The 55787-nt window shown below is 71.9% G+C and carries 57 protein-coding genes, 1 pseudogene and 1 riboswitch (1 of these 59 running past the window's edge); of the genes and pseudogenes, 20 read left to right on the forward strand and 38 right to left on the reverse strand.

Annotated features, from left to right (window positions below; genetic code table 11):
* Nucleotides 1-169 precede the first annotated feature (169 nt).
* Nucleotides 170-1339 (reverse strand): tRNA dihydrouridine synthase DusB, encoded by a 1170-nt coding sequence (gene dusB / locus ACZ31C_RS31055; RefSeq protein ID WP_465798320.1) that lies wholly within the window; start codon nt 1337-1339, stop codon nt 170-172.
* Nucleotides 1340-1518: 179 nt separating this feature from the next.
* Here dusB and ACZ31C_RS31060 point away from each other — a divergent pair, with 179 nt between their 5' ends.
* Nucleotides 1519-2508, forward strand: a complete 990-nt coding sequence (locus ACZ31C_RS31060; protein ID WP_465798321.1) for a type IV toxin-antitoxin system AbiEi family antitoxin domain-containing protein — start codon at nt 1519-1521, stop codon at nt 2506-2508.
* Between the two features lie 85 nt (nt 2509-2593).
* On the opposite strand, the gene ACZ31C_RS31065 is transcribed toward ACZ31C_RS31060, so the two are convergent.
* The 3 genes from ACZ31C_RS31065 to ACZ31C_RS31075 form a co-directional block, all read right to left on the reverse strand.
* Nucleotides 2594-3973 carry a glycine--tRNA ligase gene (locus ACZ31C_RS31065; protein WP_396752901.1) on the reverse strand — a complete coding sequence of 460 codons (1380 nt, stop codon included), beginning with the start codon at nt 3971-3973 and terminating at the stop codon, nt 2594-2596.
* Between the two features lie 114 nt (nt 3974-4087).
* Nucleotides 4088-4534, reverse strand: a complete 447-nt coding sequence (locus ACZ31C_RS31070; protein ID WP_465798371.1) for an Rv0361 family membrane protein — start codon at nt 4532-4534, stop codon at nt 4088-4090.
* A 244-nt stretch (nt 4535-4778) separates the two neighbouring features.
* Nucleotides 4779-5120, reverse strand: a complete 342-nt coding sequence (locus tag ACZ31C_RS31075) for an antibiotic biosynthesis monooxygenase family protein (RefSeq protein WP_396698710.1) — start codon at nt 5118-5120, stop codon at nt 4779-4781.
* A gap of 29 nt (nt 5121-5149) precedes the next feature.
* Between ACZ31C_RS31075 and ACZ31C_RS31080 the strand changes: the two genes are divergently transcribed.
* From ACZ31C_RS31080 to ACZ31C_RS31110, 7 genes are all read left to right on the forward strand, one after another.
* Complete coding sequence (locus ACZ31C_RS31080) at nt 5150-5407, forward strand: hypothetical protein (RefSeq protein ID WP_396752903.1); 258 nt, start codon at nt 5150-5152, stop codon at nt 5405-5407.
* 54 nt (nt 5408-5461) lie between these two features.
* Nucleotides 5462-6487, forward strand: a complete 1026-nt coding sequence (locus ACZ31C_RS31085) for a metal ABC transporter substrate-binding protein (protein WP_465798322.1) — start codon at nt 5462-5464, stop codon at nt 6485-6487.
* Nucleotides 6484-7248, forward strand: coding sequence for a metal ABC transporter ATP-binding protein (locus tag ACZ31C_RS31090; RefSeq protein WP_396752907.1), 765 nt, complete (start codon nt 6484-6486; stop codon nt 7246-7248). The genes ACZ31C_RS31085 and ACZ31C_RS31090 overlap by 4 nt, the downstream gene beginning before the upstream one ends.
* On the forward strand, nt 7245-8114 hold the full coding sequence (locus ACZ31C_RS31095; RefSeq protein ID WP_465798323.1) for a metal ABC transporter permease: 870 nt from the start codon (nt 7245-7247) through the stop codon (nt 8112-8114). Before ACZ31C_RS31090 ends, ACZ31C_RS31095 begins: the two co-directional genes overlap by 4 nt.
* Nucleotides 8115-8151: 37 nt before the next feature.
* Nucleotides 8152-8451 (forward strand): ArsR/SmtB family transcription factor, encoded by a 300-nt coding sequence (locus tag ACZ31C_RS31100; RefSeq protein ID WP_350699805.1) that lies wholly within the window; start codon nt 8152-8154, stop codon nt 8449-8451.
* 138 nt (nt 8452-8589) lie between these two features.
* Nucleotides 8590-8985: a Fur family transcriptional regulator gene (locus ACZ31C_RS31105; RefSeq protein ID WP_396698721.1), complete on the forward strand. Its 396-nt coding sequence runs from the start codon at nt 8590-8592 to the stop codon at nt 8983-8985.
* Nucleotides 8986-9055: 70 nt separating this feature from the next.
* Nucleotides 9056-9664 (forward strand): hypothetical protein, encoded by a 609-nt coding sequence (locus ACZ31C_RS31110; protein WP_465798324.1) that lies wholly within the window; start codon nt 9056-9058, stop codon nt 9662-9664.
* Between the two features lie 140 nt (nt 9665-9804).
* On the opposite strand, the gene ACZ31C_RS31115 is transcribed toward ACZ31C_RS31110, so the two are convergent.
* The 6 genes from ACZ31C_RS31115 to ACZ31C_RS31140 all read right to left on the reverse strand — a co-directional run bounded on the left by ACZ31C_RS31115 (nt 9805) and on the right by ACZ31C_RS31140 (nt 16126).
* Nucleotides 9805-11727, reverse strand: coding sequence for an acyl-CoA dehydrogenase family protein (locus tag ACZ31C_RS31115; RefSeq protein WP_465798372.1), 1923 nt, complete (start codon nt 11725-11727; stop codon nt 9805-9807).
* Nucleotides 11728-11949: 222 nt separating this feature from the next.
* Nucleotides 11950-12450: a DUF6328 family protein gene (locus tag ACZ31C_RS31120; RefSeq protein WP_396751146.1), complete on the reverse strand. Its 501-nt coding sequence runs from the start codon at nt 12448-12450 to the stop codon at nt 11950-11952.
* A gap of 89 nt (nt 12451-12539) precedes the next feature.
* Nucleotides 12540-13289 carry a sugar isomerase domain-containing protein gene (locus tag ACZ31C_RS31125; protein WP_465798325.1) on the reverse strand — a complete coding sequence of 250 codons (750 nt, stop codon included), beginning with the start codon at nt 13287-13289 and terminating at the stop codon, nt 12540-12542.
* A 143-nt stretch (nt 13290-13432) separates the two neighbouring features.
* Complete coding sequence (locus ACZ31C_RS31130) at nt 13433-14263, reverse strand: alpha/beta fold hydrolase (RefSeq protein WP_465798326.1); 831 nt, start codon at nt 14261-14263, stop codon at nt 13433-13435.
* A gap of 10 nt (nt 14264-14273) precedes the next feature.
* Nucleotides 14274-15059 (reverse strand): TIGR03943 family putative permease subunit, encoded by a 786-nt coding sequence (locus tag ACZ31C_RS31135; RefSeq protein ID WP_465798327.1) that lies wholly within the window; start codon nt 15057-15059, stop codon nt 14274-14276.
* Nucleotides 15056-16126: a permease gene (locus ACZ31C_RS31140; protein WP_396751139.1), complete on the reverse strand. Its 1071-nt coding sequence runs from the start codon at nt 16124-16126 to the stop codon at nt 15056-15058. Before ACZ31C_RS31140 ends, ACZ31C_RS31135 begins: the two co-directional genes overlap by 4 nt.
* 199 nt (nt 16127-16325) lie before the next feature.
* Nucleotides 16326-16431, forward strand: a riboswitch (TPP riboswitch).
* Nucleotides 16432-16501: 70 nt separating this feature from the next.
* On the opposite strand from ACZ31C_RS31140, the gene ACZ31C_RS31145 reads away from it, so the two are divergent.
* The 3 genes from ACZ31C_RS31145 (at nt 16502) to ACZ31C_RS31155 (ending at nt 19422) form a co-directional block, all read left to right on the forward strand.
* Nucleotides 16502-17092 carry an ECF transporter S component gene (locus ACZ31C_RS31145; protein WP_350699793.1) on the forward strand — a complete coding sequence of 197 codons (591 nt, stop codon included), beginning with the start codon at nt 16502-16504 and terminating at the stop codon, nt 17090-17092.
* Nucleotides 17093-17167: 75 nt separating this feature from the next.
* Nucleotides 17168-18625 carry an ABC transporter ATP-binding protein gene (locus ACZ31C_RS31150; protein WP_465798328.1) on the forward strand — a complete coding sequence of 486 codons (1458 nt, stop codon included), beginning with the start codon at nt 17168-17170 and terminating at the stop codon, nt 18623-18625.
* Nucleotides 18622-19422, forward strand: a complete 801-nt coding sequence (locus tag ACZ31C_RS31155) for an energy-coupling factor transporter transmembrane component T family protein (protein WP_465798329.1) — start codon at nt 18622-18624, stop codon at nt 19420-19422. The genes ACZ31C_RS31150 and ACZ31C_RS31155 overlap by 4 nt, the downstream gene beginning before the upstream one ends.
* Nucleotides 19423-19542: 120 nt before the next feature.
* Here ACZ31C_RS31155 and ACZ31C_RS31160 read toward each other — a convergent pair whose 3' ends face one another.
* Nucleotides 19543-19977, reverse strand: coding sequence for a hypothetical protein (locus ACZ31C_RS31160; protein ID WP_465798330.1), 435 nt, complete (start codon nt 19975-19977; stop codon nt 19543-19545).
* Between the two features lie 394 nt (nt 19978-20371).
* Between ACZ31C_RS31160 and gndA the strand changes: the two genes are divergently transcribed.
* Nucleotides 20372-21817, forward strand: a complete 1446-nt coding sequence (gndA, locus tag ACZ31C_RS31165) for an NADP-dependent phosphogluconate dehydrogenase (protein ID WP_396751129.1) — start codon at nt 20372-20374, stop codon at nt 21815-21817.
* Nucleotides 21818-21958: 141 nt separating this feature from the next.
* Here the strand turns inward: gndA and ACZ31C_RS31170 are convergent, their stop codons facing one another.
* The 3 genes from ACZ31C_RS31170 to recO form a co-directional block, all read right to left on the reverse strand.
* Nucleotides 21959-22141 (reverse strand): hypothetical protein, encoded by a 183-nt coding sequence (locus ACZ31C_RS31170; RefSeq protein ID WP_396698742.1) that lies wholly within the window; start codon nt 22139-22141, stop codon nt 21959-21961.
* A 67-nt stretch (nt 22142-22208) separates the two neighbouring features.
* Complete coding sequence (locus ACZ31C_RS31175) at nt 22209-22985, reverse strand: isoprenyl transferase (protein ID WP_465798373.1); 777 nt, start codon at nt 22983-22985, stop codon at nt 22209-22211.
* 77 nt (nt 22986-23062) lie between these two features.
* The gene (recO, locus tag ACZ31C_RS31180; protein WP_465798331.1) at nt 23063-23905 is read right to left on the reverse strand and encodes a DNA repair protein RecO; all 843 of its coding nucleotides are present in this window, start codon (nt 23903-23905) and stop codon (nt 23063-23065) included.
* Nucleotides 23906-24041: 136 nt separating this feature from the next.
* On the opposite strand from recO, the gene ACZ31C_RS31185 reads away from it, so the two are divergent.
* Nucleotides 24042-24926: a DUF4097 family beta strand repeat-containing protein gene (locus ACZ31C_RS31185; protein ID WP_465798332.1), complete on the forward strand. Its 885-nt coding sequence runs from the start codon at nt 24042-24044 to the stop codon at nt 24924-24926.
* Here the strand turns inward: ACZ31C_RS31185 and ACZ31C_RS31190 are convergent.
* The 8 genes from ACZ31C_RS31190 to ACZ31C_RS31225 all read right to left on the reverse strand — a co-directional run bounded on the left by ACZ31C_RS31190 (nt 24913) and on the right by ACZ31C_RS31225 (nt 32630).
* Nucleotides 24913-26211 (reverse strand): acyltransferase family protein, encoded by a 1299-nt coding sequence (locus ACZ31C_RS31190; protein ID WP_465798333.1) that lies wholly within the window; start codon nt 26209-26211, stop codon nt 24913-24915. The two genes, ACZ31C_RS31185 and ACZ31C_RS31190, sit on opposite strands and share 14 nt — an antisense overlap.
* A gap of 170 nt (nt 26212-26381) precedes the next feature.
* Nucleotides 26382-27269, reverse strand: a complete 888-nt coding sequence (gene era, locus ACZ31C_RS31195) for a GTPase Era (protein WP_350699776.1) — start codon at nt 27267-27269, stop codon at nt 26382-26384.
* Between the two features lie 97 nt (nt 27270-27366).
* Nucleotides 27367-27744 carry a cytidine deaminase gene (locus tag ACZ31C_RS31200; RefSeq protein ID WP_465798334.1) on the reverse strand — a complete coding sequence of 126 codons (378 nt, stop codon included), beginning with the start codon at nt 27742-27744 and terminating at the stop codon, nt 27367-27369.
* A complete protein-coding gene (locus tag ACZ31C_RS31205; protein ID WP_396751118.1) occupies nt 27737-29143 on the reverse strand; it encodes a hemolysin family protein in 1407 nt (468 codons plus the stop codon). Before ACZ31C_RS31205 ends, ACZ31C_RS31200 begins: the two co-directional genes overlap by 8 nt.
* A complete protein-coding gene (gene ybeY / locus ACZ31C_RS31210) occupies nt 29119-29592 on the reverse strand; it encodes an rRNA maturation RNase YbeY (protein WP_131053820.1) in 474 nt (157 codons plus the stop codon). Before ybeY ends, ACZ31C_RS31205 begins: the two co-directional genes overlap by 25 nt.
* Nucleotides 29593-29607: 15 nt before the next feature.
* Entirely contained in the window at nt 29608-30666 is a 1059-nt protein-coding gene (locus ACZ31C_RS31215) for a PhoH family protein (protein WP_465798335.1), read from the reverse strand.
* A gap of 225 nt (nt 30667-30891) precedes the next feature.
* A complete protein-coding gene (locus tag ACZ31C_RS31220) occupies nt 30892-32238 on the reverse strand; it encodes a serine hydrolase domain-containing protein (RefSeq protein ID WP_465798374.1) in 1347 nt (448 codons plus the stop codon).
* Nucleotides 32239-32267: 29 nt separating this feature from the next.
* A complete protein-coding gene (locus ACZ31C_RS31225; RefSeq protein ID WP_465798336.1) occupies nt 32268-32630 on the reverse strand; it encodes a histidine triad nucleotide-binding protein in 363 nt (120 codons plus the stop codon).
* Between the two features lie 92 nt (nt 32631-32722).
* On the opposite strand from ACZ31C_RS31225, the gene ACZ31C_RS31230 reads away from it, so the two are divergent.
* On the forward strand, nt 32723-33484 hold the full coding sequence (locus ACZ31C_RS31230; protein WP_465798337.1) for an SDR family NAD(P)-dependent oxidoreductase: 762 nt from the start codon (nt 32723-32725) through the stop codon (nt 33482-33484).
* A gap of 99 nt (nt 33485-33583) precedes the next feature.
* Here the strand turns inward: ACZ31C_RS31230 and ACZ31C_RS31235 are convergent, their stop codons facing one another.
* The 3 genes from ACZ31C_RS31235 to hrcA form a co-directional block, all read right to left on the reverse strand.
* Nucleotides 33584-34318 carry a 16S rRNA (uracil(1498)-N(3))-methyltransferase gene (locus ACZ31C_RS31235; protein ID WP_396751111.1) on the reverse strand — a complete coding sequence of 245 codons (735 nt, stop codon included), beginning with the start codon at nt 34316-34318 and terminating at the stop codon, nt 33584-33586.
* A gap of 1 nt (nt 34319) precedes the next feature.
* Entirely contained in the window at nt 34320-35465 is a 1146-nt protein-coding gene (dnaJ, locus tag ACZ31C_RS31240) for a molecular chaperone DnaJ (RefSeq protein ID WP_131053814.1), read from the reverse strand.
* A 73-nt stretch (nt 35466-35538) separates the two neighbouring features.
* Nucleotides 35539-36561, reverse strand: a complete 1023-nt coding sequence (gene hrcA, locus ACZ31C_RS31245) for a heat-inducible transcriptional repressor HrcA (protein ID WP_131053813.1) — start codon at nt 36559-36561, stop codon at nt 35539-35541.
* Between the two features lie 210 nt (nt 36562-36771).
* Between hrcA and ACZ31C_RS31250 the strand changes: the two genes are divergently transcribed.
* Nucleotides 36772-37404 (forward strand): DUF4870 domain-containing protein, encoded by a 633-nt coding sequence (locus ACZ31C_RS31250; protein WP_465798338.1) that lies wholly within the window; start codon nt 36772-36774, stop codon nt 37402-37404.
* 15 nt (nt 37405-37419) lie between these two features.
* Here ACZ31C_RS31250 and hemW read toward each other — a convergent pair whose 3' ends face one another.
* Entirely contained in the window at nt 37420-38643 is a 1224-nt protein-coding gene (gene hemW, locus ACZ31C_RS31255; RefSeq protein ID WP_465798339.1) for a radical SAM family heme chaperone HemW, read from the reverse strand.
* A gap of 20 nt (nt 38644-38663) precedes the next feature.
* On the opposite strand from hemW, the gene ACZ31C_RS31260 reads away from it, so the two are divergent.
* The 3 genes from ACZ31C_RS31260 to ACZ31C_RS31270 all read left to right on the forward strand — a co-directional run bounded on the left by ACZ31C_RS31260 (nt 38664) and on the right by ACZ31C_RS31270 (nt 41546).
* On the forward strand, nt 38664-39452 hold the full coding sequence (locus ACZ31C_RS31260) for an enoyl-CoA hydratase-related protein (protein ID WP_465798340.1): 789 nt from the start codon (nt 38664-38666) through the stop codon (nt 39450-39452).
* A gap of 111 nt (nt 39453-39563) precedes the next feature.
* Nucleotides 39564-40421: a hypothetical protein gene (locus tag ACZ31C_RS31265; protein WP_465798341.1), complete on the forward strand. Its 858-nt coding sequence runs from the start codon at nt 39564-39566 to the stop codon at nt 40419-40421.
* Nucleotides 40422-40640: 219 nt separating this feature from the next.
* Nucleotides 40641-41546 (forward strand): phytanoyl-CoA dioxygenase family protein, encoded by a 906-nt coding sequence (locus ACZ31C_RS31270; protein ID WP_350699757.1) that lies wholly within the window; start codon nt 40641-40643, stop codon nt 41544-41546.
* 151 nt (nt 41547-41697) lie between these two features.
* Here the strand turns inward: ACZ31C_RS31270 and ACZ31C_RS31275 are convergent, their stop codons facing one another.
* The 8 genes from ACZ31C_RS31275 to ACZ31C_RS31310 all read right to left on the reverse strand — a co-directional run bounded on the left by ACZ31C_RS31275 (nt 41698) and on the right by ACZ31C_RS31310 (nt 49399).
* Nucleotides 41698-42342 (reverse strand): MOSC domain-containing protein, encoded by a 645-nt coding sequence (locus ACZ31C_RS31275; RefSeq protein WP_465798342.1) that lies wholly within the window; start codon nt 42340-42342, stop codon nt 41698-41700.
* 21 nt (nt 42343-42363) lie between these two features.
* A complete protein-coding gene (locus tag ACZ31C_RS31280; RefSeq protein ID WP_465798375.1) occupies nt 42364-43245 on the reverse strand; it encodes a carbohydrate ABC transporter permease in 882 nt (293 codons plus the stop codon).
* Nucleotides 43246-43298: 53 nt separating this feature from the next.
* Entirely contained in the window at nt 43299-44285 is a 987-nt protein-coding gene (locus ACZ31C_RS31285; RefSeq protein ID WP_465798343.1) for a carbohydrate ABC transporter permease, read from the reverse strand.
* A complete protein-coding gene (locus tag ACZ31C_RS31290) occupies nt 44282-45568 on the reverse strand; it encodes a sugar ABC transporter substrate-binding protein (protein WP_465798344.1) in 1287 nt (428 codons plus the stop codon). Before ACZ31C_RS31290 ends, ACZ31C_RS31285 begins: the two co-directional genes overlap by 4 nt.
* Before the next feature lie 193 nt (nt 45569-45761).
* Nucleotides 45762-46046 (reverse strand): GlsB/YeaQ/YmgE family stress response membrane protein, encoded by a 285-nt coding sequence (locus ACZ31C_RS31295; protein WP_396698784.1) that lies wholly within the window; start codon nt 46044-46046, stop codon nt 45762-45764.
* 354 nt (nt 46047-46400) lie between these two features.
* Nucleotides 46401-46691: a GlsB/YeaQ/YmgE family stress response membrane protein gene (locus ACZ31C_RS31300; RefSeq protein ID WP_396751098.1), complete on the reverse strand. Its 291-nt coding sequence runs from the start codon at nt 46689-46691 to the stop codon at nt 46401-46403.
* 194 nt (nt 46692-46885) lie between these two features.
* The gene (gene lepA, locus ACZ31C_RS31305; RefSeq protein WP_465798345.1) at nt 46886-48763 is read right to left on the reverse strand and encodes a translation elongation factor 4; all 1878 of its coding nucleotides are present in this window, start codon (nt 48761-48763) and stop codon (nt 46886-46888) included.
* A gap of 102 nt (nt 48764-48865) precedes the next feature.
* Complete coding sequence (locus ACZ31C_RS31310) at nt 48866-49399, reverse strand: DUF4240 domain-containing protein (RefSeq protein ID WP_465798346.1); 534 nt, start codon at nt 49397-49399, stop codon at nt 48866-48868.
* Here ACZ31C_RS31310 and ACZ31C_RS31315 point away from each other — a divergent pair.
* Together ACZ31C_RS31315 and rpsT are read left to right on the forward strand one after the other, a co-directional pair.
* Nucleotides 49332-50483, forward strand: a complete 1152-nt coding sequence (locus ACZ31C_RS31315) for a phosphotransferase family protein (protein WP_465798347.1) — start codon at nt 49332-49334, stop codon at nt 50481-50483. The genes ACZ31C_RS31310 and ACZ31C_RS31315 overlap by 68 nt on opposite strands.
* Nucleotides 50484-50632: 149 nt before the next feature.
* Nucleotides 50633-50899 carry a 30S ribosomal protein S20 gene (gene rpsT / locus ACZ31C_RS31320; protein ID WP_117229515.1) on the forward strand — a complete coding sequence of 89 codons (267 nt, stop codon included), beginning with the start codon at nt 50633-50635 and terminating at the stop codon, nt 50897-50899.
* 360 nt (nt 50900-51259) lie between these two features.
* Here rpsT and ACZ31C_RS31325 read toward each other — a convergent pair.
* The 4 genes and pseudogenes from ACZ31C_RS31325 to ACZ31C_RS31340 form a co-directional block, all read right to left on the reverse strand.
* A pseudogene (locus ACZ31C_RS31325) lies at nt 51260-51694 on the reverse strand (hypothetical protein); the annotation flags it as partial.
* A complete protein-coding gene (holA, locus tag ACZ31C_RS31330) occupies nt 51691-52674 on the reverse strand; it encodes a DNA polymerase III subunit delta (protein ID WP_465798348.1) in 984 nt (327 codons plus the stop codon). The gene holA and the pseudogene ACZ31C_RS31325, both read right to left, overlap by 4 nt.
* Nucleotides 52675-52794: 120 nt before the next feature.
* Nucleotides 52795-55170, reverse strand: coding sequence for a ComEC/Rec2 family competence protein (locus tag ACZ31C_RS31335; protein ID WP_465798349.1), 2376 nt, complete (start codon nt 55168-55170; stop codon nt 52795-52797).
* A protein-coding gene (locus tag ACZ31C_RS31340) for a ComEA family DNA-binding protein (protein WP_465798376.1) crosses the window boundary here: on the reverse strand, nt 55167-55787 show its 3' portion. Its footprint extends 384 nt past the window's final position; only the last 621 of its 1005 coding nucleotides appear in the window; its start codon lies off the right edge, out of view — the gene reads right to left on this strand; its stop codon occupies nt 55167-55169. Before ACZ31C_RS31340 ends, ACZ31C_RS31335 begins: the two co-directional genes overlap by 4 nt.

A 55787-nucleotide genomic window follows, 5' to 3' on the forward strand; every position in this document is an offset into this window, starting at 1 on the left:
CCCCACACCGGGGGCCGGCCGTCGTGGCATGCAAGGAAGGGACCCCTACCAACGCCCCGTGCATAGCAAGGGACCCCTCCTAACACCCAGCGCACACCGTCGGAGGACCGGCACGGGCATGCACCGCCGGCCGGGGCGGCCGCGCGCACGGTGGTGAACGGCGGCGGGCTCAGCCGCCGGAGTCGTCCAGCTCGGCGCCCACCGGCACGGTGTCGTCGTCGCGGCTTGCCAGCCAGCCGTCGGGCAGGAACACCTTGCCCGGGGAGTTGGTCCGGCCCCGGGGCTGACCGAGCGTCTCCACCGGAAACGGCACCGTGGGGTCGAGCTTGCCGAGCAGGTCGTCGAGCTGGGCCAGGGTGTCGATCATCGCCAGCGCACGGCGCAGCTCACCGCCGATCGGGAAACCCTTCAGGTACCACGCGACGTGCTTACGGAAGTCGGTACAGCCGTCCCGCTCACCCCGGGCCGGGTTGCGGGCCCCGGCGGTGAACTGCGCGACCAACAGCTCGGCATGGCGGCGCATCGTCGTCGCCACCTCGCCGAGGTTCGGCAGTCGCCGCTCGGCACGACCGTCGAACGCGACCTCCAGGTCGGCGAAGAGCCACGGCCGACCGAGGCAGCCGCGCCCGATCACCACCCCGTCCACGCCGGTGTGCGCGACCATCCGCAGCGCGTCGTCGGCCTCCCAGATGTCGCCGTTGCCGAGCACCGGTACGTCCAGCGCCTGCTTCAGGGTGGCGATGGCGTCCCAGTCCGCGGTGCCCGAGTACCGCTGCGCGGCCGTACGCCCGTGTAGGGCGACCGCGGCTACTCCGGCGTCCTGCGCGGCGAGGCCCGCCTCGACGTACGTCAGGTGTGTGTCGTCGATGCCCTTGCGCATCTTGACCGTAACCGGCACCCCGGCGGGTGACGCGGCGTCCACCGCGGCCCGCACCAGGCGGGCGAAAAGCCGGCGTCGCCACGGCAGCGCCGCGCCACCACCCCGGCGGGTGACCTTCGGGACCGGGCAGCCGAAGTTGAGGTCGATGTGGTCGGCGAGGTTGTTCTCGACCACGATCCGCACGGCGGCGGCGGTGGTCCCCGGGTCGGTGCCATAGAGCTGGAGGCTGCGTGGGTTCTCGTCCGCACCGAAGGCGATCATGCGCAGCGTCTTCGGGTTCCGCTCGACCACCGCGACGGTGGTGATCATCTCGCAGACGTAGATGCCGCCGCCCTGCTCGCGGCAGAGCTGGCGGAAGCCGACGTTGGTGATGCCGGCCATCGGCGCCAGCACGACCGGCGGCCACACCTGATGCGGCCCGATGGTCAACGGGCGCAGGACGGGAGCGGTAGTCGGCACGCGCCCAAGTGTAAGGAAGGGTCCCTTCCTAACGCCTCGTGCATAGCAGGGGACCCCTGCTAACGCGACGCATACCACATCGCCAGCGACCCGGCGGGCTTGTCCACAGGCCCGGCGGCTGTCCACAGGCCCGGCCGGGGGCCACCCACGGGACGAGATCACGATCGATGCTGTCCGGCATGCGCAGCCTTCCTCCCCACTTCGCCGACCTGGCCGAACACCAGCAGCAGATCGCCAGCCGCGCGCAACTGCTCGCCGCCGGCTTCGACGACATGTATCTCTACCGGCAAACCCGACGCGGCCTGTGGCAGCGGGTGCTGCCCGCCACGTACGCCCTGGTCACCGGCGTCCTGACCGACGAGCAGCGACGGATCTCGGCGGCGCTCTACGCCGGGGCGGAAGCGCAGTTGACCGGCCTCGCCGCGCTGGTCTGGTACGGCTTCCGGCAGAGTCCGCGCACCGACGCCGTGCAGCTCGTCGTACCGCATCACGCCCGCCGCACGTCCGCCGGCTTCGCGGTGATCTCGCGGGCCCTGACGCTGGACAGCCGGGCCCGCGCCACGCCGTTCTACCCGGTGTGCTCGCCGGCCCGCGCGGTGGTCGACGCGGCACGCGGCCTGCGGCAACTCCGTCCGGTGCGGGCCGTCGTCGCCGAGGCCGTGCAGCGGGGGTACGCGGACCTCGCCGACCTGGACGAGGAGATCCGTCGCGCCCGGCGTAGCCGTACGGCGCTGGTCAGGAAGGCGTTCGCCGAGGTGACGCAGGGCGCGCGGTCGGCGCCGGAGGCCGAGCTTCGGGACTGCCTCGCGGCGAGCACGGTGCTGCCGGAGATCCTGTGGAATCCCCGACTGCGGGACGCGGCAGGCCGGGCGGTGCCGACGCCCGACGGCTATCTGCCGGAGGCGGCGGTGGCTCTGGAGGTCGACTCGCAGGAGTACCACTTCCGCCCCGGCGACTGGGCGCGCACCCTCGACCGGCACAACGAGCTGAGCCGGCTGGGTGTGCTGGTACTGCACTTCACGCCGGCACAGATCCGCCGCGAGCCGCACCGGGTACGGCGGTCGGTGGAGGAGGCGTACGAGTCCCGGCGCGGGCTCGGCGCCGGCGTCCGGTTACGAGTCGACGTATCGGTGACGCCGACACCGCCGAGCGGCGATCCGCGTGGTTGACGGTGTTAGGAAGGGTCCCCTGCTATGCACCAGGCGTTAACAGGGGGCCCTTCCTTTCACGTCGGCAGCGCTTCGGCGGGGCGCGTCAGCAGCCGGGGAGGTGGTCGATCAGGTAGCGCTCGACCTGGTCCAGCGCGATCCGCTCCTGAGCCATGGTGTCCCGGTTCCGGATGGTCACCGCGTTGTCGTCCAGCGTGTCGAAGTCGACCGTGACGCAGAACGGGGTGCCGATCTCGTCCTGCCTGCGGTAGCGGCGGCCGATCGCCTGCGAGTCGTCGAACTCGACCACCCAGCGCTTGCGCAGGTCGGCGGCGAGCTGCTTGGCCTTGGGCGAGAGCGCCTCGTTGCGGGAGAGCGGGAGCACCGCCACCTTCACCGGGGCCAGCCGGGGGTCGAAGCGCATCACGGTGCGCTTGTCCACGCCGCCCTTGGTGTTCGGCGCCTCGTCCTCGTCGTACGCCTCCAGCAGGAACGCCAGCACCGCGCGGGTGAGGCCGGCGGCCGGCTCGATCACGTACGGGACCCAGCGCTCCTGCTTGGTCTGGTCGAAGTACGACAGGTCGACGCCGGAGTGCTTGCTGTGCGTGGACAGGTCGAAGTCGGTGCGGTTGGCGATGCCCTCCAGCTCGGCGAACTCGGTGCCGCCGAACCGGAACTTGTACTCGATGTCGACGGTGCGCTTCGAGTAGTGCGAGAGCTTCTCCTGCGGGTGCTCGAAGAAGCGCAGGTTCTCCTCGGCCAGACCGAGGTCGATGTACCAGTTCCAGCGCTCCTGCAACCAGTACTCGTGCCACTGCTCGTCGGTGCCGGGCTCGACGAAGAACTCCATCTCCATCTGCTCGAACTCGCGGGTGCGGAAGATGAAGTTGCCCGGGGTGATCTCGTTGCGGAACGACTTGCCCGTCTGCGCGATGCCGAATGGCGGCTTCTTGCGGGCGACGGTCTCGACGTTCTTGTAGTTGACGAAGATGCCCTGGGCGGTCTCCGGCCGCAGGTAGTGCAGGCCCTCGTCGCTCTCCACCGGGCCCAGGTAGGTCTTCATCAGGCCGTTGAACATCCGCGGCTCGGTGAAGGTGCCCTTGTTGCCGCAGTTGGGGCAGTTCAGCTCGGTCAGGGCGGCCAGCGGCTTGCCGTGCTTGGCCTCGTATGCCTCTTCCAGGTGGTCGGCGCGGAACCGCTTGTGGCAGGACTGGCACTCGGTCAGCGGGTCGACGAAGGCGTCCAGGTGCCCGGAGGCGGCCCACACGTCACGCGAGAGGATCACCGCGGAGTCCAGACCCACCACGTCGTCACGCTGCTGGACCATGGTCTTCCACCACTGCCGGCGGACGTTCTCCTTGAGCTCCACGCCGAGCGGACCGTAGTCCCACGCCGACCGGGTGCCTCCGTAGATCTCGCTGGAGGGGAAGACGAATCCTCGACGCTTGGCGAGGCTGACGACGGCGTCGATACGGTCGGCTGGCATTTTTCCTCCTACGCCGACTGGCGGTCGGCGGGGACAGTGTGGGATGAATCGAACGGTCCGGGACCACGGTACGACCCCGCCGGTCCTCGGACCCAGCACATTACCTGCGGCCGGTCAGTTGACTCCGCAGACCTCCATGCCACCGGTCTGCTGGTCCTGCTGGAGCACGACCTGCTGGCGCTCCTGGCCGCCGCCGCTGAAGGTCACGTCCACCGGCACGGTCAGCGTGGTGGTGTCCACCTGGCCGACCCGGTAGGAGGAGATCTGCGGTTCGGCCGCCGACCGGCGCTCGAACTCCTGCCGCGACTCGCGCCGCCGGGCGTCCTCGCAGAGCTGGTCGTAGGCCCGGCCGAACTCGCCGTCGGCCAGCGCCCGGTAGTAGTCGCCGGAGACGGTGCGTCCCTGCTCGTCGATCGCCTGCACCCCGCTGACCAGCAGGCCGACCACGGCCGTACCGCCGCCACCGCAGCACAGCACCAGGGCCAGCGCTCCGGCGCCGAGGCCGAGCCAGAGCCGGGTACGGCCGCCCTCGGTCGGTGGGGCCGCGAACGGCGGGGCCACACCCGGCCCGGCAGGCGTGGCCGGTGTGCCGGGGTCCGATCCGCCGGACGGGGGCGGGAAGCCGGGAGCACCGGTGGGCGCAGGCGGCATGCCGGGGCCGCCGGTGGGCGGCACGCCGGACGGTGCCGGTGGCGGGCCGGGATCGCCCGGGGCCTGAGGTCCCTGCTGGCCGGGCAGCGGCTGGTGCGGTGGTGGGGCTGCCGGTCCGGGAGCGGTCATGGAAGCCAGCGTAGTGCCCGGCGGCTCACCGGTAAGGACCCGCAGCACGATCGCTGGCAGCCACCACCACGTCCCCACCGGGTGCCGCGGTCGCCAACGGCTCGTACGCGGACGGCTCGTCGATACTCTCGGCGAGCAGCGGGACGGCGGTGACCTTGACGTCGAAACCGCCCAACGCCCGGCGGTAGGTGCCCACCGACTCCCACTCCGTCACCAGGCACCAGTGGCGTGGGTCGTCCAAGGCCCGGACGAGTTGTCCCCGCAGGTAGCCGGGCCGGGCGGCGAGCGCGGCGAGGGCCGCGTGGGCCCGTCCGGCGAAGTCCTCGGCGGCGTCTTCCTCGACCACGAACCGGTTGGTCACCAGCACCGGCTCCCCCTCCTCGTAGAGTCTGTGGGATGCAGCGTACGCAGCGCGGGATCCACGAGCGGTTGGCCCGGGCCAACCCGACCACGGTGTTCCTGATCACCCTGTTCCTGATGCTGGTCGCGTTCTTCGTCCCGGGGGTGGTGGGCGGGCTGTTGACCTTGACGATCGCCGCCGCGCTGGCCGCGCTGCTGGTGACGACCTGGCAGGTGCAGACCCCACCCACGCGGACGATCCGGCTGCTGGCACTCACCCTGCTGGTCACCGTCGGTCTGGTGAAGCTGCTCTGACATGCACTCATGCGTTTTTGACAATCATTGTCGTTGTCGCGGAGAGTCGGTGTCATGACCTACCGCACCGCTCCGCGCGCTCTGGCCACCGCCACGGCCGCCCTGCTCGCCCTGGGTGGCGTCACCGCCTGCTCGACCGAGGACAGCCCGGCCGGTGCCGACCCGAATCGGATCGACGTGGTGGCCGGCTTCTACCCGTTGCAGTTCCTCGCCGAGCAGATTGGCGGCGACGCGGTGGCGGTGACGAACCTGGCCCGCCCCGGCGCCGAGCCGCATGACCTGGAGCTGAACCCGGGGCAGGTCGGTCAGATCAGCGAGGCGGAGCTGATCATCTTCCTGCACGGCTTCCAGCCCGCGGTGGACGAGGCGATCGACCAGAACGGCGGTGACCGCGCCTTCGACGTGGCGACCGTGGAGCCGCTGCTCGACGCCGCCGCCGGTGGCCACACCCACAGCCACGGCGACGACGACCACGGTCACGAGGACGACGACCACGGTCACGACCACGACGAGAAGAAGCCGGCCGACGAGGCCGAGCACGCCGAGGAGACCTCGGACGGCGCCAAGGACCCGCACGTCTGGCTGGACCCGACCCGACTGGCCACCATCGGCGACAAGCTGGCCGAGCGCCTCGGCACCGTCGACCCGGACCGGGCCGGCGAGTACACCCAGCGGGCGACCACCCTGCGTACCGAGCTGGAGAAGCTGGACACCGAGTTCAGCGAGGGGCTGGCGACCTGCCAGCGGCGGGAGATCGTGGTCAGCCACACCGCGTTCGGCTACCTGGCGCAGAAGTACAAGCTGGAGCAGATCGGCATCACCGGGCTCTCCCCGGAGGACGAGCCGTCGCCGCAGCGGCTGGCCGCGGTCACCGAGGAGGCGCGGGAGCACGGCGCCACCACGATCTTCTTCGAGACGCTGGTGAGCCCGAAGGTCGCCGAGACCATCGCCAAGGAGGTCGGCGCCCAAACCGCGGTGCTCGATCCGATCGAGGGTCTGTCCGCCGACAACGGCGGGGACTACCTTTCGGTGATGCGCACCAACCTGCAGACCTTGAGGACGGCGTTGAGCTGCTCGTGACACCTGACGTCATCTCCGTGGAGCACGGGGTGGTCGGCTACGACGGCCGCCCCGTGCTCCGCGACGTATCCCTGACCGTGACCACCGGCGAGGTGGTCGCGGTCCTCGGCGCCAACGGCTCCGGCAAGTCCACCCTGATCCGCGCCGTGCTCGGGCTCGTCCCGCTCACCGCCGGCTCGGTCACCCTCTTCGGTCACCGGGTACGCCGGTTCCGACAGTGGCAGCGGCTCGGCTACGTGCCCCAGCGGCTCGGCGCGGGCAGCGGCGTACCGGCCACCGTGGCCGAGGTGGTCGCCTCCGGCCGGCTGGCCCGTCGAGGCATCCTGCGTCCGCCCGGCCGGGCCGACCGGGAGGCGGTGGCGGAGGCGTTGCGCGCCGTGGGCCTCGCCGACCGGGCCAAGGACCCCGTCTCCACGCTCTCCGGCGGCCAGCAGCAACGCACCCTGATCGCCCGCGCCCTGGCCGGACGCCCGGAGCTGCTGGTGCTCGACGAACCGACGGCAGGAGTGGACGCGGCCAGCCAGGAGGCGTTCGCCGGGGCCTTGCGCGGATTCGTCGACGACGGCGGCACGGTCCTGCTCGTCGCGCACGAGCTGGGCCCGCTCCGGCCGCTGATCAGCCGCGCGATCGTCGTACACCAGGGGCAGATCGCGCACGACGGCGCGGTCCCGGACCCGGCCGGGCACCACGCGGAGCCGGACCACGACCACGTGCATCCGCACGGTCCCGAGGAGCCCGCCGGCATGTGGAGCACAAGGTGAGTCTCTTCCAGTACGAATTCATGCTGCGCGCCCTGATCGGCGCGCTGATCATCGGGTTGGCCGCCCCGGCGCTCGGCATCTACCTGGTGCAGCGGCGACTCGCCCTGATCGGCGACGGCATCGGGCACGTGGCGCTCACCGGCGTCGGTGCCGGCCTGCTGTTCCAGACCTCCCCGGTGATCATGGCGGTGATCGCGGCCACCATCGGGGCAATCGCCATCGAGCTGATCCGCGAACGCGGTCGCACCTCCGGTGACCTGGCGCTGGCCCTGCTGTTCTACGGCGGCATCGCCGGTGGCGTGGTCCTGGTGGGGCTCTCCGACAGCACCAGCGCCAACCTCAACGCATACCTCTTCGGTGCGTTGACCACGACCTCCCGCGAGGACCTGGTCACCATCGCGGTGCTCGGCGTGGCGGTGCTGGCCGCGATGCTGGCGCTGCGGCCCGCGCTGTTCGCGGTCTGCCACGACGAGGAGTACGCCCGAGTCTCCGGGCTGCCGGTACGCGCGCTCAACCTGTTGCTGGCGATCACCACCGCGGTCACCGTCACGATCGCCATGCGGGCCGTCGGCGTCCTGCTGATCAGCGCGTTGATGGTCGTCCCGGTGGCCACCGCCCAGCAGGTCACCCGGGGTTTCCGCAGCACCATGACGGCGGCCATGGCACTGGGCCTGTTCGCCGCCGGTGCGGGCATCTGGATGGCGGCGCTCGCCGACACCGCGCCGGGCGCCTCGGTGGTGGTCCTCGCGATCGCCTCGTTCGTGGTGGTCACCCTGCTGGCCGCCGCCTGGCGCCGGCTCCGCCGCTCCCGACCGCAGCCCACGCCGGATCCGGAACCGCACGAGGTGGTGCTCAGCCGGTCCTGATCACGGGTTCCGCTTCGGTATTGGTTACCGTTGCAGGGTGACCAGCGGATCCGGCTATGACGCCTTCGAGGGTGCCAGCGAGCTCCTGCGCGCCCTCTCGGCGCCGATCCGGCTCGCCATCGTCAGCGAGCTGGCCGACGGCGAGCGCTGCGTGCACGAGCTGGTGGATAAACTCGGCGTCGCGCAACCGTTGGTCTCCCAGCACCTGCGGGTGCTGCGCGGGGCCGGCGTCGTACGCGGCTCGCGGCGGGGCCGGGAGATCGCGTACGCCCTGGTCGACGAGCATGTCGCGCACATCGTCGCCGACGCGGTCAGCCATGCCGGGGAGGAATCATGAGCGAGCCATGCGAGCGAATCATCAGGCCCAGCACAAATGCCGGCACGCAGCGAAGCGGAGGGTCGGCATGAGCGAGCCATGCGAGCGAATCATCAGGCCCAGCACAAATGCCGGCACGCAGCGAAGCGGAGGGTCGGCATGAGCGAGAGTGCGGTGGTCCGGAACACCCGCCAGCGGTCGGCGGTGAGCGCGTTGCTGGCCGAGCTGGAGGGCTTCCACAGCGCCCAGGACCTGCACGCGATGCTGCGTGATCGCGGCGAGCGGGTCGGGTTGACCACGGTCTACCGGACGTTGCAGGGTCTGGCCGACGCGGGCGAGATCGACGTGATGCGCCCGCCCGGCGGCGAGCACCTCTACCGCAGGTGCAGCGAGGGGCATCACCACCATCTGGTCTGCCGGGCCTGCGGTCGTACGGTCGAGGTGGCCGGGCCGACGGTGGAGAACTGGGCCGACCGGGTGGCGGCTCAGCACGGCTTCACCGACGTCAGCCACACCCTGGAGATCTTCGGGACCTGCCCGGACTGCGCCCGCTGATCCCGCGCACTCCCGGGATCGGGCGTCCGTGGGAGTGCCCGCCGCGCCCGAGCGTGGCACGCTGTCCGGCGTGAAAATCTACGCTGATCGTTTCCCGACCGCGCTGCGCCAGTTCCTCACCGATCTGCTCGTCGTCGCCTGGGTGTACGCGGCGATCCGTGGTGCGCTCTGGCTGCACGATCTCGTGCAGAAGCTGGCCGTACCCGGGCAGAAGCTGGAGGGGGCCGGCGGTGGGCTGGCCGACAACCTGGCCGACGCGGGCGGCAAGGTCGGCCGGGTGCCGTTGGTGGGCGACGAGCTGACCGGCCCGTTCGAGCGGGCGGCCGGCGCGGCCCGTTCGCTCGCCGAGGCCGGGCGTGACCAGCAGGAGTTGGTCGACCAGTTGGCGCTGGCACTGGCCGTCGGGCTACTCATCGTCCCGCTGGGGCTGGTGCTGTTCGGCTGGCTGCCGCTGCGGGTGCGCTGGATGCGCCGAGCCGCTTCGGCGGCGGCCCTGGCCGCCGCGCCCGCCGGTCGGGACCTGCTGGCCCTGCGCGCCCTGGCCGGTCAGCCGCTGCGCAAACTCACCCGGATCTCCCCCGACGTCGCCGAGGCGTGGCGGCGCGGCGACGACACCACCGTCAACGCCCTGGCCGCCCTCGAACTCCGCCGCCTCGGCCTCCACGACCCCCACCCCTAACCCCATCCACCCCCGCCCCCTCCCCGGCCCCCACCCACCCCACCCCCGCCCCCGCCGGGTTGATCAAGAAGTTTTCGCCGTCCGAGCCGACGAGCCATGACCAAAACCTCTTGATCAACGCCGCAAAGCGTGGGGGTGGGTCAGGGGGGTGGGGGGAGGTGGCGGCGGGCGTTCGTGGGGACGGTGGAGGGGCCGGGGGTCCAGGGGGCGACCCAGGGGCGGTCGGCGGGTGGTGGGATGACGCCGTCCTCCAGGGCGCTGTAGCGGCCGGCGAGGATGCGCTTGGCGGCCACCACGTCGACCGAGTCGGTGTTCTCCCAGAGGGCGGTGAACAGGGCGTCGATCCGGACCCGGGCCTGGCGGCAGAAGAGGTCGGCCAACTCCACGTTCTCCGGTCGCTCCGCGCGCTCGGCGTGGGCACGTACGCAGACCGCGCTCATCGCGAACAGCTCGGCCCCGATGTCCACCACCCGGCCCAGGAACGCCTGCTTGCGCTCCATCTTGCCCTGCCAGCGGGACATCGCATAGAACGTCGACCGGGCGAGCTTCCGGGAGGCGCGCTCGACGTGCCGCAGGTGTGCGGCGAGCGGGCCGTACTCGGCAAACGCGGTGGGTTGTTGGCCCTTGCCGACCGCGAGGGTCGGCAGCCAGCGGGCATAGAACGCGCCCGCTCGCGCGCCGGCTCTGGCCTTGCGTGCCAGTCCGGCGTCGGGGTCGATGATGTCCCCGGCCACGGAGAGGTGCGCGTCCACCGCCTCGCGGGCGATCAGCAGGTGCATGATCTCGGTGGAGCCCTCGAAGATCCGGTTGATCCGCAGGTCCCGCAGCATCTGCTCGACGGCGGCCGGCCGTTCTCCTCGGGCGGCCAGCGAGTCGGCGGTCTCGTATCCCCGGCCGCCCCGGATCTGGACCAGCTCGTCGGCGATCCGCCACGCCATCTCGCTGGCGTAGAGCTTCACCAGCGCCGCCTCGATCCGGATGTCGTTGCGGTCGTCGTCGGCGAGCAGGCAGCAGAGGTCCAACATGGTCTCCATGCCGTACGTGGTGGCGGCGATGAAGGACAATTTTTGCGCGACCGCCTCGTGTTCGCCGACCGGCCGGCCCCACTGGACCCGCTCGGCGGACCACTCGCGGGCCACGTGCAGCGCCCACTTGCCGGCGCCCACGCACATCGCCGGCAGCGACAGTCGACCAGTGGTCAGGGTGCTCAGCGCGATCCGCAGGCCCTTGCCCTCGCCGCCGATGACGTTCTCGTTGGGCACGAAGACATCGTGAAAGCGGGTCAGGCTGTTCTCCAGGCCACGCAGGCCGACGAACTCGTTGCGGCGCTCGACGGTGATGCCCTCGGCGTCGCCGTCGACCACGAACGCGGTGATGCCGCCCCTGCGTCCGTCGGTCCTGGGCACCCGGGCCATCACCACGAGTTGGGTAGCCACGGTGCCGTTGGTGGCCCACAGCTTCACGCCGTTGATCCGGTAGCCGGTGCCGTCCGGGGTCGGCTCGGCGGTGGTGCCCAGCCGGGCCGGGTCGGAGCCGACGTCCGGCTCGGTGAGCAGGAACGCGGAGACCTCGCCGGCCGCCAGTCGGGGCAGGAAGCGCTGTCTCTGCTCGTCGGTGCCGAACATCTTCAACGGTTGCGGCACACCGATCGACTGGTGTGCCGAGAGCAGCGCGCCGATCGCCGGGCTGACCGAGCCGGCCAGCATCAACGCCCGGCAGTAGTGCAGGTTGCTCAGCCCGAGTCCGCCGTACTCCCGACCGATCTTCATGCCGAACGCGCCGAGTCCGGCCAGGCCCTGGAACACCTCGTCGGGGATGCGGGCGTCGCGCTCGATGGCGGCGCCGTCCACCTCGGAGGCGACGTACGCGCGCAGCCGGGCGAGGAACTCACCGGCGCGTTCGTCCTCTGCCGGGTCCGGCCGGGGCCAGGGGTCGATCAGGTCGAGCCGGAGTCGGCCCAGGAAGAGTTCCTTCCCGAAGCTCGGTCGGTCCCAGGTGTCCTGTCGGGCCGCCTCGGCGACCTGGCGGGCCTCCTTCTCGGACACCTGCTTCTCGGACGACACGCGACCCGCCGCACCGGGCGGCGGGTCGGTGTCCTGGTGGTCGTTGGCGGGTGGACGGTGGTTCTCGGCGATGGCCACGGCAACCCCCGGGAGCTGGATCCGGCATTCGGACTGTTCCGCCTGCTCGGCAGGCTACCCAGGTGGTGTTACCCAGCGGTAGTCACGGTTATCCATCGCCGGACCGGCCCCTCGCGGAGCCGGATCCCGCCCCGACCCGACCGTTCAGCCCGGGGAGAGCCCGCTCGGGTCGTCCTCGTCGTCGATGTCGTCGTCACCCCAGTTGCGGCGGCTGAACGGCAGGATCATCCAGAACGTGAGGAACCACAGGCCGGTGACCGCACTGAGCAGGAAGGCGATCGGCCGGGCGAGCACGAAGTCGGTGATCAGCAGTACCGAGCTGACCATCGCGACCAACATGAAGGCGAGACCGGCGCTGGCCATCTTGTGGGCGAACTGCACCAGCTCCGGCTTGCGGCCCTGGCGGAACAGCGCCCGGTGGAACGCCACCGGCGAGATGATCATCGCGGTGGCGCCGGCCGCCGCGATCAGCGCGACGACGTAGACGTCGCGCTGGAATTCTGTGGTACGCGTGAAGCCGTTACTGAACGGCAGGGTGAGCAGGAAGGCGAAGAGGATCTGTACGCCGGTCTGCGCGACCCGCAACTCCTGAAGCAGGTCAGCGAAGTTCCGCTGCCACCGCTGCTTCTCGGTCTCCTTGGACACCGCGAACCTCCGAGGGAACACGCTCCACCCGGTCGGAACCCCCGACCGGCGGAACGCAGATGCCCCGCCGTGCACCACCCGAAACCGACTCAGGAACCGCGCCGGATCCGCCCTGCGTAACGGGCCTCCAGCGCGTCGTTGTGCGCGTCGCCACCGGCGATGTTGGCCGACAGGTAGACCGGCGGCTGCTCGTCGGCGGCCAACAGCCGGGCCACCACCTCGACCACGATCTGCTGGGCCAGCAACGCCGCCGTGATCGAGGAGACCGCGCCCACCGCGCCGCCGGACGGCAGCGGCAGGGTCGCGTCCCCGTACGGGGCACCGTTGTCCAGCACCACGTCGGCGAAGTCGGCGAGCTTGCGCCCGGACGGGTGGCGGGACTCCATCCGGGCCGAGTGCGCGGCGGAGGTGATCGCCACCAGCGGATGGCCCCGCGCGACGACCAGCGAGGCGAACTCCACCATCGCCCCGTTCACGCCCGAGTTCGAGGCGAGCACGAAGACGTCACGCGGGCCGGTCGGGGCGAGGTCGTAGAGCCGGTGCGCGACCGACGGGTCCCGCTCCAGTTTCGGGCCCAGCACGTCGGCCGGCTCCCCACCGTGCAGCACCAGGTCCCGCAGCGCGATCCGGTTAGTCGGCACCAACCCGCCGGCCCGGCCGGCGATCTCCATCGCCAGGGCCTCCGAGTGACCGGTGCCGAAGGCGTGCACCACCCCGTCGGCGCGGATCGCCTCGGCGATCAGGTCGGCCGCCCGGCCCACCTGCTCCCGCTGGCTGGCCGCCACCCGGGTCATCGTCGCGGTCACCTCGGCCAGGTAGCCCTCGGCACTCACCGTCATGCTCTCTCCCGCCTCCCTCGGATCGCCGCCGCCGACGACCCCACCCAGCTTCCCGCACGGCCCAGTCGTCTTGCCGGTCGGTCCGGACGCTCTCAGACCGACGAGGCGCTTCCGCTGCGACCGCGGCAGGTGGGCGTCGGCGCTCAGGCGGTCGGGCGGGCGCGGGACAGGATCGCCTCGGCCAGCGGCGTCGGCGCCTCGTCCGGGATCCAGTGGCTGACGCCGGACAACTCGACGAGGCGGTAGTCGCCGCTCACGTGTGCGGCGCAGGCTTGCGCAGCGGTCCGTCCGATGGCGACGTCGCGGTCGCTCCAGACGAAGGTGGTCGGCACCGACACCGGGCCGACCGCCGCCAGCTCGGCGCGGGACATCGCCCGGTACCAGTTCAGCGCCGCGGTGAGCGCGCCCGGCTCGCGCAGCGGATCGGCGTACGCGGCGACCCGGGCGTCGTCGCCGACGTCGCGCAACAGCCGCCGCAACCCGAGCGCGTCGAGGGCCAGCAGCGTCTTCTCCGCTATGCCCGCCTTCCGGAACAGCAGCATGTACGCCGAGCGCGCCTTCTGCTGCGGGTCGTTGGCCAGCGCGTGCGCCATGGCGGCCGGGTGCGGCACGGAGACCGCGGTGAGCGTACGCACCCGGTCGGGGTGGCCGGCGGCGAGCGCCCAGGCGACGATGGCACCCCAGTCGTGGCCGACCACGTGCGCCCGCGTCACGCCGAGCGCGTCGAGCACCGCCACCGCGTCGGCGACCAACTCCCCCAGCCGGTACGCCGCCACCTCGCTCGGCCGCGCCTGCGGCGAGTAGCCCCGCTGGTCCAGCGCGTACGTGCGCAGGCCCGCCCCGTGCAGGACGGGCGCCACCGCGTCCCACTCGCCGGAGTGTTGGGGGAAGCCGTGCAGCAGCAGCACCGGCTCACCCGACTCGGGGCCACCGGGGTGGATCTCGAACCGCAGACCTCGGGCGTCGACGTGCATGCCCGGAACGCTACTCGTACTGGCGCTTGGGCACCGGCACCTGCCGCCACGACTCGATCTCCAGGTACGGGATCTCGGCGTCGTTGACCGGGTCCCGACCGATCCGGTCGCTGTACCGGCCGACCACCTCGACCCAACTGTCGTTGGGCAGCCCGACCGGCACGTCACCGGTGAGCCCGAGTTTGATCGGCCGCCCGTCGGCGGCGCAGCAGGAGAGCACCATCCGGGCCAGGATCGGCTCACCACCGGCACCGGTGGCCAGGAACCCGGTGAGGACCACCCGCCGGTCGCCGATCGAGGCGCCCCGGTCGAACAGCGCCCGGGAGGCGTAGTCGAGCACGCTCACCTGCACCGGATCGCCCTCGGGCAGCGGCGGGTAGTCGGACTCCCGAGGGGCGTTCAGCGCGGTGCCGGCCTGCCCCGCCGCGTACGACCCGAGGGCCGGCGGGGCCACCAGCAGCAGTCCGAGCACGGGCAGGATGAGCAGCCAACCGATCCGGGGTTCATGGTGGCCGTGTCCGTGACCGTCGTGGTCGTCGTGGTCGACCGTCAGCGGGGCGCCACCGCTCGCCGGGCCGGTGGACCCGCCGCCGGTCGGGGCCGTCGCACGGGGCGCGGAGGGCCGCAGTTCGTACCAGAGGGTCATCACCGCGGCGACCACCAGCAGCAGACCGGCGGCGATCAGGAAGGGACGCAGGCCCTCCTTGACGTAACGCAGATAGAGGTCGGTGACGCTGGCCCGGATCACCGCCCCACCGAGCAGCAGCAGGATCACCGCTTGTGCCTGTCGGTTCACAGCAGCACCATCCCGACTCCGGTGGCCACCAGCAGGGCGACCGCGAACGTGGCCGGCGCGAACCGGAAGGCGAACCGCCGGCCGAAGACACCGGCCTGCATCGAGATCAGCTTGAGGTCGACCATCGGCCCCACCACCAGGAAGACCAGTCGGGACGTGAGGGAGAACTGCGACAGCGAGGCCGCGACGAAGGCGTCCGCCTCGGAACAGAGCGAGAGCAGCACGGCGAGCAGTGCCAGCGCCAGGATCGACAGCCAGGCGTTGTCGGCCAGGGTCTGGAGCCAGCGCTCCGGCACCAGCACGTTGATGCTGGCGGCGGCCATCGCACCGAGCACCAGGAAGCCACCGGCGTGGGTGACGTCGTGCCGGACGGCGGCCCAGAAGGCCCGGCTCCGCCGGGGGTCGTCCAGCTCCGGGCGGCGCGGCATCTTGATCCACTCGGTCCGACCGAGTCGCAGCCAGAGCCAACCCATGATCATTGCCACGACCAGACTGGCGACCCCCCGGGCGAGGACCATCTCGGGGTTGTTGGGGAAGGCGACGGCGGTGGCGACCAGCACGATCGGGTTGACCGCCGGTGCGGCCAGCAGGAACGCCAGCGCCGCCGCCGGGGTGACGCCCCGACGGATCAGCGACCCCGCGATCGGCACCGATCCGCACTCGCAGCCCGGCAGCACCACCCCGGCCGCGCTGGCCGCCGGCACCGCAAGCGCCGGGTGCCGGGGCAGTGCCTTGGCCCAGAACGACCGGGGTACGAAGACCGCGATCACGGCGGAGAGCAGGATGCCGAAGACCAGGAACGGCACCGCCTGCACCATGATCGAGACGAACACCGTGGTCCACGTCTGGATGCGGGGATCATCCAGCGCTCCGGCCAGCGGATCACGAAAGATGATCAGCAGGACCAGCAGGCCCGCCAGGATCTCCACCGAGCCGATCCGGTCACCGAGCCAGCGCCGGGGCGGCTCGCCGCCGCCCGGTCGGGCCGGTCGTTCCTCGGTGGCCACGCCCGTTGGACGGCCCTCCGGTTCACCGGCCGGCGCGGCATGGTCCGTGTCTGTGCTCACCCTGTCGCCTCTCGGCCAAGTGGATCGGCGGCCTGAGATTACCGTCCGGAGCCGATGACGTCGATGGATGTCACGAAACCGGGCGGGTTCCGGCGCGCGCCGACCACCGCCGGAACGCCCGTCGTCGGCACCCGGCATGACCTGCGTAGATCACATTGTCCGTCGATCTTCGGAGGTGTTAGCGTCGGCGGGACAACACCACCTCCGACAGGGGAGCGCACAGCGCTGAGAGTGCGGGTCCGCCCGCAGACCCTCCGTACCTGATCTGGGTAATGCCAGCGCAGGGAGTTCGGTCCACCTCCAGCCCGCCACGGCCCGGCCACGCCGGACGCGGCGGTGCGTCTTGCCTGGTTCGACACTGGACTGGGAGCACTCATGAGCCAACCGACCACCACTCGATGGCGCACCGTCGACATCGTCGTGGCCGCGGTGATCGCCGTCGGCTTCGGTGTCATCTTCTGGGCCTGGGGCCTGCTCTGGCGGGCGGTCGACCCGGCCTTCGCCTTCTTCCCGGCCAGCCAGGCCGTCATGTACGGCGTCTGGCTGGTGCCGGCGGTGCTCGGCGGGTTGATCATCCGTAAGCCGGGTGCCGCGCTGTTCTGCGAGGCGGTCGCGGCGACCGTCTCCGCGCTGCTGGGCTCCGAGTGGGGCGGCATCACCATCGTCCAGGGCCTGATCCAGGGCCTCGGCGCGGAACTGGCCTTCGCCGCGTTCCGGTACCGCTCGTTCCGGCTCCCCACCGCGCTGCTCGCCGGTGCGCTGACCGGTCTCGGCGCCGCCCTGTTCGACTTCTTCGCCTGGAACGCCGCGTACGAGCTGGGCACCTACCGCATCCCGTACGCCCTGCTCACCGTGCTCAGCGCCACCGTGGTCGCCGGTGCCGGCGGCTACGCGCTCACCAAGGCGCTCGCCGGCACCGGCGTCCTGGACCGCTTCCCCGCCGGCCGCGAACGGAACCTGGTCTGACCTCGCCCGGTGGAGCCGGTCCGGCCGGCTCCACCGGGCCACCGACGGGTCGGGAACGAGGAGCGGGGGTAGCAGGTGGGCGAGGTGCGGCTGCGCGGCTTCGGCTGGCGCCACGCCGGGCGGCGCGCCTGGGCGGTACGCGGCGTGGACCTGCGGGTACGCCGAGGCGAACGGGTACTGCTGCTCGGGCCCTCCGGCGCCGGCAAGAGCACCCTGCTCGCCGCGCTGGCCGGGCTGCTGCCGGAGGACTCCGGTGAGCAGGAGGGCACCATCGAGATCGACGGCCGCCCACCGGCCGAGACCCGCGAGCGGGTCGGCATCGTCTTCCAGGATCCGCAGTCCCAGCTCGTCATGGCCCGCAGCGGCGACGACGTCGCGTTCGGGCTGGAGAACCGGGGCGTACCCGCCGGGCAGATCTGGCCCCGGGTGGACGAGGCGCTGCGTCGGGTCGGCTTCCCGTACCCCCGGGACCGCCCCACCGCGGCGCTCTCCGGCGGCGAACAGCAGCGGCTCGCCCTGGCCGGAGTGCTCGCGCTCCGCCCAGACCTGCTGCTGCTCGACGAGCCCACCGCCAACCTCGACCCGGCCGGGGCCGACCTGGTCCGCGCCGCAGTGGGCCGCGCGGTCGACGACGACACCACCCTGATCCTGGTCGAGCACCGGGTGGCCGACGCCCTGCCGCTGGTCGACCGGGTGGTGGTGCTCGACGCCGGTGGCGGCATCCGCGTCGACGGCCCGCCGGAGAGCGTCTTCGCCACGCACGGCGACGCCCTCGCCGCCGACGGCGTCTGGGTGCCCGGCCGCCGGATCCCGACCCGCCGGGCCACCACCAGCCCCGGCGAGGTGTTGCTCACCGCCGACCGGCTCGGCCAACCACCCCGGCTGGCCGCCACCGACCTGGCGGTACGCGCCGGTGCGGCACTCGCCGTGCTCGGCCCCAACGGCGCCGGCAAGTCCACCCTCGCGGTGCTGCTCGGCGGGCTACTCAAGCCGGGCATCGGGCGGCTGGTGGCCGGCGTCGACCTGGCCGGCGCCGACGCCCGCACACCACCGCACCGGTGGCGGGCACCCGCGCTGGCCCGCCGGATCGGCTCGGTGTTCCAGGACCCGGAGCACCAGTTCGTCACCGGCACCGTCTACGACGAGCTGGCGCTCGGGCCCCGACGTACCGGCGCCACCGAGACGGAGGTACGCCGACGCGTCGACGAGCTGCTGCACCGACTGCGGTTGGACCGGCTGGCCGGCGCGAACCCGTACACCCTCTCCGGTGGCGAGGCGCGGCGGCTGAGCGTGGCGACCGCCCTGGCCACCGCGCCCCGGCTGGTGATCTGCGACGAGCCCACCTTCGGCCAGGACCGGCGCACCTGGCGGGAGCTGGTGGACCTGTTCGCGGAGCTACGCGACGCGGGCCACGCCCTGGTGACGGTCACCCACGACGCCGAGTTCGTCGCCGCGCTCGCCGACCGGACGCTGACGCTGACGCCCGCGCCCGGCGCCCCGTCGTCGGCGTCTTCTCCGGCGGGGTACCGATGATCGACCTGGAACCGGTCGCCCGGCCGGACGCGCCGCTGGCCCGGCGTAATCCGGTGGCCAAGCTGGCGGCGGCGCTGCTGTTCGCGTTTCCGCTGCTGGCGACGCTGGACCCGGTCGCACCGGCGATCGCGATCGCGGTCGAGCTGGCGGTCCTACCGCTGTTCGGCGTGCGCTACCGGGTGCTGTTCCGTCGGGTGTGGCCGTTGCTGGTGGCCGCCGTGGGCGTCCTGGTCACGCTGGTGCTCTTCGCCGCGGACCGCTCGGGCCGGGTACTGCTCGACGCCGGACCGGTCGTGGTCACCTCGACGGTGCTGCTCACCGCGCTCGGCCTGGTGCTGCGCCTGTTCGCGGTGGCCCTGCCCGGCGTGATCGTCTTCGCCACCACCGATCCCACCGACCTGGCCGACGCGCTGGTGCAGAACGCCCGCGCACCGGCCCGCTTCGCGATCGGTGCGCTGGCGGCGTTCCGGCTGCTGCCGCTGCTCGGGCAGGAGTGGCAGATGATCGTCATGGCCCGGCGCGCACGCGGGGTGGAGGCGGGACGCAACCCGGTGGCGAAGCTACGGCTCTTCGTGTCGACCGCGTTCACGCTGCTGGTCGGCGCGATCCGCCGGGGCACCCGGCTGGCGGTCGCGATGGACGCGCGCGGCTTCGACGCCGGGGTACCGCGTACCGCCGCCCGCCGACAACACTTCGGTGCCGCCGACTGGCTGCTGGTCGTCGTCGCAACGGCGTTGGCCGTCGCCGCGTTGGGCGTCAGCGTCGCGCTCGGCACCTTCCGGCCGCTGCTCGGCTGAACCCTACGACCGTGGTGGGTAGATCTGTTGTCGCTGGAACGACAACAGATCTACCCACCTGACGTTCATACGGGACGCACCCGTCGATCAGTCACACCCACGCCGGGTGCAGCGGGCCGGTCAGCTCCGCCGGAAGGCGTACTGCCGAGCCGCACCGGCACGCTGCGGACGGCCGGAGCCATACCCCTTGCCGCGACGGGTCACCGTCGGGCCGGTCGACCGCGCGACTTGCGCTCGCGGCACCTCACGGTCTTCGGAGCGATCCGGCATGGACGGATCAAGCGGATCGCGCAGCGGAGCAAGCCCCGCCGAATCGCGCAGCGGGACAAGCCCGGTCGGGGAGTGCAGCGGGACAAGCCCCGCCGGGGAGTGCAGCGCGGCCAGCGCTGCCGGGGCGTCGAGCCCCGACGGCACGGGCAACCCGCCGGGTTGCGCCGGGAACTCCCGGCCGATCGGCGGAGTGAGCGCGTCGGTCGACGCGTCGAAGTCGGGCGGCGTCACCTCGGACACCCGGGCGGCACCACGGGACTTCTTCGGTTTACGGCTGGCAGGCATCTGAGCCTCCTCGCTCGGCGGTGTCGGCGCGTACGCCACGGCACCGCCGTCGGTGGGGACCGCCGGTCGGCGGTCGGGCGGGATCAGCGGAAGCTCGCTCCGGAGCGGCCACGGAGAACGTCGCGACAACGGCGACGAGGAGGACGCGCGGACACCCGGGAGCGACGGGTCCACGGCCACAGGGGCGGCGGACCGGCTCGATGAAGCGGGTGTCAGTAGCGCATGCCCGCACGCTATCCGGCCGGTACGAGGAACGCATCCGAATTATCGACGCCCCCGGTGGCGTGCGCTACGCGACCACCTGATGACCAGCGGTGGGGGGACGGCGCGGTCCCGGGGCCGGCCGCGATACCGTCGCAGCACTACAGGTAGACGGCGGAAGGTGGCGACGAGGATGGCGGATCGGGCTACGGCGCAGATCGGTGTGACCGGGCTGGCGGTGATGGGCCGCAACCTGGCCCGGAACCTGGCTCGCAACGGGTTCACCGTGGCGTTGCACAACCGCTCGCCGGAACGGACCCGGTCGCTGGTGGCCGAGCACGGCGACGAGGGCACGTTCGTCCCGACGGAGTCCCTGGCGGACTTCGTCGCCGCGCTGGAGCGCCCCCGTGCGGTGATCATCATGGTCAAGGCGGGCGGTCCCACCGACGCGGTGATCGACGAGTTGGTGCCGCTGCTCGAAGAGGGCGACATCATCATCGACTGCGGCAACGCGCACTTCGCCGACACCCGCCGCCGGGAGGAGGCGCTGCGGACCAAGGGTCTGCACTTCGTCGGCACCGGCGTCTCCGGTGGCGAGGAGGGCGCCCTCTGGGGGCCGAGCATCATGCCGGGCGGGTCGGCCGAGTCGTACCGCAAGCTCGGGCCGATCTTCGAGAAGATCGCCGCGCAGGTCGACGGCGAGCCCTGCTGCGAGCACGTGGGGCCGGACGGTGCCGGGCACTTCGTGAAGATGGTCCACAACGGCATCGAGTACGCCGACATGCAGCTCATCGCCGAGGCGTACGACCTGCTGCGGGCTGGTCTGGGCGCGACCCCGTCGGAGCTCGCGGAGATCTTCCGGGAGTGGAACTCCGGTGAGCTGGAGTCCTTCCTGATCGAGATCACCGCCGACGTGCTGGCGCACACCGACGCCGCCACCGGCGAGGCGTTCGTGGACGTGGTGCAGGACCGGGCCGAGCAGAAGGGCACCGGCCGGTGGACCGTCCAGATCGCCCTCGACCTGGGCATCCCGATCACCGGCATCGCCGAGGCGACGTTCGCCCGGTCGCTCTCCGGTCACGTCGACCAGCGCGAGGCCGCGGTGCGGGCGTTCCCGGACTCTGGGGAGAAGTGGCAGGTCGCCGACCGCGAGGCGTTCATCGAGGACGTACGCCGGGCGCTGCTCGCCTCCAAGATCGTGGCGTACGCGCAGGGCTTCGACCAGATCCGGGCCGGCAGCGCCGAGTACGACTGGAACATCGACCTCGGCGGCACGGCGAAGATCTGGCGGGGCGGCTGCATCATCCGGGCCCGCTTCCTGGACCGGATCAAGCAGGCGTACGACGAGCAGCCTGAGCTGCCCACGCTGCTGGTGGCGCCGTGGTTCGCGGACACCGTGCGTGACGGTGTGCCGAGCTGGCGGCGGGTGGTGGCCGAGGCGGCCCGGGTCGGCGTGCCGGCACCCGCGTTCGCCTCGTCGCTGGCCTACTTCGACGCGCTGCGCGCGCAGCGGCTCCCGGCCGCGCTCATCCAGGGCCTGCGGGACAACTTCGGGGCGCACACCTACCGCCGTGTCGACCGCGACGGTTCCTTCCACACCCTGTGGGCCACCCCCGACCGCGCCGAGACCCCGGCCTGACCTCCTTCGCGCCGTCTTCGGCGTTAGGAAGGGTCCCCTGCTATACACCAGGCGTTAGCAGGGGACCCCTCCTTACACGCACGCCCGCACGCACGACACCGCCCCTGGCTCCACGTGGAGCCAGGGGCGGTGTCGTGTACGTCAGAAGAAGCGGCGACGTCGGGCCTTCTGCGGACGGATCAAGTCCGCTCCCTGCGTGAGCAGGCGACTGGCCCGGGACGGGCCCCGCCGGGATTCCATCGAGTGGCTGAGCCGGCGGGCACCGGCGGCCGCCAACGGAACCGCAACGGCCATCACCGCCCACTGGGCAACACGCTTGCGCATCATGTGGGTTCACCTCCGTCAGTGGCTGCTGACGACACTGATACCCAGTCCGACCGGTCGCTAAGCGTCACACGGTCGGGGCCACCGGGTTGGGCAGCGCGCCGCCGAAGCGGCGGTCCCGCTGGGCGTACAGCTCGCAGGCGTACCAGAGGTGGCGGCGGTCGAAGTCGGGCCAGAGCGTGTCCAGGAAGACCAGCTCCGCGTACGCGCTCTGCCAGAGCATGAAGTTCGAGGTGCGCTGCTCGCCGGAGGGTCGCAGGAACAGGTCCACCTCGGGCACCTCGGGATGGTAGAGATAGCGCTCGATGGTCTTCTCATTGACCTTGCCCGGGTCCAGCCGGCCCGCGGCCACGTCCCGGGCGATCGCGGCGGCCGCGTCGGCGATCTCCGCCTGCCCGCCGTAGTTGACGCAGAACTGGAGCGTCAGCGTCGAGTTCTCCCGGGACATCTCCTCGGCGGTCTGCAACTCGGAGATGACGCTCTTCCACAGCCGCCCGGACCGGCCCGACCAGACCACCCGGACCCCGAGGTCGACGAGTTGGTCCCGGCGGCGGCGGATGACGTCCCGGTTGAAGCCCATCAGGAAGCGCACCTCGTCCGGCGAGCGCCGCCAGTTCTCGGTGGAGAAGGCGTACGCCGACAGGTAGGGGATGCCCAGCTCGATGGCGCCCTCGACGGTGTCGAAGAGGGAGAACTCCCCCGCCTCGTGGCCCTTGGTGCGGGGCAGCCCGCGCTCCTTGGCCCAGCGGCCGTTGCCGTCCATCACCACGGCGACGTGCCGGGGCACCGCCTCCGACGGCAGCGTCGGAGGTCGGGCGCCCGACGGGTGCGGCGTCGGCGGCACCGGCGCGCGCCGGACGGCCCTGGTGGATCGGATCACTCGGCTCTCCCTGCTCGACTCCATCGACGCCCGGTCGGGCGTCAGCCCTCGCCGGCCGGGTCGCGCGGCGGGGCCGCCCCGGCGCGTCCGCCACCGGGTCGGACCGTGCCGGTGGCCGGGCCGCCCCGGTCCACCAGCGGCAGCGAGCGTAGCGCGCGCTCCAGGTGCCACTGCAGGTGCGCCGCGACCAGGCCGCTGCACTCCCGGCGTACGCCGGTCTCGGTGGCGTCGGCGATCCGCCAGTCACCGGTGGTCAGGGCGGACATCAGGTCGATGGTGGCCGGTGCGGGATGGGCCGCGCCGGGCGGGCGGCAGTCCGGGCAGACCGCGCCTCCGGCCGGTACGGAGAAGGCCCGGTGCTGCCCGGGGGTGCCGCAGACCGCGCAGGCGGTCAGTGCCGGTGCCCAACCGGCCAGCGCCATCCCGCGCAGCAGATACGCGTCGAGCACCAGCGTCGTCGCGTGGCTGCCCTCGGCCAGTGCCTTCAGCGCGCCCAGGGTGAGCTGGAACAGCCGCAGCGACGGCTCCCGCTCCACCGGGGTGAGGCGTTCGGCGGTCTCGGCGATGGCGCTGGCCGCCGTGTAGCGGGGGTAGTCACCGAGGAACCGCTTGCCGTACAGGTCGATCCCCTCGACCTGGCTGACGCTGTGCAGCGAACTGCCCAGCTCGCCCTTGGGGTCACCGGCGAGTTGCAGGTCGACGTGGCCGAAGGGCTCCAGCCGGGCACCGAACTTCGAGGTGGTGCGGCGTACCCCTCGGGCGACCGCGCGCAGCCGGCCGTGCCGCCGGGTGAGCAGGGTGATGATCCGGTCCGACTCGCCGAGTTTCTGCACACGCAGCACCACCGCGTCGTCGCGGTAGAGCTGTCGGCGGTACCCGGCCATCGCGTCATTCTCCCTCCCCGCTCCCTCCCGCTCGGAGTGCGGGTCTGCACCGGGTCGGATCTCAGGGTTCGCTCGGGGTAGGCGGGCCGTCTTACCCCGATGTGCGCCGGGCGGCACCGGACGTAGCGTGCTCGACATGGCTCTGCACCCGACCACCCCGGCGCGCCGGACCGCCACGCCACACCCGGCCGCCACCTCCCGCCGGATCGCCTCCACCCGCCGGGGCGGCTCCACCCGTCGGGGCAGCACCGCCCGCCGAGGATTCGTGGCGGCGGTCGCGGCCACCGCCCTGATCGTCCTCGCCGGGTGTGACAACCTCTCCTTCGGCCGGCTGGACTTCGACAACACCGAGTCCACCCGGATCACCGCGATCCGGCTCCTGCCCGGCGCCGGTGACGTGGTGGTCCGCGCCGACGGCGGAGTGGACGGCGTCCGCATCAAGCGCGTGGTGCGCTACCAGGGCAACCAGCCGCGCACGTCGTACGAGATCACCGGCACGGAACTGGTGCTGGACACCTCCTGCGGCAACCGGTGCAGCGTCTCCTACGAGGTCACCACCGGCGAGGGGGTCAGTGTGCGGGGCGAGACCGGCTCCGGCGAGGTCGACCTGAGCCGGGTCGGCACGGTAGAGGTCACCGTCGGCTCCGGCGACGTCCGGGTGGCCGGCGCCGCCGGCCCGGTCCGGGTGGAGACCGGCTCCGGCAACATCGAGGTGTACGACGTGACCGAGCCGGTGGTGCTACGCAGCGGCTCCGGCAACATCACCGCGAACCGGCTCGGTGGCGAGGTGGACGCGGAGGCCCGGTCCGGCAACGTCACCGTGGAGCTGAACCGACCCGCCCCCGCCCGCGCGCACGCGTCCAGCGGTCACGTCGAGTTGACCGTGCCGGCCGGCGCCTACCAGGTGTTCTCGACGGTCGGTTCGGGCTCGGCCGACCTCGGCGTACCGCACGACCCCACCGCGAAGCTCGTGCTCGACGTCGCGACCGGTAGCGGCGACCTCGCCGTCACGTCCCGCTGACGTCGCCGCTGCGCCCTCGCTGCTCCGGGACGGACTCCTCCCGCCGCTGGGCGACCCGACCGGCGGCGCGGCCGGCGCCGACCGGCTCCTCCCCGCCGGTCCGGCCGCCATCGGTCGGCACCTCCCCGCCGGATCCGGGACGGCCGCCATCGGCCGGTCTGTCCCCACCGGGTCCCGGACGCCCGCGATCGATCCGCAGCATCTCGCCATCGGGTCCCGGACGCCCGTCCGGGATCAGGCCGCCCACCGGCCGACGTGGTGCGGCCTGCGGACGGGCCGACGGCGGACGCCCACCGGGGATCAGCTCCGGCGGGCGCTGCGCCGCCACGTCCTCGACCCAGCCGAACGCGGCGGTCACCACGCCCACCAGGGCGAAGACCAACACCACCCGGATGGCCTGACCCAGCAGGTTCTGGTGCGACCAGCCGACCACGTCCACCAGCGGCGTGAGTGCGACCACGAAGGCCATGTGCCAGAGATAGACGGTCAGCGCCCGCCGGTTCAGCACGGTGACCGCGCGCCCGATCAGCTCGTTGCGGTCCACCCAGGCGGCGGCCGACGGTGCCCGGCCGAGCGCTACCAGGATGAACGCGGCCGACCAGAGGGCGTTGCCGAGCGGGATGTCGTTCAGGTCGTAGCCGCGCGGACCCGGATTGGCCAGGATCCAGGCGCCGCCGGTCGCCGCGAGCGTCAGGACGACCGGCACCAGCACCCGGTTCGTCATCCGGCGCAGCATGCCCGCCTGGTGGGCGAAGCCCAGCAGCCACGCGCCGAAGTAGAGGCCGAACTCGCGCAGCACGCCGTGCGGGTTCTGATAGATGCCGAACTCGATGGAGATCAGCAGGAAGTAGGGGGCGAGCAGGGTGGGCAGCGGGAACCGCCGGAACAGCCAGATGGCGATCGGCGAGGCGAGCACGAACCAGAGGTAGTCCCGTAGGTACCAGATCGGGCTCAGCGCCAGCGCCCCCCAGTAGTTCGCCGGTGGGTCGACGACCGGGAACAGCCAGAACAACACCTTCGGGGTCAGCGGCAGCCCGGTGAGCAGCATCGCCGGTACGAAGATGGCGGCGACCACCCAGAGCGACGGAAGCAGTCGCCGCAGCCGCCGCCCCACCGCCGACGGGCCGACCCGGTACAACGTGGCGGCCATCAGCGACCCGGCCATCGCGAACATCACCGACATCGCCGGGAACAGCACGGTCAGCGACGCCCAGCCGGTGACGTGGTAGACGACGACCCGCACGATGGCCAGTGCACGCAACAGGTCAAGGTAACGGTTTCGCATCAGCCTGCATCTATGTCCGGGGGCAGAGGCATACCCTCCCTACCCTCCGATGCGCGCCGCGGAAACGACCAACTACCCAGCGGTATAGTGAAACTTCCCATATGCCTGACCGGTACCGATCAGACACTCAGGCGCTCGTCGTCCATTTCGTCCGGTACGCGTCGGAGCCGTCAGAAACCGAGCTTGCGCAACTGCTTCGGATCGCGCTGCCAGTCCTTGGCCACCCGGACGTGCAGGTCGAGATAGATCTTGGTGCCCAACAGCTCCTCGATCTGCCGCCGCGCGGCGGTGCCCACCGCCTTGAGTCGCGCGCCCCGATGCCCGATCACGATCGCCTTCTGGCTCGACCGCTCGACGTACACGTCGGCGTAGATCTTCATCAGGCGGCCCTCGGGGATCATCTCCTCGACCACCACGGCGATGGAGTGCGGCAGCTCGTCGCGTACGCCCTCCAGCGCCGCCTCCCGGATCAGCTCGGCGACCAGCACCTGCTCCGGGTCGTCGGTGAGCATGTCGTCCGGATAGAGCTGCGGAGACTCGGGGAGATAACCCGTCATCACCTCGACCAGGGTGTCCACCTGGTGCCCGGAGACCGCGCTGACCGGCACCACCTCCGCGAACTCGCCCAGCTCACTGACGGCCAGCAGTTGCTCGGCCAGCCGCTTCTTGTCGACCAGGTCGGTCTTGGTGACCACCGCCAGCACGGTCGCCTTCAGCTCGGCCAGCTCCCCGGTGATGAACCGGTCACCACGACCGACCGGCTCGTCGGCCGGGATGCACAGGCCGATCACGTCGACCTCGCTCCAGGTCTGCCGCACCAGGTCGTTGAGCCGCTCCCCGAGCAACGTACGCGGCCGGTGCAGGCCCGGCGTGTCGACCAGCACCAACTGCGAGTCCGGCCGGTGCAGCACCGCGCGGATGACGTGTCGGGTGGTCTGCGGCTTGTTCGAGGTGATGGCGATCTTCTGGCCGACGATCGCGTTGGTCAGCGTGGACTTGCCGGCGTTCGGCCGCCCCACGAAACAGGCGAACCCGGCCCGATAGTCCCGCTCGCTCATGCCGGCACTCCGCTACGCTCCGCGCCGCCATGAGGCACCACCACACTGCACCTGATGATTCGCTCACTCCGCTCGCTCATGCCGGCACTCCGCTCGCTCATGCGGTCACCGTGCCGAGGACCGTGCCGTCGGGAGCAGCGAGGTGGACCGGGGCGTCGGCGGCCAGATCACGTACGGCCGCGTAGCCGGCGCCGTCCAGGGTGGACGCCTCGGTCACCACCACGGCGGCCTCCAGCCGGGTGGCACCCGCCGCAGCCGCCGAGGCGACCGCCAACTGGAGCGCGGTGATGGTCAGCGAGGGCAACGACACGCTCGCCGCCGCGTACGTGCGACCGTCCTGGTCCCGGACGGCCGCGCCCTCCACGGCACCCACCCGACCCCGGGCACCCCGGGCGAGGATGACCAGCTTGCCGTCCTCGGCGCTCAGTTCGGCCTCGGCGGGCAGGGCGGCCGGTACGGCGGGTGACTCAGGCATCGGCGGGTAGCCTCTCCTCGGATCGGTCGGTGTCGCCCCGGGAGGCCGTCGCCTCGCCACCCGGGTTCTCCTGCGTGTCGGACGGCTCGACCCGGTGCACCAGCACCGTGTCGATCCGGTTGCGGCGGCCGGTGGTGCCCTCGGCGATCAGCCGCAGGCCGGACACCTCCGCCTCGGCGCCGGGGATCGGCACCCGGCCGAGGGACTGGGCGAGCAGACCGCCCACCGTCTCGACCTCGTCGTGTGGCAGCTCGGTGTCGAACAGCTCGCCGAGCGCCTCCACCGGCAGCCGGGCGGTGACCCGCACCGCGCCGTCCGGCAACTGCTCGATCGGCGGGCGCTCGACGTCGTACTCGTCGGTGATCTCACCGACGATCTCTTCGAGGATGTCCTCGATGGTGACCAGACCACCGGTGCCGCCGTACTCGTCGACCACGATGACCAGGTGGTTGCGGGCGGCCTGCATCTCGGAGAGCAGGTCGTCGACGGGCTTGGACTCCGGCACGAAGGTCGCCGGCCGCATCAGCTCGGCCACCGGGAGCTGCGCGTCCTCGGCGGCCCCGCCCTGGGTACGCCGGATCAGGTCCTTGAGATAGAGGATGCCGAGCACGTCGTCGACGCTCTCGCCGATCACCGGGATCCGGGAGAAGCCGGAGCGCAGGAACAACGCGAGCGCCTGGGACAGGTTCTTGCCCGACTCGATCCACACCATCTCGGTACGCGGCACCATCACCTCGCGGGCGATGGTGTCACCGAGGGCGAAGACCGAGTGGATCATCTGCCGTTCGCCGTGCTCCACCACACCCCGCTGCTCGGCGAGGTCGACCAGTTCGCGCAGCTCGACCTGGGTGGCGAACGGTCCCTCGCGGAAGCCGCGCCCGGGCGTCACCGCGTTGCCGATCAGGATCAGCAGCGACGCGAGCGGGTTGAGCACCCGGCCCAGCCAGCGCACCAGCGGCGCGGCCGAGCGGCCCACCGCGTACGCGTGCTGCCGGCCGAGGGTACGCGGACCGACGCCGACCACCACGAAGCTGACCACGGTCATCGCCCCGGCGGTGATCAGTGCCGCCCGCCAGCCCGCGCCGAAGGTGTCCACCGCGACCAGCGCCACCAGCGTGGTGGCGGTCAGCTCGGCGAGCAGCCGGAGCAGCAGCAGGAGGTTCAGGTGACGGACCACGTCACCGGCGACCGCCTGGAGCGTACGGGCTCCCCGGGCTCCGTCGCGGGCCAGTTCGGCGGCGCGGGCCGGGGAGACCGCGGCCAGGGCCGCCTCGGTCATCGCGATCAGGCCGGCGAGCACCACCAGCCCGGCCGCGAAGACGAGCAGTTGCAGATCGGGTAGGCCGGTGGCGGGCGCGGCCAGCACAGTGTCCATCACCGGGAGCGGGTCGACCGCCAACTGGACAGCAGCCGGGCCTGGAGCCCGAACATCTCCCGCTCCTCCTCCGGCTCCGCGTGGTCGTAGCCGAGCAGGTGCAGCACGCCGTGCACGGTGAGCAGGTGCAGCTCGTCGGCGGCGCCGTGCCCGGCGGTCGCGGCCTGTTTCGCCGCCACCTCCGGGCAGAGCACGATGTCACCGAGCAGGGCCGGCTCGCCACCGGCGGCGGCGTTCTCCCCCGGCCCGTGGTCGACGCTGCCCTCGTCCATGGGGAACGCGAGCACATCGGTGGGACCGTCGCCGCCCATCCAGCGATGGTTCAGCTCGGTCATGTAGTCGATGTCGACCAGCAGCACGGAGAGCTCGGCGAGGGGGTTGACCCCCATCTCGTCGAGCGCGTGCCGGGCGACGGCGAGTACGGCGTCGGTGTCGACCTCGACACCGGACTCGTTGGCGATCTCGATGGACAACTGTCTTCCCTCGGTCTAGCGGCGCCGGCCGGCGCGGTTGCCCTGGGCAGTGCGCCCGGCCACCGCGTGCACGCCCTGGGCCTGCTGGTTCTCGCGCTCGGCGTCCCACCGGGCGTACGCGTCGACGATCTCACCGACCAGTCGGTGCCGCACCACGTCGGCGCTGGAGAGCTGCGCGAAGTGCACGTCCTGGACGCCTTCCAGGATCTCCCGGACCACGCGCAGCCCGCTGGTCGTCCCGCCGGGCAGGTCCACCTGGGTGACGTCACCGGTCACCACGATCTTGGAGCCGAATCCGAGTCGGGTGAGGAACATCTTCATCTGCTCGGGCGTGGTGTTCTGCGCCTCGTCGAGAATGATGAACGCGTCGTTGAGCGTTCTACCTCTCATGTATGCCAGCGGGGCGACCTCGATGGTGCCCGCCGCCATCAGCTTCGGGATGGTCTCCGGGTCCAGCATGTCGTGCAGCGCGTCGTAGAGCGGACGCAGGTAGGGGTCGATCTTCTCGTTGAGCGTGCCGGGCAGGAAGCCCAGCCGCTCCCCCGCCTCGACCGCCGGTCGGGTCAGGATGATCCGGTTGACCTGCTTGGCCTGCAACGCCTGGACCGCCTTCGCCATGGCGAGGTAGGTCTTGCCGGTGCCGGCCGGGCCGATGCCGAAGACGATGGTGTGCCCGTCGATCGCGTCGACGTAGCGCTTCTGCCCGAGCGTCTTGGGACGGATGGTCCGCCCGCGCCGGGACAGGATGTTGAGCGTCAGGACCTCTGCGGGCCGCTCCGCGCCGCCCTGTTCGAGCATGCCGACGGTACGCCGGACGGCGTCTGTGGTCAGGGTCTCGCCTTTCTCGATCAGTTCGAGGAGTTCGCTGAAGATCCGCTCGGCGAGAGCGTTGTCGGCGGGGGCACCGGTGATCGTGATTTCGTTGCCGCGTACGTGCACGTCACTGTTCACGGAGCGCTCGACCAGTCGCAGGATCTCGTCACCCGCGCCGAGCAGGTTGACCATGATCTTCGAGTCGGGGACCGTGATCTTGGTCTGCACCCTGGGCGGGCCGGGAGGTGGGGTGCCGGTCATAGGTCGGGCCGAGGGGCCCTGCGCCACCTGCTCTCGATCTCGGCGCCGGGCCTGCTGCCACGGCGTGCGGATGTTGGCTCCATCGTATCGGTTCAACGGCGCGGACACGCCGCCCATTTCCCCCGGCAACGGCCGGGCGTGGCCCCTCGGTGCGCCTGCTCACACGGGCGACGGCGAGCGACCGCCGCGCCATCCGACGACTGGTGCACAAGTAGACAAAACTCCTCAGCTTCCGGCCCGGAAGTCGTACCTGTCGAAGGTCTCCTGCCGTCGGGTGAACCGGTAGGTCGCCCAGTGCATCCGGACCACCTCGCCGACGGAGTCCCGGGTCAGCCGGAGCAGTTCGCCGACCTCCCGGCCGGAGACCGTCCGGAACACGTCCGGCTGCTCCGGCACCGGCGCGAAGACCGCCGGCGGCTTCTCCGACGGGTCACCGGCACCCCGGGCCTGCAGGGCACCGTCGTGCCAGCCGAAGACGTACTCGAAACCCTCGCCCCACCAGCGACCGAGCAGCCCGCGCAGGTGCTCCGGAGCCGGTGTGCCCGGCTGCCACGGCACGATGTCGGCCGGGTCGTGCTCGACCGAGGCGGCGAGCAGCCGGTGCGGCAGCTCCAGCACGTCCACGGCGGTACCGGAGGAACCCAGCACGGCGGCGCCGAACGCGGCGGGAGCGTCCTCGCCGCCCCGCCGGCCGTACACCCCGGCGAGGAACCCGGGCATCGCGCCGTCGTGCCCGACGTGCACCACCCGCTGGCCCTGCGGCAGCAGGAGCAGGCCCAGGCCGAAACCGCCGGACCACGACGTCTCGTCGGTGACCGTCACCGGCCAGCGCATCTGTTCGAGCGTGGCCGGCGCGAGCACCGCGCCGGTCGGATCCAACGCCACCGGATCGGCCAGGAAGGCCGCCCAGCGGGCCATGTCACCGGCGGTGCTCCACAGCTGCGCGGCGGGGCCGACCGCGCCGAAGTCGGTCGGCGGCTCCGGACGCGCCTCGTCGGAGTACGCGTCGACCAGGAACCCGGTCGCCGCGCGGGGCCCCGGGTCGACCGTGGTCGCGGTCAGCCCCAGCGGGACGAGTACCCGCTCGGTCAGCACCTCGGCCCAGGTCCCGCCCCGCACCTGGCCGACCAGCCGACCGAGCAGGGCCATCCCCAGGTTCGAGTAGTGGTAGCGACGGCCCGGCGGCAGCACCCGCTCCGCCCGGGCCAACTCGGCGACCAGCCGGTCGGCGTCCGGTGCCCGCAACGTGTCCCAGACGTCGCCGTACGGCTCCCGTTGCAGGCCGGCGGTGTGCGACAGCAACCGACGCACGGTCAGCTCGCCGTGGGCCGGCAGGTCCAGATGCCGGTCCAGCGGATCGTCCAGGTCGAGCAGGCCGTCGTCGCGGCACTGGAGGGCGAGCACGGCGGTGAAGGTCTTGGTCACCGACCCGATGCGGAACCGGGTGTCCGCGTCCAGCGCGGTGTCGTTGCCGGTGCCGCCGACCGCGCAGGTCCACAGCGGGCGGTCGGCCCGGTGCACCGCCGCCGCCAGGGCCGGCACCCGTCCCCGTGCCTGGACCTGCCGCACCATCCGGTCGAGCCGACCGGTGGCGGCTGTGGTCACGCCACGCTCCGGGCCAGCATCGGCCCGAGCGGCGCACCGCCCAACAGGTGCGCGTGCACGTGGAAGACCTCCTGGCCGCCGTACGCCCCGGTGTTGAACATCAGCCGGAAGCCGTCCCCGAGCAGCCCCTCGTCCTCGGCCACCGCGGCGGCCGTGGCCAGCACCTCACCGGCCAGCGCCGGGTCGCCGGCGGCCAGGGTGGCCACGTCGGCGTAGTGCTCCTTGGGAACGATCAGGACGTGCACCGGCGCCTTCGGGTCGATGTCGCGGAAGGCGAGCGTGGTGGGGGTCTCACGGACCACGGTGGCCGGGATCTCCCCGGCGACGATCCGGCAGAACAGGCAGTCAGGAGTACTCACCGGGGCAGTGTAAGGAAGGGTCCCCTGCTAACGCCTCGTGTATAGGAAGGGTCCCTTCCTCACATCCGGGCGGGTGCGGCAGGATGGCGCGCATGGCAGGGCGGGCGGTACTGGTCACGGGTGGTTCACGCGGCATCGGGCGGGCGGTGGTCACGGCGTTCGCCGCCTCCGGCGACCGGGTGGCGATCCACCACCGCGACTCGGCGGAACTGGCCGAGGCGTTGCGGGCCGAGCTTCCCGGCGACGGCCATCTGGTGGTCCGCGCCGACCTGGCCGACCCCGACGCGGTACGGGCGATGGTGGACGAGGCGGCGGAACGACTCGGCGGGCTCGACGTACTCGTCAACAACGCCGGGGTGTTCGGCCCGGCCGATCCACCGCACCCGGTCTTCGAGAGCAGCTACGAGCAGTGGCAGCGACGGTGGCGCGAGGTCCTCGACACCAACCTGCTCGGCGCCGCCAACGCCGCCTGGTGCGCGGCCCAGCACATGCGCTCGGGCGGTGGGCGCATCGTCAACGTCTCGTCGCGTGGCGCGTTCCGGGGCGAGCCCGCCAACCCGGCGTACGGCGCCAGCAAGGCCGGGCTCAACGCGATGGCCCAGTCGCTCGCGGTGGCGCTGGCGCCGTACGGCATCGCGGTCGCCACGGTCGCGCCCGGTTTCGTGGCGACCGACATGACCAACGAGCACCTGAAGTCGCCGCGCGGCGACGCGGTCCGGGCACAGAGCCCGTTCGACCGGGTGGCCCGCCCCGAGGAAATCGCGGCGGCGGTGCACTGGTTGGCCAGCCCCGAGGCGGAGTGGGCCTCTGGCACCATCGTGGACCTCAACGGCGCCTCCTACCTGCGCACCTAGAGATCCCCGGCCGGAGAGTGCCGCGTCCGACCACAAACCGTTGCGTCCGTTGAAGCAGAGCAAAGGGGCCGAGGCGCATACCCCCGGCCGGTTTGACGGTCACCAGCGCAGCAGGCGGGTGGCGAGTACGGCCAGGGCGGCCACCCCGGCCGTGGAGGTACGCAGCACCGACGGGCCGAGTCGGACCGGCTGCGCGCCGGCCTCCTGGAAGGAGGTCAGCTCGGCCGGGCCGATGCCGCCTTCCGGGCCGACCACCAGCACGATCTCGCCCCGGTCGGGCAGCTCGACGGTGGTCAGCCGGTCGCTCGCCTCCTCGTGCAGCACGTAGCCGGCGGCGGCACCGGCGATCCGGCGGGCCACCGACGCGCTTGACTCGTCCGGGGCGCCGGCCACCACCGGCAGCCACGCCCGGCGGGCCTGCTTGGCCGCCTCCCGGGCGGTCGCCACCCACTTGCCCCGGGCGCGTACGCCTCGTTCGCCGCGCCACTGCACCACCGAGCGGGACGCCGCCCAGGGCACGATCTCGTCCACGCCCGTCTCGGTCATCGCCTGCACGGCCAACTCGCCCCGGTCACCCTTGGCGATGCCCTGCACCACCACCAGTCGCGGGTTCGCCGCGTCGACGTACCCGCGACCGGTGATGTCCAGGTCGAGCGTGCCTCGGCCGACGGCGGTGACCACGGCGTCGGCGGTGCCGCCCCGACCGTCGGCGAGCAGCAGTTCCTCGCCGACCCGGAGCCGCTGCACGGTGGCCGCGTGATGGCCCTCCGGCCCGTCGAGCACCGTCGAGTCGCCCGTGGGCAGCGACTCGACCAGGAAGAGCGGTGCGGACACCTCAGGCGTGACCGTTGAAGGCGTCGCGCATCCGGGAGAAGAAGCCGCCCTGCTTGCTGAGCTCGGCGACCTCCTCGCCCCGGGTCACGGCGAACTCCCGCAGCATCCGCTCCTGGTCGGCGTCGAGCTTGGTCGGGGTACGCACGTCGAGGTGGACGTAGAGGTCGCCCCGACCGGCACCGCGCAGGTGCGGTACGCCCCGGGCCCGTAGCCGCAGCGTGCTGCCCGGCTGGGTGCCCGGTTTGACGTCGACCGGCTCCTCACTGTCCAGCGTCTTGATGGTCAGCCGGGTGCCGAGCGCGGCGGCGGTCATCGGCACGGTGACCCGGCAGTGCAGGTCGTCGCCCTTGCGGGAGAAGACGTCGTGCGGCCGCTCGTGGATCTCCACGTACAGGTCACCGGCGGTGCCGCCGCCCGGGCCGACCTCGCCCTGCTGCGCCAGGCGGATCCGCATCCCGTCCTCGACGCCGGCCGGGATCTTCACGGTCAGCGAGCGGCGGGTCCGGACCCGGCCGTCACCGGCACAGGTCGGGCAGGGGTGCGGGATGGTGGTGCCGTAGCCCTGGCAGACCGTGCACGGTCGGGCGGAGACCACCTGGCCGAGGAAGGTGCGCTGCACCGACTGCACCTCGCCCCGGCCACCACACGCCTCGCAGGTGGCCAGGTGGGTGCCGGCCGCCGTGCCGGCCCCGGTGCAGGTGGTGCAGAGCACCGCGGTGTCGACCGTGATCGGGGCCTCGACCCCGAAGGCGGTCTCCTGCAGGTCGAGTTCCAGCCGCAGGATCGCGTCGGCCCCGGGCCGGGTACGCGGTCGCGGGCCACGCCCGGCGCCGGTGGCCCCGCCGAAGAAGGCGTCCATGATGTCCTGGAAGCCGACGAAGGGTCCGGCGCCACCGGGGCCGCCCGGTCCACCGGCACCGCCGCCGCCCGGGGCGAGCGGATCGCCACCGAGATCGACGATCTGCCGTTTCCGGTCGTCGGACAACACCTCGTACGCGGCGTTGATGTCCTTGAACTTCTCCTGGGCCTCCGGGTCCGGATTCACGTCCGGGTGGAACTGGCGCGCCAGCTTGCGGTAGGCGCGCTTGATCTCGTCGTCGGAGGCCCCTCGGCTCACGCCGAGAATGCCGTAGTAGTCCCTGGCCACTGGGTTCCGTGTCCTCGTGTTCGTCTCGCGTTACGCCGGTCGGTGGCGGCAGCCTGCCGTCGGCCCTGACTGGTCAGTTCTGGGCCAGCAGCTCGCCCACGTAGCGTGCCACGGCCCTCACCGTGGCGATTGTTCCGGGGTAGTCCATCCGGGTCGGTCCCAGCACGCCCATCCCCCCGACGATGGTCGCGCCCGGGCCGTATCCGGTGCTGACCACGGACGCCGCCCGCAGGTTGTCGATCTGGTTCTCGTCGCCGATGCGGACCCGCAGCGTGCTCGGTTCGACCTCGCCGATGAGCTTGAGCAGCACCACCTCCTCCTCGAGCGCTTCGAGGATGGGGCGCAGCGACCCCTGGAAGTCGAGCAGGCCACCCCGGGCCAGGTTGGCGGTGCCGGCCAGGGCGAGCCGCTCCTCGTGCCGTTCGACGAGGGTCTCCAGCAGGACGGTGGAGAGCGTGGTCATGGCCGCCCGCAGGTGCGGTGCGCACTCGTCGATGAGTGTCTGCACCAGCGGTGGCGTGTCGGACAGGCGGGTGCCGACCAGCTTCTCGTTGACCAGTCGGCGCAGGTCCAGGACGTCGTCGGCGGGGACCGGCGCGGGCAGTTCGACAAGCCGCTGCTCCACCCGGCCGGTGTCGGCGATCATCACCAGCGTCAGCCGGGTGGTGGAGATCGGCACGAGTTCCAGGTGCCGGACGGTGGAGCGGGCCAGGCTCGGGTACTGCACCACGGCGACCTGGCGGGTCAGTTGCGCGAGCAGGCGTACGGTCCGGTGCACCACGTCGTCGAGGTCCACCGCGCCGACCAGGAACCGTTCGATCGCCCGGCGTTCGGCCGGGCTGAGCGGCTTGACCCGACTGAGCCGGTCGACGAAGAGGCGGTAGCCGCGATCGGTGGGCACCCGTCCGGCACTGGTGTGCGGCTGGCGGATGTAGCCCTCCTCCTCCAGCACGGCCATGTCGTTGCGTACGGTGGCCGGGGACACACCGAGTTGGTGCCGTTCCACGAGCGCCTTGCTGCCGACCGGCTCCTGGGTGGCGACGTAGTCCTCGACGATCGCCCGGAGCACGGCGAGTTTCCGGTCGTCGAGACCCATCCTCCCACCTCCTGTCGCAGGTCAGCCCGGAGCGCCCAGAGTGCCAGAGGAACACTCTGGCACTCGACTGTAGCGAGTGCCAGTCTACGTCGGGGTTCCCGTGCCCGCGATGATCAAGTCGTCCCGGTGGTGGCGGAAACCGGCCGACGGGTTGACACGCCCCGGTGTCGCTATGGTGCGTCCGTTGCCGCTGGCACCTACCGTGACCACATGACTGAACCACCTCGTCCTCCAGGGTCCGGCGACGACCCCACTTCCCCACTGTCGGGCTCCTCCGGCCAGCCCGGCTATCCCCCGCCCGGCGACTATCCGCCGCCCACCGGCGACCAGCCCCCGCCGCCCGGTGGTTACGGCCCGCCCGGTGACTATCCGCCGTCAGGTGGCTACCCGCCGCCGGGTGGCTATCCCCCGCCGGGCGAGTACCCGCCGGGTGGCGCACCCGGTGTCGGGTACCCGACGGGTGGTTACGGTCCTCCCGGCGGCGGCTACGCCAACAACGAGGACAAGACCTGGACGCTGATCGCCCACTTCGGTGGCCCGCTCGGGGTGATCGTGGGTGGGGGTCTGCTGGGCTGGGTCGCACCGCTGATCGCGATGATGACCCGAGGCCAGCAGAGCCCGGTGGTCCGGGCACACTCGGTGGCCGCCGTGAACTTCCAGATCACCTGGGCGATCGCCGGGTTGCTCAGTTGGGTGCTCACCGCGATCACCTGCGGCCTGCTCTTCTTCGTGCCTTTCCTGGTCTGGATCGTGCCGGTGATCTTCGGCATCATCGCCGGGGTCAAGGCCAACGAGGGCGCCCTCTACCGCTACCCGATGACCTACGCCTTCGTGAAGCGCTGACCTCGGAGGCGCTTGTCAGGGCAGCAGGTCACGCACCACGGCGTCGGCGAGCAGCCGGCCGCGCACCGTGAGGACGGCGCGGCCGGCCGCGTGGGCCGGCGCGGCGAGCAGGCCCTGCGCCACCGCCCGTGCGGCGGCCGCCCGACCGGCCTCGTCGAGGACGTCCAGCGGCAGCCCGGACGCGAGCCGCAGCCGGAGCATGACGTCCTCCATGTGTGCCTCGCCGTCGGTGAGCACCTCCCGGGCCATCCCGGGAGACTCACCGGCGGCGAGCCGGCTCGCGTACTCGCGGGGGTGCTTCACGTTCCACCAGCGCACGCCACCGACGTGGCTGTGCGCGCCCGGGCCGAGGCCCCACCAGTCGCCGCCGGTCCAGTACAGCAGGTTGTGCCGGCACCGGGCGGCCGGTGTCCGCGCCCAGTTGGACACCTCGTACCAGGAGAAACCGGCCGCGTCGAGAGCGGCCTCGGCGGCCAGGTAACGCTCCGCGGCGACGTCGTCGTCCGGGTACGGCAGCTCGCCGCGTCGCATCCGCGCGGCCAGCCGGGTGCCGTCCTCGACGATCAGGGCGTACGCGCTGACGTGGTCGACGCCCGCCGCCACCACCTGGGCCAGCGACTCGGCGAAGTCCTCCGTCCGCTCCCCCGGCGTCCCATAGATCAGGTCCAGGTTGACGTGCGCGAACCCGGCGTCGCGCGCCTCCAGTGCGGCGGCCGGTGCGCGACCGGCCCGGTGCCGGCGGTCGAGCACGGCGAGCACCCCGGGCGTGGCCGACTGCATGCCGAGCGAGATCCGGGTGTAGCCGGCTGCCCGCAGTTCCTTGAGCGAGACCGGATCGACCGACTCCGGGTTGGCCTCGGTGGTCACCTCGGCGTCGGCGGCCAGCCCCCAGGTGCGGTCGATCGCGTCGAGGATGCGGGCCAGGTCGTCGGCGGGCAGCAGGGTGGGGGTGCCGCCGCCGACGAAAACGGTCTCCACCCGGCCCGGCGGCGTCTCGCCCAGCACCCGCGCGGCGAGTGCCAGCTCGGCGAGCACCGTGTCGGCGTACCCCTCCCGACTCGCGCCGCCGCCCAACTCGTCGGCGGTGTACGTGTTGAAGTCGCAGTAACCGCAGCGGCTGGCGCAGAACGGCACGTGCACGTACACGCCGAAGCCCTGGTGCCCGACGCGGGCGCGGGCGGAGGCGGGCAGCGACCCGTCGGCGGGTACGGGTTCGCCTGCTGGAAGGAGGCCGGGCATGGCCACTAGTGTGCCCTCACATGACCTCTCCCGACGCGTTCGTGCGGGTCGCCACGGCCCACGGGGTGACCACCCTCACCCTGGACAGCCCGCACAACCGCAACGCGCTCTCCACCCCGTTGATGACCGAACTGCTGGCCGGGCTGGCTGCCGCGGTCGACGACGACGCGGTCCGGGTGATCGTGCTGGACCACACCGGCCCGGTCTTCTGTTCCGGGGCGGACCTGAAGGAGACGGCGGCGGCGTACGCCAGCGGCACCGTGCCCGCCGGGATGCTCGGTGACGTGCTCGCGGCGGTCCGGGAGTGCCCGAAGCCGGTGCTGGCCCGGGTGGCCGGTCCGGCACGGGCCGGCGGCCTGGGCCTGATCGCCGCGGCCGACCTGGCGGTCTGCGCGGCGGAGGCCACCTTCGCCTTCACCGAGGTCCGGATCGGGGTGATCCCGGCGGTGATCTCGGCGACGGTGCTGCCCCGGCTGCTCCCTCGGGCCGCCGCCGAGCTGTACCTGACCGGCGACACCTTCGACGGCCGACGGGCCGCCGAGATCGGCCTGGTCACCACGGCGGTGCCCGGCGACGAGCTGGACGCCACGGTCGGGCGCTACCTCGACTCGCTGGTGCGTGGCGCCCCGACGGCGCTGGCCGGTGCGAAGGACCTGCTGCGCCGCCCGGCCGGCACCGACCTGCGCGCCGAGCTGGCGGAGCTGTCCGCGCTCTCCACCGGCTACTTCCTGTCCGGCGACGGCATCGAGGGGGTCACCGCGTTCCGGGAGAAGCGCCCGCCCCGATGGGTCGCCGAACTCGACAGGTGAGGAAGGGCCGCCCCGGGGAACCTCATCAGGCACCGACGACGGGGGAAACCGGTCGGAGCGCTCGTACCGGTCGACGCGGGACGTACGCTTGGCGGACCTTGATACCGGGAGGTGTGGGTGCGGACTCGGGCAGTCGTGACGGGTTTCGTGGTCCTCGTGCTGATCGCCGTGATCGGGATCGTCCTCGGTCTGCGGCAGGTCGGTGAGCAGTTGCGGCTGCCGTTCGCCGGCCGGGCGTGCACGGTGCAGGCCGACGGTGAGGTGACGCTGGACTCGCAGCAGATGGCCAACGCGGCGACGATCGCGGCGATCGGTGCCCAGCGCAAGATGCCGGAGCGGGCGGTGGTGGTGGCGCTGGCCACCGCGTACCAGGAGTCCGGGCTGCGCAATCTGGCCGGCGGCGACCGCGACTCGGTGGGGCTGTTCCAGCAGCGGCCGAGCCAGGGCTGGGGCACACCCGAGCAGATCGGCGACCCCCGGTACGCGTCCCGGAAGTTCTACGCGGCGCTGAAGAAGGTGCGCGGCTGGGAGGACATGCGGGTCACCGACGCCGCCCAGAAGGTGCAGCGCTCCGCCTTCCCGGAGGCGTACGAGAAGTGGGCCGACGAGTCGGAGGTGCTGACCCGGGCGCTGCTCGGCGACGCCACCACGGCGGTCACCTGCACGGTGGGGGGCGATCCGGCGCTGCGCGGCGCGGCGGCGATCGCGAAGCTGGCCGAGGGGCTGACGCTCGACTGGGGGCTGAGCGACTTCGTGGAGAGCCCCGTCGGGCTGACCACGTCCGCCGACGGCGAGCGCGCCGGCTGGCGGTACGCCCACTGGATGGTCTCGCACGCCAAGGAGCACGGGGTGAAGCGGGTCACCTTCGACGGCCGGGAGTGGACCGCCAAGCGCGGCACCTGGAAGCGACTGCCGGAGCAGGACCGAAGCGACTCCCAGGTCTTCGCCGAGGTCCACGCCGACGTCTGAAAGACCTCGATCTCCTTACCCGCAGTCACCGCGAAAACCGGCTATCCGCCCTTATCCCCCGCCTGTTGCGATCATTCGTGACTCTCCGCAGTTGATCCGCCGCCGTCGGTCGCGATGGCGACGTGAAGGCCCCGGGGCACTCCCCGGGGCGTGTCGACGAGAGTTACGATCGGCGGCCTGTGCCCGAAATTGGTTTCACCTCTTGGGGAGGGGTACGACGTGGCATTCGACTACGGCGACCGGACCGGCTACGAACCGATCAGCGACGTCGATCGCAAGGAGTTCCACGAGCAGGGCTTCCTCCTGCTGCGCAACGTCCTGACCGAGGACCACCGGGCCGCTCTCGAGGCCGCGGTCGACCGGGTGTACGAGGAGGAGAAGGCCAAGGGCAAGACCACCAAGGACGGCACCCTGCACCTGCTCGGCTTCCTCGAGCGCGACGAGCTCTTCGGTGAACTGCTCACCCACCCGATCGCCTTCCCGTACATGTGGGGTCTGGCCGGGTGGAACATCTACTCGCACCACAACCACCTCGACGTCACCCCGCCGGCGCTGGAGCCGGAGAAGCCGTACTGGGGGTGGCACCAGGACGGGTACCGGCAGAACTCCGACCCGGAGACGATGGACCCGAACCTGCCTCGGCCGATGTTCTCGCTGAAGGTCGCCTACGTGCTCTCCGACCTGTCGGAGAACGGTCGCGGCGCGACCAAGGTGATCCCGGGCAGCCACCTGTGGAACTCGCTGCCCCGTCCGGCGGACACCACGGTGCACAACCCGGACCCGGAGGGCACCGTCGAGATCACCGCCAACCCGGGTGACGCGTTCATCTTCGACCGCCGCCAGTGGCACTCGCGGTCGACGAACCTGTCGACGATCACCCGCAAGATGCTCTTCGTGGGCTACACCTACCGGTGGATCCGCCCGCTGGACGAGCTGCACATCGACCAGAACGGCGAGTGGTGGAACAACCGCACGCCGGTGCAGCGCCAGCTCTGCGGTGAGGGCACCCACACCGCGAACTACTGGGGCATCAACTGGGACGGCTACATCGACGACGAGATCCCGCTGCGCAAGGAGCTCAAGGAGCGCGGTCAGCTCAACCGCAACATCCCCTGGCTCCGCTGACCTGATGTAAGGAAGGGTCCCCTGCTAACGCCTGGTGCATAGCAGGGGACCCTTCCTAACATCCAGCCGCACCGCAGCACGTCCGGCGCGCTCCGCAGCGCGTTCGGCCGCACCGCAAGCGCGTTCGGCGCGCAGCGGCGCTCGGCGGCGGTCAGCCGGTGGGCGTACGCAGGCGTCGGTGCACCTTGGCACGGGTCGACTCGGGCAGGTCGTCGGCGTCCAGCAGCCGGGGCAGCAGCGCGGGCTCCAGGCTCAGCGCCCGGAACACCTCACCGATGGTCACCCCGTGCGCCGGCCGGTCCACCACCTCGACCGGGTCGCCGGCACCCACCGTCCCGGCCCGCAGCACCCGCAGGTACGCCCCGGGCGCCGCGCATACGGTGAACCGCTTGATCAGGTCCGGTACGCCCCAGAACCCGGCGAACGTCCGGCAGGGCGTACGCGGCTTGGTCACCTGCAACAGCGCGGACCCGATCGCCCACCGCTCCCCGATCACCGCGTCGGTCACGTCCACCCCGAGCGTGCTCAGGTTCTCGCCGAAGCGCCCCGGCGGCACGTCCCGCCCCAACTCCGCCGCCCACCACTGCGCGTCCTCCGTGGCGTACGCGTACACCGCCTGGTCGGGACCACCGTGGTGGGCCCGTTCGCCGATGAAGTCACCGACGACCTCGTCGGCGCGTACGGTCACCCGCTCGGCGGCCGGCCGCTTGTCGATGCCGCTGCGTCCGCTGGCGTCACCGGCCCAGGCCGCCTCGGTGACCACCGCGAGGTTCACCGAGATCAGTTTCCCCGTCATACCGGCCAGCCTACGACCGGCTCATCCCTTGACCGCGCCGGCCACCAGGCCGGAGACCATCCGCCGCTGCACCAACAGGAAGAAGATGATCACCGGCAGGGTGAACAGCGTGGAGGCGGCCATCACCGGCCCCCAGGCGGTCTCGTCGCGCCCGAAGAAGAAGGTCATCGCCACCGGCAAGGTGTAGCGGTCCTGCCGGTTGATGAAGGTCAACGCGAAGATCAGCTCGTTCCACGCGACGATGAAGGAGAAGATGCTGGTCGCGACCAGGCCCGGCGCCACCAGCGGGAACAGGATCCGGCGGAAGATCTGCGCCCGGTTGGCGCCGTCGATCGCCGCGGCCTCCTCCAGTTCCTTGGGTACGGCGGCGACGAACCCGCGCAGCATCCAGATCGCGAAGGGCAGCGAGAAGCCCAGGTAGGTGAGGATCAGGCTGGGCAGGGTGTTGTAGAGGCCGAGCCGCTGGATCATCAGGAACAGCGGGATGACCAGCGCCTCCAGCGGGATCATCTGCACCACCAGCAGCATGATCAGGAAGCTGGTCCGGAGGGTGAAGCGGAACCGGGCCACGGCGGTGGCGGCGAGCAGGGCCACCAGGCCGCTCAGCAGCACCGTGGCCACCACGACCAGCAGGCTGTTGAGGAAGAAGTCGGTGTAGCTGACCCCGGGGATCAGGTTCCCGGTAAGGATCTGGCGGTAGTGCGCCAGCGTCGGCTCGGCCGGCAGCGGGCGCGGCGTGCTGGCGAAGATCTCACTGCTCGGCTTGAGCGAGGTGGTGATCATCCAGTAGACCGGGAAGGCGGCGAAGATCGCCACCAGCAGGCCGGCGCCGTTGAGGGCGATCCGCCGGACGGTACGGCTGCGCCGCCCACCGCCTCGGCTCCGCCGGCCGACAGCGGTCAGACGCGGCTCGGCGTCCTGCGGGGTACGCCCGGCGGCGGGTGCCGTGTCGGCCGTCACGCCTCCTCCTCCTGCTTGAGCACCATCCGCACGTACACCCCGGTGACGACCAGCAGGATCAGCGTGAGAATCACCGCGACCGCCGCGCCGAGGCCGTACTTGGGCGGGGGTGAGAACGCCTCGGCGTACGAGTAGACGGAGAGCATGAAGGTCGGTCGGTCCTGGGTGCCCCCGGCGAGCACGTAGTACTGGGTGAAGACCTTGAAGTCCCAGATCGTGGAGAGCGCCACCAGGATGCCGAAGACCGGCCGCAGCAACGGCACGGTGACCTGCCAGAACACCCGCCACGGCCCGGCACCGTCGACCCGGGCCGCCTCGTGCAGCTCGCTCGGCACGCTCTTGAGCCCGGCCAGCACGCTGACCGCCACGAACGGGAAGGAGTGCCAGACCACCACCAGCGTGAGGATCGCGAAGAACAGCAGCGGGGAGTTGAACCAGCCGTACCCGGTCCAGTCGGTGCGGCCGAAGAGCGCCTGCGAGAGCCCGTCCGGCAGCGCGTTGAAGGCCCAGGTGACCAGCCCGCTGGTGTCGTTGAAGATCCATTTCCAGACGATGGTGCCGGTCAGCGCGGGGGTGGCCCAGGCGAGCATCACGCAACTGGCCACGAACGCCGCCATCCGTCGGCCCAACCGGTTGAGCAGCAGCCCGACCAGGGTGCCGAGGACCATCGTCAGCGCCACGTTGGCCGCGGCGAAGAGCACCGTGTTGCGCAGCACGGTCCAGAAGAACGGATCGCCCAGGATCTGGGCGTAGTTGCCCAGCCCGACCCAGGGCCAGTCCCGGTCGCCGCGCAACTGGCGGACGTTGTCCAGCCGGTGGAAGGACATCACCACCACCTGACCGAGCGGCCAGAGCAGCAGGACGCCGATGATCACCAGGCAGGGCAGCAACAGCAGGTACGGCAGGCGGTCCACTCGGCGGCGCCGCCGCACAGGGGTCTCCCGTGCGGCAGCGGCCTCCGGCGTCTCGGTCAGCGTGGTCACTTGGCGTTGAGGATGCTTTCCATCTCCGCGGCCGCTTCGGCGGTGGCCTGTTCGACCGTCTTCTGACCCTTCATGACCGAGCTGTTCATCGCCTGGGTCACCGTCTTGGTCCGGCTGACCTCGACCCACCTGGGGGTGAGCGGCGTGAGCTTGGTGTTCTGCATCGTGGTCGCGAACGCCGCCATGATCTTGTCATTCGCGTACCGGTCGCCGCCCACCAGGTCGGAGTAGACCGGGAAGAAGCCGAGGCTGTCCGCGAACTCCTGGGCGTTCTTCTTGTTCAGCAGGACGGCAAGGTAGTCCCAGGCGAGGTCCTGACGCTGACTGTCCTGCCAGACGGCGAGGTCGGAGCCACCGGCGAAGGCGGGTGCGGGCCGGCCGTCCGGGCTCGGGATGGGGAAGGTGCCCCAGACCTTCTCGATCTCCGGGTTGTCCTTGGCGATCGCGCCCTGCTGCCAGCTCCCGGCGAAGGCCATCGCCGCCTTGCCGGTGGCGAACTGGGTCCGCGCGTCGATCTCGTTCCACCCGGCGGCAGCCGGCGGGGCGACCTTGTGCACGGTCACCAGGTCGGTCCAGAACTTCACCGCCTGCTGCGCCTGCGGCGAGGTCAGGCCGGAGGTCCAGGTGTCGCCCTGCTGGGTGGCGATCTCACCGCCGGCGCCCCACAGGAACGAATAGAACGGCAGCTCGGAGTTGCCGGGCAGGGCGATGCCGTACGTGCCGGGCTTGACGGCCTGCACCGCCTTGGCCGCCGCCACCAGCTCGTCCCAGGTCTTCGGCGGTTGCACGCCGGCCTCGGCGAACCAGTCGGTGCGGTAGTAGATGCCCCGGACTCCGGCGTACCACGGCACGCCGTACTGCCGTCCGTCGAGCTGGGCGTTGCGCACCAGGTCGGGCAGGATGTCCTTGCCCTCGGCCCAGCCGTTCATCCGGTCGGTCACGTCGGCGAGGGCCTCCTGCGCCGCCCAGCCCTGCGTCTCGGTGTTGCCCAGCTCGGTGATGTCGGGGCCTTCGCCACCGGCGAGCGCGGCCTGGAACTTCTTGGGCGCCTCCAGCCAGGGGACGTACTGCACGACCACGTCGGTGTCCGGGTGCTTGGTGCGGAACTCGGTCTCCACGGCGTCGAGGAACGCGGTCTGCGCCTCGCTGCCCTCGCCCATCATCCAGACCGTCAGTCTGCTGGTGTCTGCCGCGTCGTCACCGGAGCCACCGCAGCCGGCCAGCACCATCGCGGTCGTGGCCACCACGGCGGTGACCGGGACCAGCCGTTTCCACCTGTTCACGCGACTCCCCTCCCGCCTGGCATTAACCTTCTCCGTCGCACCCTAGTACGAAGGATTCCTTTACGACAGTGGGCGGGCCCGACGGTATCGCAGGACGGAGTGGCGAGGAGGGGGTACGCGACTGGCAAACCGGGGCGTACGACAACGAAAGGCGCCCGACCTCGACGGTCGGGCGCCTTTCGAGACTCAGCTGTTACCGGGTGACACCCCGGCGGCTGCGGCCCACCCCGGAGACCAGCGCCACCGCGACGGCCGCCAGCAGCACCTGGAGCATGAGCTCCCGCCAGTCGATGCCGGCGGTCTCGGCGAAGCCCGAAGCGCGGGCGATGACCGTGCCGAGCAGGGCAGCGCCGACACCGATCACCATGTGCAGCCAGATCGGCATCGGCTGCCGGCCCGGCACCACCAGGCGTCCCAGCGCGCCGATGATCAGACCGACGATCAGCGCGGTGATGATGCCCCAGACGGTGAGCTCCATGGTCGTTCTCCTTTACAAAAGACTTCCCACGGTTTTCGTGGTTTTTCTGTCGTCGACAGAGCTATTTCCCGACCCCATCGAACCCCAAACCGAATTTCTGCGCCCAGACGGCACGAGATCACCCAGAAGTGCGGTTCACGCAGCTCGGGAAGGGCGATCCGCCGGACGAGATCCGGCGCGGACCCGGGGCCCGACCACAGTAGGCGCGGGTGCCGGGGCAAGGAAGGGTCCCCTGCTAACGCCTCGTGTATAGGAAGGGACCCTTCCTTACCTCCGGGAGTCGGGGTGCCGCCGACAGACGCCAGCGGGCGCCCGGCCAGACGGCCGGGCGCCCGCGAAGGCGTATGGGGGTGTTTACCGGTGGGTCACACCACGGCGACGGCTGCCCACGCCCGCGACCAGCGCCACGGCGATCGCAGCCAGCGCGACCTGCACCAGCAGCTCGGCCCAGTCGATGCCGGCGGTCACCGTGGCGATGCCCGCGGCCCGGGCGAGAACGGTACCCAGCAGCGCGGCGCCGACACCGATGACCATGTGCAGCCAGATCGGCATGTCCTGCCGGCCCGGGACCACGAGGCGGCCCAGCGCGCCGATGATCAGACCCACGAACAGTGCGGTGATGATGCCCCAGACGGTGAGCTCCATGGTGGCCCTCCTCAGCAGAAGATGTCATTCGGCGGGGTTTTCCTGTCGGGCGAGTCAGTTCCCTCGACGCCGAATTCCCAAACCGATCGGAGCACCACGGATGGCATCCCGGCCATGTCGCCGGTCGATGCCGCCACCATTCGCGCACGTCGCAGCCGGGTGCCGGGCCCACCGGCCCGGCACCCGGCTGGCGACTACTTCTTGCCCGCCTGCTTGCCGTCGCCGGAGTCGGAGGAGAGCGCCGCGATGAAGGCTTCCTGGGGGACCTCGACCCGGCCCACCATCTTCATCCGCTTCTTGCCCTCCTTCTGCTTCTCCAGCAGCTTGCGCTTACGGCTGATGTCACCGCCGTAGCACTTGGCGAGCACGTCCTTGCGGATCGCCCGGATGGTCTCCCGGGCGATCACCCGGCTGCCGATGGCGGCCTGGATCGGCACCTCGAACTGCTGGCGCGGGATCAGGTTGCGCAGCTTCGCGGCGATCGTGGTCCCGTACGCGTACGCCTTGTCCTTGTGCACGATCGCGCTGAACGCGTCCACCGGCTCGCCGTGCAACAGGATGTCGACCTTCACCAGGTCGGACGCCTGCTCGTCGGTGGGCTCGTAGTCCAACGAGGCGTAGCCCTTGGTGCGGCTCTTGAGCTGGTCGAAGAAGTCGAAGATGATCTCGGCCAGCGGCAGCGTGTAGCGCAGCTCCACCCGGTCGGCGGAGAGGTACTCCATGCCGAGCAGGCTGCCCCGGCGGCCCTGACACAGCTCCATCACCGCACCGACGTAGTCGTTCGGGGTCAGCACGCTGGCCCGCACCGTCGGCTCGTACACCTCGGCGATCTTGCCGGTCGGGTACTCGCTCGGGTTGGTGACAATGATCTCCACGCCGTCCTCCTGGATGGCCCGGTAGACCACGTTCGGCGCGGTCGAGATCAGGTCCAGGTTGAACTCCCGCTCCAACCGCTCCCCGATGATCTCCAGGTGCAGCAGGCCGAGGAAGCCGCAGCGGAACCCGAAGCCCAGCGCGCCGGAGGTCTCCGGCTCGTAGGTCAGCGCGGCGTCGTTGAGCTTGAGCTTGTCCAGCGCGTCCCGCAGCGCCGGGTAGTCCGACCCGTCGATCGGGTACAGGCCGGAGTAGACCATCGGCTTCGGGTCCTTGTACCCGCCGAGCGCCTCGTCCGCCGGCCGACCGTTGATGGTGACCGTGTCGCCGACCCGGGACTGCCGGACGTCCTTCACACCGGTGATCAGGTAGCCGACCTCGCCGACCCCGAGCGCCTCGGACTTCACCATCTCCGGCGAGATGACGCCGATCTCCAGCAGCTCGTGGACGGCACCGGTGGACATCATCTTGATCCGGTCCCGGGCGCTGATCCGCCCGTCCACCACCCGGACGTAGGTGACCACGCCCCGGTACACGTCGTACACCGAGTCGAAGATCATCGCGCGGGCCGGGGCGTCGGCGTCGCCGACCGGCGGGACGAACTGCCGGACGATCTCGTCGAGCAGGTGCGGCACACCCTCACCGGTCTTGCCGGAGACCTTGATGCAGTCCGCCGGGTCGCCACCGATCAGGTGCGCCAACTCCTCGGCGTACTTCTCCGGCTGCGCGGCGGGCAGGTCGATCTTGTTGAGCACCGGGATGATGTGCAGGTCGTTCTCAAGCGCCAGATACAGGTTGGCCAGCGTCTGCGCCTCGATCCCCTGCGCGGCGTCGACCAGCAGGACGGCGCCCTCGCAGGCGGCCAGCGAGCGGGACACCTCGTAGGTGAAGTCCACGTGGCCCGGGGTGTCGATCATGTTGAGCACGGCCTGCTCACCGATCCGCTCGCCCTCGCGGATGGTCCACGGCATGCGCACGGCCTGGCTCTTGATGGTGATGCCGCGTTCGCGCTCGATGTCCATCCGGTCGAGGTACTGCGCGCGCATCTGCCGCGGGTCGACCACACCGGTGAGCTGCAACATCCGGTCGGCCAGGGTCGACTTTCCGTGGTCGATGTGGGCGATGATGCAGAAGTTCCTGATCCGCCCCGGGTCGGTGGCACCAGGAGCGTTCGCGCCGGGATCGAGCGTCGGTGGCACAGCGGTCCGTTCTGGTCGGCTGACGTGAGCGGGCCGGCACCGCCGGCCCCCTCTATGCTCCCACGTCCCCGGCGGACGACCGCCGCGCGGGCGAACCCGGACTCACTCCGGCGGCGGCTCGACGAAGAGGGCGGCCAGCCGGGGCAGCCGCCGCTGGGCCTCGTCGGAGTTGTCGAAGTCCCAGAAGTCGTTCAGGTCCGGCGTCCGCGCCGCCTCACGCACCACCGGCATATCGGACGCGGTCGCCTTGCGGTACGCGTCCCACGGGACGGCGAGCATGTCCTCGCACTCGAACTCCTCGCCGCTGAGCGAGGCCGCCCGGACCTCCGGCAACTCGGCCAGCGAGTCCGGGTCTGCGACCGCGCGGGCGAAGACCTCCCGGCCCCGCGTCATCAGCCAGCCCCGGAAGTACTCGAAGCCGTCGTCCGAGGCACCGTAGTTGATCATGTACGCGGCGCCCCACAGGTCGACCCGGTAGGAGGCGGCGAGCACCCGCCGCTGGTGTTCCGCGTACCCGACGATCTCCTCCGGGTCACGGGCGGCGAGCAGCGCGACGGCGCGGGCGGCGATGGCGTCCGGCTCTCCGCCACCGGCGCGGGCCCGGTCGATCAGCTGCCAGAAGTCCTCGGTCCTCATGACCCGGCAGTCTGACAGAGAGGTCGGACGGCGGCGGCACCCGACGAGTCCGGCGCGCGGCGCACGGCGGCGACGCCGCACCGGGCAGCATGGTCGGGTGAGCAACCCGGCCCCGCCGCCCGTGCCGTACCACGCGACCGCCCAACGCCCGCCCTGGCACACCCTGCCGGGGGCGGTCCGCGCCGCGCTGTCGGACCGGCTCGGCGCCCCGGTCGTCGCCGCCGAGACCGCCGGTGCCGGTTTCACCCGGGGCTTCGCCGCGGTGCTGCGCACCGGCGACGGCGACACCGCCTTCGTCAAGGCCGCGTCCCGCGCCGAGCAGCCGCACCTGGTCGACTGGTACGCCCGCGAGGCGGCCATCCTCGCCCGCCTGCCCGCCGGTCTCCCCGCCCCGCGCCTGCGCTGGACGCTGTTCGAGGCCGACTGGTACGCGCTCTGCCTGGAACCGATCCACGGCCGCCTCCCCCGGTTGCCCTGGGACCCGGCCGAACTGGCCGGCACCCTCGCCGGGTACGCCGATGTCGCCGCCGCGCTCGCCGAACCGCCGCCCGACCTGGTCGCCCTCGGGCTGCCCCGGCTCGCCGACCTCGCCCGCGACGACATCCTCTGGTGGGGCGAGGTCGCCGCCGGCCGGGAACCCGTACCACCGCTGCCCGAACCGCTGCGCGGCCGGATCGCCGACCTGGCCGCGCTGGAGTCCCGGCTCCCCGGGTACGCCGCCGCCACGACCGGACTGACCCACGGTGACCTGCGGGCGGACAACGTCCTGATCGACGTGGCGGGCACGGCCTGGTTCTGCGACTGGACCTGGCTCTGCCACGGCCCGGCCTGGTTCGACCTGGCCAACCTGCTGATCACCGGGTACGCCTCCGGCCTCGACGCCGACGCCCTCTTCGCCGCCCACCCGACCGTCGCCGACGCACCCGACGACGCGCTCGACGTGACCCTGGCCGCCCTGGCCGGCTACCACCTCACCGCCGCCGCGTCGGCACCCCCGACCGCGTCGACCCACCTACCGACGCACCAGCGGTGGACCGGCGAACAGGCGCTCGGTTGGCTGGCCCGTCGGCGGGGTTGGTCCTGACCACGCCCGGTGGCGCGGCACCTGCCCACGAGGGCTGTTTTGGCCCGTGCCGACCGACCTGGTAACCTGGCTTTTCGCGCAGCGATGACGCATGCTCGTCGTCGCGCGCACAAGCTGACCAACCCGAGCTATCAAGACGAGGCTGTCGCGTGGCGAACATCAAGTCCCAGATCAAGCGCAACCGGCAGAACGAGAAGCGCCGGCTGCGTAACAAGTCGGTCAAGTCGTCGCTGAAGACCGCCATCCGCAAGTTCCACGAGGCCGCTGAGGCCGGTGACGTCGAGAAGGCCACCACCCTCATGCAGGACGCCTCGCGCAAGCTGGACAAGGCCGCCAGCAAGGGCGTGATCCACGCCAACCAGGCCGCCAACCGCAAGTCGGCGATCGCCAAGCGCGTCACGTCGCTCGCTGCCTGAGACAGCGACCTGAGACCTGACGGAAGCCCCGGGGCACTGCCTCGGGGCTTCCGCACGTCCCCCGCCCGGCTCGGGCGCAACCGATCTTGCATCCCGGCCCGGCGCACAGCCTCAGCCGCCCTTGCCCGACTTCTGCGTCGGCCGGGTCTTCGGGACCCGTCGGGCGGTGCTGGATCAGGAACCGGGTTCGCAGGTACGGCGGCGACGTCCGGGAGCCTTGGACGTCTCCGGAGCCGGTGGGCGCGGTGACATGGCGTCCGAACCGGCCTTCGCTGATCCGGCCTTCGCCGATCCGGTCGAGCCACTACCGGCGGGCGTCGTGCCCGTGACGTCCGGCCGGGCCGGCCGCAGAGTGGGTGCGGGCGGGGCGGGCGGACGCGTCGGTGACGACGGGTCCACGGTGGGCAGCGGCTCCGACCGGAGCACGACGCCGGGCACGGTGTGCGGCAGCCAGTCGACCCGGGCCCGCCCGACCACGGGTTCCATCTGCTTGCGGAACCGGTCGCGTTCCTGCTCGGGCACGGCGGCCGCGGAGCGGACCACCACGGCCGCCACCAGGTCGTTGAGCTTGACCATGACGGCCACCGCCGCCGGCAGCACCAGCACCGCCCACCACTTCACCAGCTCGGCGAGCACGAGCAGGGCGGCCAACGCGATCGCGCCCTCGAAGAAGAGGAAACAGAGCACTCCACCCGGGTTGACGACACGCAGCCCGAGCACCCGGGCATAGAGCGGCCGATACCGCTCCTCGTCGGCCGGGATCGTGGCCCAGGAGCCACGGAGGGCTCCGCTCATCTGGCGCCGCCCTGCTGCCGCGCGGCGGCCACCGAGAAGACCGCCTTCTCCAGCGCGTACGCCCGGTCGTCGGAGCCACCCTTCACCGCCGCGTTGCACTCGGCCGCCGCCCGCATGGCCTCGACCAGGGCGTCCGGCGTCCAGCCCCGCGCCTGTCGCTGGGCCCGTTCGACCTTCCACGGCGGCATGCCCAGGCTGCTGGCGAGCTGGTACGGGCTGCCCCGACCGGCCGAGGCGACCCGGGCCACGGTGCGGATCCCGTCGGCGAGGGCGTCGGCGATCGGCACCGGGTCCACCCCGACGTGCAGCGCCCAGCGCAACGCCTCCAGGGCGGCGGGCAGGTCACCGACCATGGTGGCGTCGGCGACGGTGAAGCCGCTCACCTCGACCCGACCCCGGTAGTAGCGCGAGACCGTGTCGGCACCTATCCGGCCATCGGTGTCGGCGATGAGCTGCGAGCAGGCTGCCGCGAGTTCCCGGAGGTCGTTGCCGACCGCCGCGATCAGCGCCTCGGCCGCGTCGTCGGTGCAGCGCCCACCGGCCCGGCGGAACTCGTCCCGCACGAAGGCCACCCGATCGCGGTGTCCCTTGAGCTTGGTGGCCGGCAGCACCTGCGCACCGGCTGCCTTCAACCCGTCGGCGAACGCCTTGCCCTTGGCCGCGCCGAGATGCTGGACGACGAGCTGCACCTCGGGGTCGGGATTCTTCGCGTAGGCCAGCAGGGCGGCGGTCAGGTCCTTGCGGGCGTCCTGACCGGACCGCAGCACCAGCACCCGTCGTCCGCCGAACAGTGAAGGGCTCAGCATCTCGTCGATCTCGCCCACGGCGAGCTGCCCCGCCTGGTACTCACGCACGTCCGCACCCGGGTCGGCGGCGCGGGCGGCGGCGACGGTTTCGGCCACCGCACGCGTGGCGAGCAGCTCCTCGTCGCCGAGGACGAGCACAATGGGAGCGGCATTGGCGGCGGTCACGCCGCCCATACTCGCACGCTCTGCGGCGAGGTCCAGTCTGCTCGTCGGTACTGTGCTGGCAGACCCCGCACTCAGCGCAAATCCAGACATATATACAATTAGCCTCCTTTCTCCATAAGTCGGATCCGCTCATCGGTTTGCCCTGGTCAGGTCCACTCCCCCCGACACGACGGCCAGCCCGGACGGCCCGACCACCACGGCCACGTCCCCGTCGAGGTCGGTCCGCAGCACCCGCGCCCCACCCCGGCTCAACCGGGCCAGCACAGCCTCGTTGGGATGTCCGTAGGTGTTGCCCGCGCCCACCGGCACCAACGCGACCGCCGGTGCGATCGCGTCCAGAAAGGCCGGATCCTGGTACGCGCTGCCGTGGTGGGCGACCTTCAACACGTCGGCCCGCAGCCCGTACGGCGGCAGGTGTTCCCGCAGCGCCTGCTGCTCCTCGGTCTCCGCGTCCCCGGCGAGCAGGATCCGCACCCCGGCCACGGTGGCCCGCAGCACCAGGGAGTTGTTGTTCGGGTCGGACCTGGTCCCCCGCATCGGATAGGGCGGACCGAGGACCACCAGGTCGACCGCGCCCGCCGCATACCGCCACCCGGCCGGGGCGGCCACCACAGGCGTGCCGTGCACAGCGGCCGTGTCGTGCACCAGGTCCCGCCCGATCGCCGGCTCCGGCCACCGGGGTGTGACCACCGTGTCCACCCGACGGTCCCGGAAGACCCCGGCCACTCCCCCGGTGTGGTCCACGTGGAAGTGGCTCACCACCAGGAGCGGCACCCGCCGTACGCCGAGCCGTCGCAGACAGGCGTCCGCCGCCGCCGGATCGGGACCGGCGTCGACCACGACGGCGCGCCCCGGCGCCACCGGCAGCAGCACGACGTCGCCCTGACCGACCGCGCACGCGACGACCACCCATCCCTTCGGCGGCCAGCCGGGTGCCGCCACCCGCACCGGCAGGGTGCCGACCACGACGGCGGTGGTGAGCACCGCCACCAGGCGACGCACCACCGGCCACCGCGCCGCCACCAGCAGGGCCACGGTCAGCGCCGCCAGCAACAGCGCTCCGGACACCCCACCCGGCCAGGGCAGGTTGCCGGCCGGGACGCGGGCCCCGTGCCGGGCCACCAGCACCAGCCACCACGCCGGCCAGTGCGCCAGCCAGGCGACGGCCTGGGCACCGGCGGGCCAGACCGGCGAGATCGTCGCCGCCAGCACCCCGAGCACCGTGGCCGGGGCGATCGCGGGCACGACCAGCAGGTTCGCCGGGACCGCGACCAGACTGACCGTGCCCGACAGACCGGCGATCACCGGGGAGCAGGCCAACTGCGCGGCGGCCGGCACCGCCAGCGCCTCGGCCGCCCCCGCCGGTACGCCCCGTCGGCGCAACCCGTCGCGCCACCGTGGCGCGAGCAGCAGCAGACCACCGGTGGCCAGGACCGACAGCGCGAACCCGGCGTCCCCGGCCAGGTCCGGGTCGACGAGCACCAGCACCGCGATCCCGGCGGCCAGGGCCGGCACCGCCGCCCGGGGCCGGCCGGTGGCCAGCGCGGCGAGTCCGATCGCGCCCATGGTCGCCGCACGCACCACGCTCGGCGAGGGCCGGACCAGGATGACGAAGCCCACCAGGGCGAGCCCGCAGAGCACGACGGCCAACGTCGGCCCGACCCGGGCCCAGCGGGCCGCCAACAGCACCGCCCCCACCACGATCGCGACGTTGGAACCGGAGACCGCGTTGAGATGTGTCATGCCGGTGGCCCGGAAGTCCTCCTCCACCGTGTCGGGCAGTTCGCTGGTGTCGCCGACGACCAGACCGGGCAGCAGGCCGCCCGGGTCGTCGGGCAGCGGCGCGCAGGCGCGTTGCAGACCGGCCCGCAGCAGCCCGGCGGCCCGTTGCAGCACCGATGCCGACCCGAGCCGGACGGGTTCCCCCTCGGCCAGCAGCACCGCGCCGGTCAGGTCACCGCCGCGCGGCTCGGTCAGGCGGCCCTCGGCGGTGATGCGCTGCCCCGGCAGCAGTCCGCGCCAGGCGGGGTCGTCGGCGAGCACCAGCATCCGGGCCGGCGCGGTGACCCGTTGCCCCGCCGGCCCGGTGACGGTCACCAGCCGGGCCGGCACCAGCAGCGTCGGCGGGCGGCCGACGATGCCACCGCGTAGCGCCCGGGGATCGTCCCGGACGACCAACTCCGCGGTGACGTGCCCGCCATCCTCGACCAGGGCGCGCATTGGGCCGGCGTCCCGCACCGCCAGTCGGGCCGAGGTCGCCGCGCCGCCGCAGACGATCCCGATCAACACCGCCACCGTGATCCAGCCGAAGCGACGGGCGACCGCACCCTGCCGCCCGACGAATCCGAGCAGGTGCACCGCGACCAGCACGGCCACCGCCGCCGCCACCACGGCCGCCAGCAGTGTCCGCGCAGCGGTGAGGTGCAGGCCGGCCAGGGCGGTGAGCCAGGCCGCCACGGCCAGTCCGGCCAGCCGCAGATCGGGGACCTTCGCGTCGGCCGTCACACCGTCACCAGATCCTTCAGCTCCTCGTACCGGGCGTCGCCGATGCCGTTGACCTGGCGCAGGTCGCTGACGGCACGGAAGCCGCCACGTTGGTCGCGGTGCTCGATGATCCGCTGCGCGAGCACCGGTCCCACGCCGGGCAGCGCGTCGAGTTGCGCGAGGGTCGCGGTGTTCAGGTTCACCCGTCCGCCGGGTTCGGCACCGGGCACGGCGGCACCGGGGGCCGGGGCGGCGGGCGTGGGCGCTGGTACGCCTACCACGATCAACTCGCCGTCGGTCACCTTGCGGGCCGGATTCAGCATCGCCACGTCCACCCCGGGCAGCGCCCCGCCGGCTGCCTCGACGGCGTCGGCCACCCGCGCCCCGGCCGGGAGCCGCACCAGACCCGGCCGACGCACCTTGCCCGCCACGGCGACGACCACCTCACCGGCGGGTACGGCCGACGGGTCGCTCATCGACTCGCGATCGGCCGGGCCGGACGGGTCTTCGACGTCGGCGGCACCGCTGGGACCGGTGACGGCGACGACCGGCTCGACCTGCGGACGGGACCGCCACGCCCAGACGGCGGCGACGACCACGACCAGGACGGCGACGACGGCGAGCACCCGGACCCCGCG

It is taken from the genome of Micromonospora sp. NPDC023869 (assembly GCF_055559695.1).

Excerpts from the sequence above, each read along its gene's own strand:
- ACZ31C_RS31060 (WP_465798321.1), top strand. The coding sequence starts at position 1,519 with ATGCGCAGCCTTCCTCCCCACTTCGCCGACCTGGCCGAACACCAGCAG.
- ACZ31C_RS31065 (WP_396752901.1), bottom strand. The coding sequence starts at position 3,973 with ATGCCAGCCGACCGTATCGACGCCGTCGTCAGCCTCGCCAAGCGTCGA.
- ACZ31C_RS31080 (WP_396752903.1), top strand. The coding sequence starts at position 5,150 with ATGCAGCGTACGCAGCGCGGGATCCACGAGCGGTTGGCCCGGGCCAAC.
- ACZ31C_RS31085 (WP_465798322.1), top strand. The coding sequence starts at position 5,462 with ATGACCTACCGCACCGCTCCGCGCGCTCTGGCCACCGCCACGGCCGCC.
- ACZ31C_RS31105 (WP_396698721.1), top strand. The coding sequence starts at position 8,590 with ATGAGCGAGAGTGCGGTGGTCCGGAACACCCGCCAGCGGTCGGCGGTG.
- ACZ31C_RS31125 (WP_465798325.1), bottom strand. The coding sequence starts at position 13,289 with ATGACGGTGAGTGCCGAGGGCTACCTGGCCGAGGTGACCGCGACGATG.
- ACZ31C_RS31130 (WP_465798326.1), bottom strand. The coding sequence starts at position 14,263 with ATGCACGTCGACGCCCGAGGTCTGCGGTTCGAGATCCACCCCGGTGGC.
- ACZ31C_RS31145 (WP_350699793.1), top strand. The coding sequence starts at position 16,502 with ATGAGCCAACCGACCACCACTCGATGGCGCACCGTCGACATCGTCGTG.
- ACZ31C_RS31155 (WP_465798329.1), top strand. The coding sequence starts at position 18,622 with ATGATCGACCTGGAACCGGTCGCCCGGCCGGACGCGCCGCTGGCCCGG.
- ACZ31C_RS31160 (WP_465798330.1), bottom strand. The coding sequence starts at position 19,977 with ATGCCTGCCAGCCGTAAACCGAAGAAGTCCCGTGGTGCCGCCCGGGTG.
- gndA (WP_396751129.1), top strand. The coding sequence starts at position 20,372 with ATGGCGGATCGGGCTACGGCGCAGATCGGTGTGACCGGGCTGGCGGTG.
- ACZ31C_RS31170 (WP_396698742.1), bottom strand. The coding sequence starts at position 22,141 with ATGCGCAAGCGTGTTGCCCAGTGGGCGGTGATGGCCGTTGCGGTTCCG.
- recO (WP_465798331.1), bottom strand. The coding sequence starts at position 23,905 with ATGGCCGGGTACCGCCGACAGCTCTACCGCGACGACGCGGTGGTGCTG.
- ACZ31C_RS31185 (WP_465798332.1), top strand. The coding sequence starts at position 24,042 with ATGGCTCTGCACCCGACCACCCCGGCGCGCCGGACCGCCACGCCACAC.
- ACZ31C_RS31190 (WP_465798333.1), bottom strand. The coding sequence starts at position 26,211 with ATGCGAAACCGTTACCTTGACCTGTTGCGTGCACTGGCCATCGTGCGG.
- era (WP_350699776.1), bottom strand. The coding sequence starts at position 27,269 with ATGAGCGAGCGGGACTATCGGGCCGGGTTCGCCTGTTTCGTGGGGCGG.
- ACZ31C_RS31200 (WP_465798334.1), bottom strand. The coding sequence starts at position 27,744 with ATGCCTGAGTCACCCGCCGTACCGGCCGCCCTGCCCGCCGAGGCCGAA.
- ACZ31C_RS31215 (WP_465798335.1), bottom strand. The coding sequence starts at position 30,666 with ATGACCGGCACCCCACCTCCCGGCCCGCCCAGGGTGCAGACCAAGATC.
- ACZ31C_RS31220 (WP_465798374.1), bottom strand. The coding sequence starts at position 32,238 with ATGGTGCGGCAGGTCCAGGCACGGGGACGGGTGCCGGCCCTGGCGGCG.
- ACZ31C_RS31230 (WP_465798337.1), top strand. The coding sequence starts at position 32,723 with ATGGCAGGGCGGGCGGTACTGGTCACGGGTGGTTCACGCGGCATCGGG.
- hrcA (WP_131053813.1), bottom strand. The coding sequence starts at position 36,561 with ATGGGTCTCGACGACCGGAAACTCGCCGTGCTCCGGGCGATCGTCGAG.
- ACZ31C_RS31250 (WP_465798338.1), top strand. The coding sequence starts at position 36,772 with ATGACTGAACCACCTCGTCCTCCAGGGTCCGGCGACGACCCCACTTCC.
- hemW (WP_465798339.1), bottom strand. The coding sequence starts at position 38,643 with ATGCCCGGCCTCCTTCCAGCAGGCGAACCCGTACCCGCCGACGGGTCG.
- ACZ31C_RS31260 (WP_465798340.1), top strand. The coding sequence starts at position 38,664 with ATGACCTCTCCCGACGCGTTCGTGCGGGTCGCCACGGCCCACGGGGTG.
- ACZ31C_RS31275 (WP_465798342.1), bottom strand. The coding sequence starts at position 42,342 with ATGACGGGGAAACTGATCTCGGTGAACCTCGCGGTGGTCACCGAGGCG.
- ACZ31C_RS31295 (WP_396698784.1), bottom strand. The coding sequence starts at position 46,046 with ATGGAGCTCACCGTCTGGGGCATCATCACCGCGCTGATCGTCGGTCTG.
- ACZ31C_RS31300 (WP_396751098.1), bottom strand. The coding sequence starts at position 46,691 with ATGGAGCTCACCGTCTGGGGCATCATCACCGCACTGTTCGTGGGTCTG.
- ACZ31C_RS31315 (WP_465798347.1), top strand. The coding sequence starts at position 49,332 with ATGGCGTCCGGCTCTCCGCCACCGGCGCGGGCCCGGTCGATCAGCTGC.
- ACZ31C_RS31310 (WP_465798346.1), bottom strand. The coding sequence starts at position 49,399 with ATGAGGACCGAGGACTTCTGGCAGCTGATCGACCGGGCCCGCGCCGGT.
- holA (WP_465798348.1), bottom strand. The coding sequence starts at position 52,674 with ATGGGCGGCGTGACCGCCGCCAATGCCGCTCCCATTGTGCTCGTCCTC.